This is a genomic window from Sphingobium chungangianum (assembly GCF_977014255.1).
The window spans coordinates 667,759-720,600 of sequence record NZ_CDRNIV010000006.1; the positions used below are offsets into that span (position 1 = coordinate 667,759).

General features: G+C 63.2%; 62 protein-coding genes and 1 pseudogene (1 of these 63 only partly in view). 40 read left to right on the forward strand and 23 right to left on the reverse strand.

What is annotated here, in order from left to right:
- Window positions 1-56: 56 nt before the first annotated feature.
- Complete coding sequence (locus ACWNC0_RS10285; protein ID WP_196225497.1) at window positions 57-236, forward strand: hypothetical protein; 180 nt, start codon at window positions 57-59, stop codon at window positions 234-236.
- 13 nt (window positions 237-249) lie between these two features.
- Here the strand turns inward: ACWNC0_RS10285 and ACWNC0_RS10290 are convergent, their stop codons facing one another.
- Window positions 250-648: a low affinity iron permease family protein gene (locus ACWNC0_RS10290; protein ID WP_449471410.1), complete on the reverse strand. Its 399-nt coding sequence runs from the start codon at window positions 646-648 to the stop codon at window positions 250-252.
- A gap of 60 nt (window positions 649-708) precedes the next feature.
- Here ACWNC0_RS10290 and ACWNC0_RS10295 point away from each other — a divergent pair, with 60 nt between their 5' ends.
- The 4 genes from ACWNC0_RS10295 (at window position 709) to ACWNC0_RS10310 (ending at window position 4,285) form a co-directional block, all read left to right on the forward strand.
- Window positions 709-1,041: a hypothetical protein gene (locus tag ACWNC0_RS10295; protein ID WP_449471412.1), complete on the forward strand. Its 333-nt coding sequence runs from the start codon at window positions 709-711 to the stop codon at window positions 1,039-1,041.
- Window positions 1,042-1,183: 142 nt separating this feature from the next.
- Complete coding sequence (gene sucC / locus ACWNC0_RS10300; RefSeq protein WP_449471414.1) at window positions 1,184-2,383, forward strand: ADP-forming succinate--CoA ligase subunit beta; 1,200 nt, start codon at window positions 1,184-1,186, stop codon at window positions 2,381-2,383.
- A 112-nt stretch (window positions 2,384-2,495) separates the two neighbouring features.
- Entirely contained in the window at window positions 2,496-3,245 is a 750-nt protein-coding gene (locus ACWNC0_RS10305) for an electron transfer flavoprotein subunit beta/FixA family protein (RefSeq protein ID WP_449471415.1), read from the forward strand.
- A 110-nt stretch (window positions 3,246-3,355) separates the two neighbouring features.
- A complete protein-coding gene (locus ACWNC0_RS10310) occupies window positions 3,356-4,285 on the forward strand; it encodes an electron transfer flavoprotein subunit alpha/FixB family protein (protein ID WP_449471417.1) in 930 nt (309 codons plus the stop codon).
- Between the two features lie 60 nt (window positions 4,286-4,345).
- Here ACWNC0_RS10310 and ACWNC0_RS10315 read toward each other — a convergent pair whose 3' ends face one another.
- The 5 genes from ACWNC0_RS10315 to ACWNC0_RS10335 all read right to left on the reverse strand — a co-directional run bounded on the left by ACWNC0_RS10315 (window position 4,346) and on the right by ACWNC0_RS10335 (window position 7,081).
- Entirely contained in the window at window positions 4,346-4,684 is a 339-nt protein-coding gene (locus tag ACWNC0_RS10315) for a glycine zipper 2TM domain-containing protein (protein ID WP_449471418.1), read from the reverse strand.
- A gap of 221 nt (window positions 4,685-4,905) precedes the next feature.
- Window positions 4,906-5,145, reverse strand: a complete 240-nt coding sequence (locus ACWNC0_RS10320; protein ID WP_449471419.1) for a hypothetical protein — start codon at window positions 5,143-5,145, stop codon at window positions 4,906-4,908.
- 259 nt (window positions 5,146-5,404) lie between these two features.
- Window positions 5,405-5,614, reverse strand: coding sequence for a hypothetical protein (locus ACWNC0_RS10325; protein WP_449471420.1), 210 nt, complete (start codon window positions 5,612-5,614; stop codon window positions 5,405-5,407).
- 64 nt (window positions 5,615-5,678) lie between these two features.
- Window positions 5,679-5,891: a cold-shock protein gene (locus ACWNC0_RS10330; protein WP_449471421.1), complete on the reverse strand. Its 213-nt coding sequence runs from the start codon at window positions 5,889-5,891 to the stop codon at window positions 5,679-5,681.
- A gap of 176 nt (window positions 5,892-6,067) precedes the next feature.
- On the reverse strand, window positions 6,068-7,081 hold the full coding sequence (locus ACWNC0_RS10335) for a hypothetical protein (RefSeq protein WP_449471422.1): 1,014 nt from the start codon (window positions 7,079-7,081) through the stop codon (window positions 6,068-6,070).
- A gap of 237 nt (window positions 7,082-7,318) precedes the next feature.
- Between ACWNC0_RS10335 and ACWNC0_RS10340 the strand changes: the two genes are divergently transcribed.
- Window positions 7,319-8,599 carry a hypothetical protein gene (locus ACWNC0_RS10340; protein WP_449471423.1) on the forward strand — a complete coding sequence of 427 codons (1,281 nt, stop codon included), beginning with the start codon at window positions 7,319-7,321 and terminating at the stop codon, window positions 8,597-8,599.
- Between the two features lie 166 nt (window positions 8,600-8,765).
- Here ACWNC0_RS10340 and ACWNC0_RS10345 read toward each other — a convergent pair whose 3' ends face one another.
- Window positions 8,766-9,185, reverse strand: coding sequence for an ATP-binding cassette domain-containing protein (locus ACWNC0_RS10345; RefSeq protein WP_449471424.1), 420 nt, complete (start codon window positions 9,183-9,185; stop codon window positions 8,766-8,768).
- Window positions 9,149-11,725: an excinuclease ABC subunit UvrA gene (gene uvrA / locus ACWNC0_RS10350; RefSeq protein WP_449471425.1), complete on the reverse strand. Its 2,577-nt coding sequence runs from the start codon at window positions 11,723-11,725 to the stop codon at window positions 9,149-9,151. The genes ACWNC0_RS10345 and uvrA overlap by 37 nt, the downstream gene beginning before the upstream one ends.
- Window positions 11,726-12,205: 480 nt before the next feature.
- Here uvrA and ACWNC0_RS10355 point away from each other — a divergent pair, with 480 nt between their 5' ends.
- The 6 genes from ACWNC0_RS10355 to ACWNC0_RS10380 all read left to right on the forward strand — a co-directional run bounded on the left by ACWNC0_RS10355 (window position 12,206) and on the right by ACWNC0_RS10380 (window position 15,520).
- Window positions 12,206-12,571: a UrcA family protein gene (locus ACWNC0_RS10355; protein WP_449471426.1), complete on the forward strand. Its 366-nt coding sequence runs from the start codon at window positions 12,206-12,208 to the stop codon at window positions 12,569-12,571.
- 210 nt (window positions 12,572-12,781) lie between these two features.
- Window positions 12,782-13,015: a hypothetical protein gene (locus tag ACWNC0_RS10360; RefSeq protein WP_449471427.1), complete on the forward strand. Its 234-nt coding sequence runs from the start codon at window positions 12,782-12,784 to the stop codon at window positions 13,013-13,015.
- 107 nt (window positions 13,016-13,122) lie between these two features.
- Window positions 13,123-13,371, forward strand: coding sequence for a hypothetical protein (locus tag ACWNC0_RS10365; protein WP_449471428.1), 249 nt, complete (start codon window positions 13,123-13,125; stop codon window positions 13,369-13,371).
- A gap of 43 nt (window positions 13,372-13,414) precedes the next feature.
- Entirely contained in the window at window positions 13,415-13,780 is a 366-nt protein-coding gene (locus tag ACWNC0_RS10370; RefSeq protein ID WP_449471429.1) for a winged helix-turn-helix domain-containing protein, read from the forward strand.
- A gap of 522 nt (window positions 13,781-14,302) precedes the next feature.
- The gene (locus ACWNC0_RS10375) at window positions 14,303-14,851 is read left to right on the forward strand and encodes a hypothetical protein (RefSeq protein WP_449471430.1); all 549 of its coding nucleotides are present in this window, start codon (window positions 14,303-14,305) and stop codon (window positions 14,849-14,851) included.
- Between the two features lie 159 nt (window positions 14,852-15,010).
- The gene (locus ACWNC0_RS10380) at window positions 15,011-15,520 is read left to right on the forward strand and encodes a DUF1993 family protein (RefSeq protein WP_449471431.1); all 510 of its coding nucleotides are present in this window, start codon (window positions 15,011-15,013) and stop codon (window positions 15,518-15,520) included.
- 52 nt (window positions 15,521-15,572) lie between these two features.
- Here ACWNC0_RS10380 and ACWNC0_RS10385 read toward each other — a convergent pair whose 3' ends face one another.
- Together ACWNC0_RS10385 and ACWNC0_RS10390 are read right to left on the reverse strand one after the other, a co-directional pair.
- Entirely contained in the window at window positions 15,573-16,439 is an 867-nt protein-coding gene (locus ACWNC0_RS10385; protein WP_449471432.1) for an SDR family oxidoreductase, read from the reverse strand.
- Window positions 16,440-16,510: 71 nt separating this feature from the next.
- Window positions 16,511-17,377 carry a hypothetical protein gene (locus ACWNC0_RS10390; RefSeq protein WP_449471433.1) on the reverse strand — a complete coding sequence of 289 codons (867 nt, stop codon included), beginning with the start codon at window positions 17,375-17,377 and terminating at the stop codon, window positions 16,511-16,513.
- 103 nt (window positions 17,378-17,480) lie between these two features.
- Between ACWNC0_RS10390 and ACWNC0_RS10395 the strand changes: the two genes are divergently transcribed.
- Window positions 17,481-18,791 carry an SLC13 family permease gene (locus ACWNC0_RS10395; protein ID WP_449471434.1) on the forward strand — a complete coding sequence of 437 codons (1,311 nt, stop codon included), beginning with the start codon at window positions 17,481-17,483 and terminating at the stop codon, window positions 18,789-18,791.
- Here the strand turns inward: ACWNC0_RS10395 and nhaA are convergent.
- From nhaA to ACWNC0_RS10430, 7 genes are all read right to left on the reverse strand, one after another.
- Window positions 18,769-19,965 (reverse strand): Na+/H+ antiporter NhaA, encoded by a 1,197-nt coding sequence (nhaA, locus tag ACWNC0_RS10400; protein WP_449471435.1) that lies wholly within the window; start codon window positions 19,963-19,965, stop codon window positions 18,769-18,771. The genes ACWNC0_RS10395 and nhaA overlap by 23 nt on opposite strands.
- 53 nt (window positions 19,966-20,018) lie before the next feature.
- Window positions 20,019-20,276, reverse strand: a complete 258-nt coding sequence (locus ACWNC0_RS10405) for a hypothetical protein (RefSeq protein WP_449471437.1) — start codon at window positions 20,274-20,276, stop codon at window positions 20,019-20,021.
- On the reverse strand, window positions 20,277-20,972 hold the full coding sequence (gene trmB / locus ACWNC0_RS10410; protein ID WP_449471438.1) for a tRNA (guanine(46)-N(7))-methyltransferase TrmB: 696 nt from the start codon (window positions 20,970-20,972) through the stop codon (window positions 20,277-20,279).
- 320 nt (window positions 20,973-21,292) lie between these two features.
- Window positions 21,293-21,472, reverse strand: coding sequence for a hypothetical protein (locus ACWNC0_RS10415; protein ID WP_449471440.1), 180 nt, complete (start codon window positions 21,470-21,472; stop codon window positions 21,293-21,295).
- Window positions 21,473-21,653: 181 nt separating this feature from the next.
- The gene (metK, locus tag ACWNC0_RS10420; RefSeq protein WP_449471441.1) at window positions 21,654-22,859 is read right to left on the reverse strand and encodes a methionine adenosyltransferase; all 1,206 of its coding nucleotides are present in this window, start codon (window positions 22,857-22,859) and stop codon (window positions 21,654-21,656) included.
- A gap of 60 nt (window positions 22,860-22,919) precedes the next feature.
- The gene (lnt, locus tag ACWNC0_RS10425) at window positions 22,920-24,551 is read right to left on the reverse strand and encodes an apolipoprotein N-acyltransferase (protein ID WP_449471443.1); all 1,632 of its coding nucleotides are present in this window, start codon (window positions 24,549-24,551) and stop codon (window positions 22,920-22,922) included.
- 9 nt (window positions 24,552-24,560) lie between these two features.
- The gene (locus tag ACWNC0_RS10430; RefSeq protein WP_449471444.1) at window positions 24,561-25,196 is read right to left on the reverse strand and encodes a YqaA family protein; all 636 of its coding nucleotides are present in this window, start codon (window positions 25,194-25,196) and stop codon (window positions 24,561-24,563) included.
- 143 nt (window positions 25,197-25,339) lie between these two features.
- Between ACWNC0_RS10430 and ACWNC0_RS10435 the strand changes: the two genes are divergently transcribed.
- From ACWNC0_RS10435 to ACWNC0_RS10445, 3 genes are all read left to right on the forward strand, one after another.
- Entirely contained in the window at window positions 25,340-26,131 is a 792-nt protein-coding gene (locus ACWNC0_RS10435) for a hypothetical protein (RefSeq protein ID WP_449471445.1), read from the forward strand.
- 64 nt (window positions 26,132-26,195) lie between these two features.
- Window positions 26,196-26,843 (forward strand): glutathione S-transferase family protein, encoded by a 648-nt coding sequence (locus ACWNC0_RS10440; RefSeq protein WP_449471446.1) that lies wholly within the window; start codon window positions 26,196-26,198, stop codon window positions 26,841-26,843.
- A 152-nt stretch (window positions 26,844-26,995) separates the two neighbouring features.
- On the forward strand, window positions 26,996-27,571 hold the full coding sequence (locus ACWNC0_RS10445; protein WP_449471447.1) for a hypothetical protein: 576 nt from the start codon (window positions 26,996-26,998) through the stop codon (window positions 27,569-27,571).
- 164 nt (window positions 27,572-27,735) lie between these two features.
- On the opposite strand, the gene ACWNC0_RS10450 is transcribed toward ACWNC0_RS10445, so the two are convergent.
- Window positions 27,736-28,185, reverse strand: a complete 450-nt coding sequence (locus ACWNC0_RS10450) for an acetyltransferase (protein WP_449471448.1) — start codon at window positions 28,183-28,185, stop codon at window positions 27,736-27,738.
- Between the two features lie 85 nt (window positions 28,186-28,270).
- On the opposite strand from ACWNC0_RS10450, the gene ACWNC0_RS10455 reads away from it, so the two are divergent.
- The 9 genes from ACWNC0_RS10455 (at window position 28,271) to ACWNC0_RS10495 (ending at window position 34,796) form a co-directional block, all read left to right on the forward strand.
- Complete coding sequence (locus ACWNC0_RS10455) at window positions 28,271-29,605, forward strand: DNA-packaging protein (protein WP_449471450.1); 1,335 nt, start codon at window positions 28,271-28,273, stop codon at window positions 29,603-29,605.
- Between the two features lie 61 nt (window positions 29,606-29,666).
- Complete coding sequence (locus ACWNC0_RS10460) at window positions 29,667-30,005, forward strand: hypothetical protein (RefSeq protein ID WP_449471452.1); 339 nt, start codon at window positions 29,667-29,669, stop codon at window positions 30,003-30,005.
- 147 nt (window positions 30,006-30,152) lie between these two features.
- Window positions 30,153-31,280, forward strand: coding sequence for a phage portal protein (locus tag ACWNC0_RS10465; protein WP_449471453.1), 1,128 nt, complete (start codon window positions 30,153-30,155; stop codon window positions 31,278-31,280).
- Between the two features lie 296 nt (window positions 31,281-31,576).
- Window positions 31,577-31,897, forward strand: a complete 321-nt coding sequence (locus ACWNC0_RS10470) for a DUF6127 family protein (RefSeq protein ID WP_449471454.1) — start codon at window positions 31,577-31,579, stop codon at window positions 31,895-31,897.
- Window positions 31,894-32,307 (forward strand): HK97 family phage prohead protease, encoded by a 414-nt coding sequence (locus tag ACWNC0_RS10475; protein ID WP_449471456.1) that lies wholly within the window; start codon window positions 31,894-31,896, stop codon window positions 32,305-32,307. Before ACWNC0_RS10470 ends, ACWNC0_RS10475 begins: the two co-directional genes overlap by 4 nt.
- Window positions 32,308-32,433: 126 nt before the next feature.
- The gene (locus tag ACWNC0_RS10480; RefSeq protein WP_449471457.1) at window positions 32,434-33,549 is read left to right on the forward strand and encodes a phage major capsid protein; all 1,116 of its coding nucleotides are present in this window, start codon (window positions 32,434-32,436) and stop codon (window positions 33,547-33,549) included.
- A 121-nt stretch (window positions 33,550-33,670) separates the two neighbouring features.
- Window positions 33,671-34,207: a head-tail connector protein gene (locus tag ACWNC0_RS10485; RefSeq protein ID WP_449474598.1), complete on the forward strand. Its 537-nt coding sequence runs from the start codon at window positions 33,671-33,673 to the stop codon at window positions 34,205-34,207.
- Window positions 34,204-34,401, forward strand: coding sequence for a hypothetical protein (locus ACWNC0_RS10490; protein ID WP_449471459.1), 198 nt, complete (start codon window positions 34,204-34,206; stop codon window positions 34,399-34,401). Before ACWNC0_RS10485 ends, ACWNC0_RS10490 begins: the two co-directional genes overlap by 4 nt.
- Entirely contained in the window at window positions 34,398-34,796 is a 399-nt protein-coding gene (locus ACWNC0_RS10495; protein ID WP_449471460.1) for a DUF3168 domain-containing protein, read from the forward strand. The genes ACWNC0_RS10490 and ACWNC0_RS10495 overlap by 4 nt, the downstream gene beginning before the upstream one ends.
- 112 nt (window positions 34,797-34,908) lie before the next feature.
- On the opposite strand, the gene ACWNC0_RS10500 is transcribed toward ACWNC0_RS10495, so the two are convergent.
- The gene (locus ACWNC0_RS10500; RefSeq protein ID WP_449471461.1) at window positions 34,909-35,238 is read right to left on the reverse strand and encodes a hypothetical protein; all 330 of its coding nucleotides are present in this window, start codon (window positions 35,236-35,238) and stop codon (window positions 34,909-34,911) included.
- Window positions 35,239-35,292: 54 nt separating this feature from the next.
- Between ACWNC0_RS10500 and ACWNC0_RS10505 the strand changes: the two genes are divergently transcribed.
- The 11 genes and pseudogenes from ACWNC0_RS10505 (at window position 35,293) to ACWNC0_RS10555 (ending at window position 45,183) form a co-directional block, all read left to right on the forward strand.
- Window positions 35,293-35,700, forward strand: coding sequence for a phage tail tube protein (locus ACWNC0_RS10505; RefSeq protein ID WP_196225666.1), 408 nt, complete (start codon window positions 35,293-35,295; stop codon window positions 35,698-35,700).
- Window positions 35,697-36,020: a gene transfer agent family protein gene (locus ACWNC0_RS10510; protein WP_449471463.1), complete on the forward strand. Its 324-nt coding sequence runs from the start codon at window positions 35,697-35,699 to the stop codon at window positions 36,018-36,020. Before ACWNC0_RS10505 ends, ACWNC0_RS10510 begins: the two co-directional genes overlap by 4 nt.
- Complete coding sequence (locus ACWNC0_RS10515) at window positions 36,017-36,211, forward strand: phage tail assembly chaperone (protein WP_449471464.1); 195 nt, start codon at window positions 36,017-36,019, stop codon at window positions 36,209-36,211. Before ACWNC0_RS10510 ends, ACWNC0_RS10515 begins: the two co-directional genes overlap by 4 nt.
- 107 nt (window positions 36,212-36,318) lie before the next feature.
- Window positions 36,319-36,870, forward strand: coding sequence for a tail tape measure protein (locus tag ACWNC0_RS10520; RefSeq protein WP_449471465.1), 552 nt, complete (start codon window positions 36,319-36,321; stop codon window positions 36,868-36,870).
- A complete protein-coding gene (locus ACWNC0_RS10525; RefSeq protein ID WP_449471466.1) occupies window positions 36,867-39,197 on the forward strand; it encodes a DUF2460 domain-containing protein in 2,331 nt (776 codons plus the stop codon). Before ACWNC0_RS10520 ends, ACWNC0_RS10525 begins: the two co-directional genes overlap by 4 nt.
- Window positions 39,194-40,009, forward strand: coding sequence for a DUF2163 domain-containing protein (locus ACWNC0_RS10530; RefSeq protein WP_449471467.1), 816 nt, complete (start codon window positions 39,194-39,196; stop codon window positions 40,007-40,009). The genes ACWNC0_RS10525 and ACWNC0_RS10530 overlap by 4 nt, the downstream gene beginning before the upstream one ends.
- Window positions 40,010-40,017: 8 nt before the next feature.
- A complete protein-coding gene (locus ACWNC0_RS10535) occupies window positions 40,018-40,407 on the forward strand; it encodes a peptidoglycan endopeptidase (protein ID WP_449471469.1) in 390 nt (129 codons plus the stop codon).
- Window positions 40,408-40,415: 8 nt separating this feature from the next.
- Window positions 40,416-42,611, forward strand: a complete 2,196-nt coding sequence (locus ACWNC0_RS10540; RefSeq protein WP_449471470.1) for a phage tail protein — start codon at window positions 40,416-40,418, stop codon at window positions 42,609-42,611.
- 31 nt (window positions 42,612-42,642) lie between these two features.
- A pseudogene (locus ACWNC0_RS10545) lies at window positions 42,643-43,145 on the forward strand (DUF2793 domain-containing protein).
- Window positions 43,146-43,323: 178 nt separating this feature from the next.
- Window positions 43,324-44,412 carry an OmpA family protein gene (locus tag ACWNC0_RS10550; protein WP_449471471.1) on the forward strand — a complete coding sequence of 363 codons (1,089 nt, stop codon included), beginning with the start codon at window positions 43,324-43,326 and terminating at the stop codon, window positions 44,410-44,412.
- A 222-nt stretch (window positions 44,413-44,634) separates the two neighbouring features.
- Window positions 44,635-45,183 carry a superoxide dismutase family protein gene (locus tag ACWNC0_RS10555; RefSeq protein WP_449471472.1) on the forward strand — a complete coding sequence of 183 codons (549 nt, stop codon included), beginning with the start codon at window positions 44,635-44,637 and terminating at the stop codon, window positions 45,181-45,183.
- 21 nt (window positions 45,184-45,204) lie between these two features.
- On the opposite strand, the gene thpR is transcribed toward ACWNC0_RS10555, so the two are convergent.
- Window positions 45,205-45,750: an RNA 2',3'-cyclic phosphodiesterase gene (thpR, locus tag ACWNC0_RS10560; RefSeq protein WP_449471474.1), complete on the reverse strand. Its 546-nt coding sequence runs from the start codon at window positions 45,748-45,750 to the stop codon at window positions 45,205-45,207.
- Window positions 45,751-45,942: 192 nt separating this feature from the next.
- On the opposite strand from thpR, the gene ACWNC0_RS10565 reads away from it, so the two are divergent.
- The gene (locus tag ACWNC0_RS10565) at window positions 45,943-46,677 is read left to right on the forward strand and encodes a Bax inhibitor-1/YccA family protein (protein WP_449471475.1); all 735 of its coding nucleotides are present in this window, start codon (window positions 45,943-45,945) and stop codon (window positions 46,675-46,677) included.
- A 63-nt stretch (window positions 46,678-46,740) separates the two neighbouring features.
- Here ACWNC0_RS10565 and ACWNC0_RS10570 read toward each other — a convergent pair whose 3' ends face one another.
- The 3 genes from ACWNC0_RS10570 to ACWNC0_RS10580 form a co-directional block, all read right to left on the reverse strand.
- Window positions 46,741-47,370 (reverse strand): glutathione S-transferase family protein, encoded by a 630-nt coding sequence (locus ACWNC0_RS10570; RefSeq protein WP_449471477.1) that lies wholly within the window; start codon window positions 47,368-47,370, stop codon window positions 46,741-46,743.
- 250 nt (window positions 47,371-47,620) lie between these two features.
- Complete coding sequence (gene clpA / locus ACWNC0_RS10575) at window positions 47,621-49,939, reverse strand: ATP-dependent Clp protease ATP-binding subunit ClpA (protein WP_449471478.1); 2,319 nt, start codon at window positions 49,937-49,939, stop codon at window positions 47,621-47,623.
- Between the two features lie 156 nt (window positions 49,940-50,095).
- A complete protein-coding gene (locus ACWNC0_RS10580; protein WP_449471479.1) occupies window positions 50,096-50,293 on the reverse strand; it encodes a DUF1192 domain-containing protein in 198 nt (65 codons plus the stop codon).
- Window positions 50,294-50,394: 101 nt separating this feature from the next.
- On the opposite strand from ACWNC0_RS10580, the gene ACWNC0_RS10585 reads away from it, so the two are divergent.
- From ACWNC0_RS10585 to ACWNC0_RS10595, 3 genes are all read left to right on the forward strand, one after another.
- Entirely contained in the window at window positions 50,395-51,399 is a 1,005-nt protein-coding gene (locus tag ACWNC0_RS10585) for an NAD(P)H-quinone oxidoreductase (protein ID WP_449471481.1), read from the forward strand.
- A 326-nt stretch (window positions 51,400-51,725) separates the two neighbouring features.
- Window positions 51,726-52,586 (forward strand): UDP-2,3-diacylglucosamine diphosphatase, encoded by an 861-nt coding sequence (locus ACWNC0_RS10590; protein ID WP_449471483.1) that lies wholly within the window; start codon window positions 51,726-51,728, stop codon window positions 52,584-52,586.
- Window positions 52,586-52,842 carry the 5' portion of a glycosyltransferase family 4 protein gene (locus tag ACWNC0_RS10595; RefSeq protein ID WP_449471484.1) on the forward strand. It continues 772 nt past the right edge of the window, so 257 of the gene's 1,029 nt are visible here — the first part of the coding sequence; the start codon lies at window positions 52,586-52,588; its stop codon lies beyond the right edge, outside the window. Before ACWNC0_RS10590 ends, ACWNC0_RS10595 begins: the two co-directional genes overlap by 1 nt.

The window sequence follows — 52,842 nt, forward strand, 5'->3', positions numbered from 1 at the left end:
TCTAAAGAGTCGCGGCACCCCAACCAGTCTCATCAGCGATAGGTAGGAGGGCGTGAATGACCGGAGAGATGGATGTCAATTACCTACTGCACAGGCAGCAGGTGTCGTTGATACGAGCGCAGATGAGCCATTCCAAAAAAGGGCGTGCTGCTTATGAGGGGTTGGCTCGTGGATATGGTGATCAGATCGATGCATATCGTGAGGAAAATGTGCGGTTAGTGAATTCCGCACATTGATGGTGGGCGTCCGTTACCGCCGCTGGATCAACCGCTCTATTGACCGGTGGTGACTTTCCTCGCTGTCATATTCCCTTTCCAGCATAGCTTTCAGACGTTCAAGATCGGTTTCGGTCAGATGTTCGATGCCGATGAATTCGTTTCGGGCATCGGTGACGGCGCGGATGAGTTCGTCAAGCTTTGCCTGGATCGCTGACCCGTCGCGATTCTGAGCGTTCTGGATCAGGAAGACCATGAGAAAGGTCACGATCGTCGTGCCCGTGTTGATGATGAGCTGCCAGGTGTCGGAATAATGGAAGATCGGCCCGGTCAATATCCAGCCGATGATCGTGGCCGACGCCAATATGAACGCCAGGGGCTGCCCCGACCAGCTGGCGACGCGATGCGCGAAGGCTCCGAAAATTTTGTCCATGTCTGTCCCCGTGGCGGCCCATTTACCCTGTGTTCAGGCTCTGATTGCCATGAAGCGCGCATGACGACCATATCCATTCGCGCCTTTGCGCTCGCTTTGCCTGCCGCTGCTTTGCTGCTGTCTTCCTGCGCGACGGTGTCGCCCGAATCGAAAGTACGGGCGGGGCTGATCGAGGCGGGGCTTTCGCCGCGGATGGCGGGATGCATGGCGGAGCGGATGGTGGATCGGCTAAGCTTGGTGCAGCTGCGGCGCCTCCAGTCGCTGGCGTCGCTCCGCAAGTCGCACATGGGGGAGATGACGGTGGATCGATTCCTCTACAAGGTGCGGGCGCTGGAGGATCCGGAGATATTCATGGTGACGAGCAAGGCGGCGATCGTCTGCGCTATTGAATGAAGGAAGTGGTGAATTGAACGCGATTCCGGGAAATGATTTTGCAATTTTGCAAAGTTGATTTGCGAAACGAGACTGGCGTCCCCCGCGTCCCTGTGCTTTAGCCCCGCCAACAGCTTTTCAGGCGAAAGGACGGGCAGGGCCCATGAACATTCACGAATATCAGGCGAAGGAACTGCTGGCGAAATATGGCGCGCCGATCGCCGCCGGTTACGCCGCTTTTTCCGTTGAAGAAGCCGTCGAAGCCGCCAAGAAGCTGCCCGGGCCGCTCTATGTCGTGAAGTCGCAGATCCACGCTGGTGGCCGTGGCAAGGGTAAGTTCAAGGAGCTGGCCCCCGAAGCGAAGGGTGGCGTCCGGTTGGCGTTCAACCTGGATGAGGTTAAGGCCCACGCCACCGACATGCTGGGCAACACGCTGGTCACCATCCAGACCGGCGAAGCGGGCAAGCAGGTCAACCGCCTTTACATCACCGACGGCGCCGACATCGCGAAGGAATTCTACCTCGCGCTGCTGGTCGATCGTGGCAGCAGCCGCATCGCGTTCGTTGTATCGACTGAAGGCGGCATGGACATTGAAGAGGTCGCCCATTCGACCCCCGAAAAGATCCACACCTTCACCGTCGATCCCGCCGCCGGTTTCCAGCCGCACCACGGCCGTTCCATCGCTGCCGCTCTGGGTCTGACCGGCGATCAGGCGAAGCAGGCCGCCAAGGTCGCCTCGTCGCTCTACGCCGCGTTCCTGGACACCGACGCCGAGCAGATCGAAGTCAATCCGCTGGCTCTGACCGAGCAGGGCAACCTGCTGGTGCTGGACGCCAAGGTCGGTTTCGACGGCAACGCCATGTTCCGTCACAAGGACATCGCCGAACTGCGCGACCTGACCGAGGAAGATCCGGCCGAAGTCGAAGCGAGCGAATATGACCTCGCCTACATCAAGCTGGACGGTAACATCGGCTGCATGGTGAATGGCGCGGGCCTGGCCATGGCGACCATGGACATCATCAAGCTGAACGGCGAATTCCCTGCCAACTTCCTGGACGTCGGTGGCGGCGCCAACAAGGAAAAGGTGACTGCGGCCTTTAAGATCATTCTGAAGGACCCGGCGGTGAAGGGCATTCTCGTCAACATCTTCGGTGGCATCATGAAGTGCGACATCATTGCCGAGGGCATCGTCGCCGCCGCCAAGGAAGTTGACCTGTCGGTTCCTCTGGTCGTTCGCCTGGAAGGCACGAACGTCCAGCAGGGCAAGGATATTCTGGCCTCGTCCGGCCTGGCCATCGTCCCTGCGGACGACCTGGGCGACGCGGCCAAGAAGATCGTGGCGGAAGTGAGGAAGGCAGCCTGAGGCACTTTCCAGCCATTTGAACAAACACCATGGGGCGCAGGCGGTCTTTTAGGGGCCGCCTGCGTCCTTGTCCGCATATGCGGGCTGTGGCGTGAAACGAAAGGATGTTGCGATGAAGATCCTTGTGCCCGTGAAGCGGGTCATTGACTATAATGTGAAGCCGCGCGTGAAGGCGGATGGGACGGGCGTTGATCTGGCGAACGTCAAGATGAGCATGAACCCGTTCGACGAGATCGCGGTTGAGGAAGCCATCCGCCTGAAGGAAAAGGGCGTGGCGACCGAGGTCGTCGCGGTGTCGATCGGCGTTGCGAAGGCGCAGGAAACGCTGCGCACGGCGCTGGCGATGGGCGCGGATCGCGCGATCCTGATCCAGACTGACGATGAAGTCGAACCGCTGGGCGTCGCCAAGCTGCTCGCCAAGGTGCAGGAAGAAGAAGGCGCTGGCCTGATCATCCTGGGCAAGCAGGCGATCGACGATGACAGCAACCAGACCGGCCAGATGCTCGCCGCGCTGCTGAACCTGCCGCAGGGCACCTTCGCGTCGAAGGTCGAGGTTGAGGGCGACAAGGTCAGCGTGACCCGCGAAGTCGATGGCGGCCTGGAGACGGTAAAGCTCAACGTCCCTGCGATCGTCACGACCGACCTGCGTCTTAATGAGCCGCGTTATGCTTCGCTGCCCAACATCATGAAGGCAAAGAGCAAGCCGCTCGCGACCAAGGCGCCTGCTGACTATGGCGTCGATATTTCGCCGCGTCTGGAAACGCTGAAGGTCACCGAGCCTGCCAAGCGTTCGGCTGGCGTCAAGGTGGCCGATGTCGATGAACTGGTCGCGAAGCTGAAAGCTTTGGGCGTCGCTGCCTGACCATCATTCCAAGCCCGTTCGGGCTGAGCCTGTCAAAGCCTGTTTCCTTCTTGAAGAGAAGAAAGGCCCTTCGACAAGCTCAGGGCGAACGGGGATAGAGGATCGAGATTATGAAGACTCTGGTATGGGTTGAACATGAGGGCGGCGCCGTCAAGGACGCGACCCTTTCCGCCGTCACCGCCGCTGCGAAGCTGGGTGAAGTGCATCTGCTGGTCGCTGGCGCTGGCGTCGCCGCAGTTGGTGAAGCTGCTGCGAAGATCGCGGGCGTGGGCAAGGTCCATGTCGCCGATGACGCGGCGTTCGGCCATGCGCTGGCAGAGAATGTCGCGCCGCTGGTCGTGGAACTGATGGGCAGCCATGACGCATTCATCGTGCCTGCCACCAGCAACGGCAAGAATATCGCGCCGCGCGTCGCGGCTCTGCTGGACGTGATGCAGATCAGCGACATCCTGTCGGTTGAGAGCGAGGATACGTTCACGCGTCCGATCTATGCGGGCAACGCGATCGCGACGGTCAAGTCGAAGGATGCGAAGAAGGTCATCACCGTTCGTGGTACCGCTTTTGAGAAGGCGGATCGTGAGGGCGGTTCCGGCGCGGTGGAAGCCGTTGCTTCGACCGGCGACAAGGGGCTGTCGAGCTTCGTTGGTGCTGAGATCGCCAAGCAGGAGCGTCCGGAACTGACGTCCGCCAAGATCATCGTGTCGGGTGGCCGTGCGCTGAAGGATGGCGAAACGTTTGAGCAGGTCATCTTCCCGCTGGCCGACAAGCTGGGCGCGGCGGTTGGCGCTTCGCGTGCGGCTGTCGATGCGGGCTATGTGCCGAACGACTATCAGGTTGGGCAGACCGGCAAGATCGTGGCGCCGGAAGTCTATATCGCTGTGGGTATCTCCGGGGCGATCCAGCATCTGGCGGGGATGAAGGACAGCAAGACCATCATCGCCATCAACAAGGACGAGGACGCGCCGATCTTCCAGGTCGCGGACATCGGCCTGGTGGGTGATTTGTTCAAGGTTGTGCCGGAGCTTACTGGCAAGCTGTAAGTAACTTCCTTATCCCGTAAGGGTAGTGAAGAGGGCGCGGCCGGGGGTCGCGCCCTTTTTTTATTCGCAGCGGACGCTGCTGCGGTCGATCGCGTTGCCCGCGATTGCGCCGCCGCCTGCGCCGAGGATGGTGCCGAGCGTTTTTGAGCCGCCGGGGGCGATGATATTGCCCAGGACGCCGCCCGCGATCGCGCCGACTATCGTGCCAGTGGTGCCGTCGTTGCGCTTGCAATAATAGCGGCCGTCATTGTCGCGGTAGATATAGTCGTCGTCGGTGATCACCCGGCCGGAATAGCTTCCTGCGGGGTGATTGTAGCCATAGCGGTCGCTGTAGCGATCCGTGGTGCAGGCCGCCAGCGGCAGGGCCAGCAAGGCGGCGGCGATTATCGGGGTGCGCATCAGTCACTCTCCTATCTTTCTTTGGCCCCCGGCTGCGTAACAACCCTTCAAATCCGGGTAAGTTGCGTGGGCGGAACGGCTTTATAGGGAGAGGGACAGGCGGACATTAGTCCACCCGCCACGGCGCCGCGAAAGGGGGGAAACGCGGGCCGGGCGGGCGGTGGCCAGCGGCCAGAGGGATAAGCCGCCGGAATGGGTATTTTTAAAGTGTCAGCCGCGAGTCAGCTGGCGAGGGTTGAACCCGGCGCTGTATGGCGCGGTTGGGTGGGCGTGATCGCCGGGGACATGCTGCTGCCGCCGAGGGTGCTGCTGGTAGAGCTGCCCGTGCGGTTCGAGATGTCGTCGCGGGCCTTGTTGTAGCGGGTGACGAGGTCTTCCTTGAACTCGGTCAGCTTGCCTTCGTCGTACAGTTTTTTGCCGACATAACCTGCGATGGCGCCGAAAATCAGAGTGCGGATCATTGCGTCTAGCTCCTTACCGGATGTTCCTGTCAGGGTCGCGGAGATAACCGGTCAGGCGGCGTCGGGTTCCGGACGCTTTGGAGTATTCGACAAGATGAGCGGCTGTGGCGATGTGCCGGAGGGGCGGGCCGTTGGCGCGGTGACGTCACAGGGGAGAGCCGCAGGAAGCGGCGCGCCTTTTCTCGGTGCGCATTTCCCGGCCTGGTCGATCGATCGCCTCGGCGGGGGGCATGACCGGGCATTCCCGGCCAGCAATGCTTCAGGCGTTGACGGCGCTGCTTTGTGCGAGCGCGGCGGCTGAGGCAGCTTCGCGGCGGGCGCGGTTGCGGTCGGCCAGGTCCTGGCGTTCGGCCATGGCGAGGAAGGTCGCTTCCGAACGGAGGCAGCGGTCGCGGACGTTGGTGAGGGTGGCGGCCTGGGCTTCGTTGCGAGCCTGGGCGGCGAGGGCGCGATAGTCGGGGTGCGTCATATGCGCTCCTTTGTCAGATAGTGCCCGGGCGCCATGGAAACGGCGCCCGGACGGTCAGCATGGCTTATTCAGCGTGCTGAAGATTTACGGCCGCCATCTTGCCGCGACGATCCTGTTCCAGATCATAGGTCACGCGGTCCTTTTCGCGCAGCGTGGCCAGGCCAGCGCGCTCGACAGCGGTGATGTGGACGAACGCGTCGGGGGTGCCGTCGTCAGGGGCGATGAAGCCATAGCCCTTGTCGGCGTTGAAGAATTTGACGGTTCCGGTGATGCTCATGGTAGTTCCTTCGTTCGTACGGTCTGTCCAGCGTGGACGGACCGGTCGCTAGAGGGGCAGGGAAAGAAGGAAGTTTGGTGCCGCAAAGCGCCGAAAGACCGTCGATTTGCGACTGTAGCCTGTCCTATATAGGGGACGGGGGCCGAAATAGCAAATCAGCGGCCCAAATGAGGCCGTCATTGGGCATTTTCGAGAGCCGCGAAGCCGAAAAATGCGTCCCGCGCCAATGCAGCGGCGGCTTCATAGGGGCGGCGCTGGGCTTCCTCCAGTGCGGCCAAGGCTTCGCTTTCCTGTGGGGTCAGGTCGCGCTCATAGGCGTCAATGTCATAGATTTCGCCGCTCTCTTCGCCGTTAAAGCCGGGCGGGGCGGGATAGTCAGTGCGCCAGGCTTCCCGCTCCTCATCCCACCATGCGCCGCGCAGGCGGGCGGCGGCTTCGTCGGGCGGAAGGGTGGCGCGATCGACGATCGGAGGGCGAAGTTCACAGTGTTCATTGAGGGGGTGGCCTTGCGCCTTTTTGCCCTCATGCAGCGCCATGCGCGCGGCGATGAAAAGCGCGGCGGAGGCTCCGGGAGAGAGGGCGGTGGCGGTGGCTTCGATGCTGGCGGGGAGGGTGGGGTCGGAGGGGTCTGCGGCGGGCAGGGCGGCTTCGTTGCTGTCCGGGGTGAGGGCGGGGTGGTTTTCCGCTGTTGGTGCTTGGGCGGGCGCGGCTTCCTCTGGCGCTTGTTCCTGCGGGCAGAGCATGTCGAGATAGGCGGCGAAATCCTGCGCAACGACGCGGGCGAGGGCGGCGTCGGAGCCCTCCGGCGGGTTGTCGGCCATGCGGTCGAGGCGGGAGAGCATCGACATGGCGAGGCGGTTGTCGTGGCGGTGGCGGGTGATTTCGCCTGCGTCGGCTTGCCTGCGGATCACTTCCTCATGACCGTTCAGCGCACGGGCGAGCAGATCGTCGGCGAGGCGCGCGCGGGCGATGAGGATGGCGGCGTCCCAGCCAAGGCGAAAGGCCGCGCCGTCGCGGCGGATGCGCAAGGCATAGGCGGCGCGGGGCGAGATGTGGACGGCGTCGCAGGCCGTGGTGATGACGCCGGTGGCGGCGAGGGTTTCAAGGAAGTGCCGCTGCCGCGCGGGGCTCCAGCCGTCGGCGCGGCTTTGCTGCGCGGGGGTGGGGAGAGCGGAGAAGTGGTAGGACATGGGCAAAGCTCCTTTTTATGGGAGGGTTTGCCGGGACGGTATAACAGGTTGGTGGTTGTAGGACAGAACAAAATGGGAACGGTGGTGGGTGTGCAGTTAATTATCGCTAAGGCTTCGCAGAGTTTTGTCTTTTGAGTCCTCGACAAGTTCCTCTGAGTACGTAGGCAGCTTCAATTTACTGTTCTAAAGCAAGGTTATATAGCACTTTTCGAGGCATAAAAGTTGGGGGACAAAGGGGTGAGTACTCGATCCATTTCTATAGATGCTGCCGAAAAAAAGGCGGCTGAATTATTAGGAAAGTTGCCGCATCTAAATGAACAGATGGAGATCAAGGTAGTAAAAGATCAAAATACCATCTTTCTGTCAAACCCATGGAATGACAAATCAGTCGCTTTCATAATTTACAAAGATGGAAAGTTGAACAGAGATATATTTTCGATATTAAAAAATATATATTTACCACCTGCTCTATCTGCTCTGTATCATAAAAATGAAAATAAACTTGAGGTTGTTTGGACCGCTTATAAACTTCCTTCATATTCTGATGAAATAATAGGAAGATACTTTGAATTTTGTTTCAAAGAAAATATATATAAATGTCATTTCTCAGAATCTTCTGATTCTTTGAAGAAGATCGCGTCCCACGCTGCCTATCTTCAAGTGTCCGAGACAGCATTTAGAAACCTGCAATCATTTTCTCAATATTCAAAAGCAGGAGGCAATGGCGCATCATCACGGTTTGGACTGCCGACCTCCTTTTACATAGAGAATCTGGAGGAGGATCAGGATGGCTGGGTGGACATCATTAAGCATGTAAATTTCTATCTACGGTATTTTGATAATAAATCCCCTCATATTGTTCTGCATGAGGCGCGTGGTGCTAAACTGCCTACTAAAGTGAGATATATAAATGGCGAATTTCCAAATAAAATTGTTTCTCGTGAGTTAAATGCCAACCTATTATCTCTTTGGTTAGCCGCATACGATCACGATATAACAACTAAATTTTTATTATATTATAGAATTCTGGAATACGTTAGCAGTCTATATCTTCAGAGTAAGCAGAGGCATGCGCTTTTAAAAATATTGCATTCGCCGTCTGCTCTCGCGTTGATCGATAAAACCTTGGACGATGTGGCTTCTATCGTGAGAGAGGATAACACTAGCGAAATCGATCGATATATAAAGATGTTCGAGGATCTTGTGAGTCCTGAGAAGATTTGGGCAGAAATAGAGTTCAACTCAGAAGCATTTACATCAGACGTGAAATTCGATGGAGGCCTTGAAATTAAACCGATTGTAGCGAATACTAAATCCATCGATTCGTTGGGTGCCAAGGGCATGCAATCGATTGCTCGGGCGCTTCGGCAAATTCGCCATGGGCTAGCTCATGGAGGGGAGGCTCAAGCGGGGAAAATTATTCTTCCTACACGAGAAAATTTTGAGCGGCTTATTCCATGGGTTCACCTAGCTATGGTGGCTGCGGGGGAGGTGGTCATATACGAGCACCTAGGATAAGGGTTGACATGTAGGATTTTAGCAACCAAATCCGCTTTAAAGAGTAAAGAGGTTTGGATTGAGATCCATTGAGGAGAGACCTCATGAACACTGGTGGTTAAATAGCGTCATAAGGTACAATAAAGGAGGGCTGTTTTCAGCCCTCCTTTTTTTGCCCGTTGGGCAATCACTCCGCCGCCACAGCCTCCATCCCCAACAACGGCGCAAGATAGCGCCCGGTGAAGCTCCGGGCGTTCTTCGCTACCTTTTCCGGCGTGCCTTCGGCGACGACTTCGCCGCCCTTGACGCCGCCCTCTGGTCCCATGTCGATGATCCAGTCGGCGGTCTTGATGACGTCGAGGTTATGCTCGATCACGACCACGCTGTTGCCCTGTTCGACCAGGGCGTGGAGGACTTCGAGGAGTTTGCGGACGTCTTCGAAGTGGAGGCCGGTGGTGGGCTCGTCCAATATGTAGAGGGTCTGGCCGGTGGCTCTGCGGGAGAGTTCCTTGGCGAGCTTGACGCGCTGGGCTTCGCCGCCGGAGAGGGTTGTGGCTTGCTGGCCGACCTTTATGTAGCCGAGGCCGACTTCGGCGAGCATGGCCATCTTGTCGCGGATGGGGGGACGGCCTTGAAGAATTCCACCGCGTCCTCGACGGTCATGTCGAGCACGTCGGCGATGCTGTGCCCCTTGAACTTCACCTCCAGCGTCTCGCGATTGTAGCGGGCGCCGTGGCAGACGTCGCAGGTGACATAGACGTCGGGGAGGAAGTGCATCTCGATCTTGAGCAGGCCGTCGCCGGTGCAGGCTTCGCAGCGGCCGCCCTTGACGTTGAAGCTGAAGCGGCCGGGCTTGTAGCCGCGCGCCTGTGCTTCGGGGAGCCCGGCGAACCAGTCGCGGATGTTGGTGAAGGCCCCGGTATAGGTGGCCGGGTTGGATCGGGGGGTGCGGCCGATGGGCGACTGGTCGATGTCGATCACCTTGTCGCAATGTTCAAGGCCGGTGACCTTGTCGTGGGGGCCAGCGACGATGCGCGCGCCGTTCAGGGTGCGGGCGGACGCGGCGTAGAGGGTGTCGATGGTGAAGCTGGACTTGCCCGATCCGGAGACGCCGGTGATGCAGGTGAAGGTGCCGAGCGGGATCGACGCGGTGACGTTTTGCAGATTGTTGGCGCGGGCGTTGTGGACGGTGAGCTTCTTGCCATTGCCCTTGCGGCGCTTTGTGGGGACTTCGATGCGGCGGGTGCCGTTGAGGTAATCCGCGGTCAGGCTGTCGCGGTGGGCTAGCAGTTCGTTGAGGGTGCCCTGCGCGACGATGGTGCCGCCGTGGACGCCCGCGCCCGGCCCCATGTCGACGATATAGTCGGCCATGCGGATCGCGTCCTCGTCATGCTCCACGACGATGACGGTGTTGCCGAGGTCGCGCAGGCGCTTCAAGGTGACGAGCAGGCGGTCATTGTCGCGCTGGTGCAGGCCGATGCTGGGTTCGTCGAGGACGTAGAGGACGCCTGAGAGGCCGCTGCCGATCTGGCTGGCGAGGCGGATGCGCTGGGACTCGCCGCCCGACAGGGTGCCGCTGGTGCGGTCGAGGTTCAGATAGTCGAGGCCGACATTGTTGAGGAAGCCGAGGCGCTCGACAATTTCCTTGAGGATGGCTTTGGCGATCTGGTTCTGCTGGTCGGTGAGGTGCGCGGGGAGGGTGGAGAAGAAGCCGAGCGCGTCCACCACCGAGCGGCGGGTGGACATGGAGATGTCCTCGCCCGCGATCTTGACGGCGCGCGCTTCGGGTTTGAGGCGGGCGCCGTGGCAGGTCTCGCACGGCATGGCGGTTTGGTATTTGCTCAGTTCCTCGCGCATCCAGGCGGAGTCGGTCTGGAGGAGGCGGCGGTTGAGGTTGCCGATGACGCCTTCGAAGGGTTTTTTGACCTCGTAAGATTTTTTGCCGTCTACGAACTTTAGCGTGACCGGCTTGCCTGCGGTGCCGTGGAGGATGATGATTTTGACCTCTGGGGGGAGGTCTTGCCACGGGGTTTCCAGGTTGAAGCCGAACTCCTTCGCGAGAGAGCCGAGGACTTGCATGTAATAGGGGCTGGGCGGGTTGGATTTGGCCCAGGGGACTATGGCGCCCTTTTTGAGGGTGAGATGTTCGTTGGGGACGACTAGTTCGGGGTCGAATTCCTGGCGTTCTCCGAGGCCGTCGCAGGCGGGGCAGGCGCCTTGCGGGGCGTTGAAGGAGAAGAGGCGGGGTTCGATCTCGGGGATGGTGAAGCCGCTGACGGGGCAGGCGAAATTTTCGCTGAAGACTATGCGGTTGTCGGGGATGCCGGCGTTTTTCATTTTTCCGGGGGTTGCTCCCCTCTCCCCGGCCTTGGTCAGAGGCACGTGACTCTGACCAACCCCTGAAGGGGAGAGGGAGTCTAGGGTGCCGTCCGCCAAATCCACATAGGCAAGGCCGTCGGCGAGTTTCAGGGCTTGTTCGAAGCTGTCGGCGAGGCGGGTGGACATGTCGGCGCCCACGGCGAGGCGGTCCACGACGACTTCGATGTCATGCTTGTATTTCTTGTCGAGGGCGGGGGCGTCTTCGATCAGGTACATTTCGCCGTCGATGCGGACGCGGGTGTAGCCTGCCTTCTGCCATTCCAGCAGTTCTTTCTTATACTCGCCCTTGCGGCCGCGGACGACGGGGGCGAGGAGGTAGAAGCGGGTGCCCTCCGGCAATTGCATCACGCGGTCGACCATCTGGCTGACGGTCTGGGCGCTGATCGGCTCGCCGGTCGCGGGGGAATAGGGGATGCCGACGCGCGCCCAGAGGAGGCGCATATAGTCGTAGATTTCGGTGACGGTCGCGACCGTGGAGCGGGGGTTGCGGCTGGTCGTCTTCTGTTCGATCGAGATGGCGGGAGAAAGGCCGTCAATATGTTCGACGTCCGGTTTCTGCATCATCTCAAGGAACTGGCGGGCGTAGGCGGAGAGGCTCTCCACATAGCGGCGCTGACCCTCAGCATAGATGGTGTCGAAGGCTAGGGAAGATTTGCCCGACCCCGACAGGCCGGTGATGACGATCAGGCTGTCGCGGGGTAGATCGACGTCCACGCCCTTGAGGTTGTGCTCACGCGCGCCGCGTACGGAAATTGTGGTCAGACTCATGGGGCGTGTTGTTCCAGATTTGTTCTTTGGGAGCAAGGCCGTTGCCGGGCTATGGGCGCGGATATGGGATAGCAGGCGGCGGCTCGCAAGCGGCCCATGCTTTCCAGCGCGAGCAGGCGGCGGGTCACCGAAAGGTAGAGCGATATTAACCGATCAGGTGTATAAGGGCCGCGACGGGAAAGCTGCGGCGGTGGCGTCTCGACTTCTGTAGATATGAGAGATCCCGGATAGCCCGACAGCATCCCGGATACGCCCCCGGCCGTCCCTTGCGCCGGGGGCGTTTTCTTGTTCGGCCATTTTCGACGAGTGGTGTTTTACGCTACGACAACAAGGCTTTTTGGGATCGACAGAGGCCGCTGGCCTGTTTAAATCTGCGCCCTGCCGGAAGGACTGACGGGTCCCAGCCTTCGCGGCTTTATCGCGGACCAGGTCGCCTGAAGAGCGACGAGTCCCAAGCAGTTCAATCGAAGGGGGACCATCATGACATTTTTTATCAATCGCACCGGCGGTGCCATGCTGGCGGCACTGTCTGCCACCGTGTTGATGAGTGCGGCGGCGCAGGCGAGCGTCATTCCGTTTGAATCCAACGGCCGTACGATCGATGTGCGCTATGACGATCTGGACCTGTCGAAGAAGTCGGGTCAGCAGGAATTGAATGCCCGTATCCGGCGCGCTGCGGTGAAGGTTTGCCCCGGCCGGACCATGCAGGATTTGCGGTCCTGTCAGATCGCGGCGGTGGATCATGTCCGTGAACCGGTCGCCATCGCGATCGCCAAGGCGCAGGGCAAGGATGCGAGCCGCTTTGCCGAGGTGGGCAAGGATAAGGTGCCTGGCGCGGGGAATTGAGGCTTTGCGTTTGAGGGGGAGGAGTGATCGGCTCTTCATCGCTGGCGTTGCGCTGGCCCACCCCCTAACCCTTCAAACGAGTCACGTGCCTCGTTTGAACGCTTGCGGGAGGGGGGACATTGAGCGCTGGAGGATGCTCTGGGAACCGGCCATCGGGACTGGCCGTTGATCCTGCGTGGCGCGCGACGTTCGTGCGCTGAGGAGAACAAGATGAGCGACAAGACCGATATTCGTCCCAACAGCCGTGAAGAAGCGCATGATGAGCGTCCCACGGATGCGCAGGACCATGCCGTCACCCCCGAGGAGCAGCTGGAGGAAGGGTTGATGGACAGTATGGATGCGTCCGATCCGCCGTCGGCCACCAAGCCGGGCGACCATGGCGACCCGGTTCCTTCGTCGGGATTCCACGAAGAAGAAGATGAGGATGAGAAGGCGGGGCGATAGACGGCGGCGATATTGGTGATATGATCCATGGGCGAGGCGAACCGGATCGGCGGTGGCCGGGCGGTTCGCCAAGCGCATGACGCTGCAAGGTGAGAGGAGCCTTATTGATGCCGACTTCCGCTACTCCCGCGATCGAACGCATTGCCCGGGTGCTGGCCGGACGCCAGCTGAGCCTGAATGGCGAGGGCGATGATCCCCATGCGGCGGGCGCGGTGGATGCGAGCTGGCAAAACTATCTGGATGATGCCTATGCGATCCTCCACACGCTGCGGGAGCCCGATGAGCAGATGGCGCAGGCGGGCGACGTTACTGTGTGGCGCAGCATGATTGGCGCGGTGTTGGAACGGCGAGCCTGACGCAGCGATTGGCGGGGCGGGCTGCCCATGCCATAATGGGCGGATGAGCGGCCCTGCACTGAAGATCAAGATACAGCTTTATTGTGGTGACGAGATCGCCATGGGGCCGGGCAAGGCCGACCTGCTGGATGCGATCGCCAGCGAGGGGTCGATTTCGGCGGCTGGGCGGAAGCTGAAGATGAGCTATCGGCGCTGCTGGATGCTGGTGGACGTGATGAACCGATGCTGGTCCGCGCCGCTGGTGGCGACGTCCAGCGAGGGCGCGGTGCTGACGGATTTGGGGCTTAGCGTGCTTGCCCAATATCGGGGGTTGCAGAAGGCGGCGGCGAGTGCGGCGGGGCGGTCGCATTGGCCCGACCTTGCACGCGAGTTGCGGGGCGAGCCGTTGCCGGTTCAGGCGGACGAGTGAGGAGGATGCGTCGGCACTTGGGCATTGCGTAGGATGCCGGGGGTGGCGTGGTTTCGCGGGTTCTCAACGGGATGTTGCTTAAGGTTTTGCGTTTTGGGGCGTGGCTGGTGGCCGCGCCCTATTTTGGTTCACGCGGAGGCGCGGAGGCGCGGAGGCGCGGAGGTCAGGCGTCAGCTTTGTCCTTGAGGCGAGGCTTGGGAGCTGGATAGAGGTTAAGTCTGGGGCGCTCGCTTCGCCTTCTGATTGTGCTTCCGTATCGCTGCCGTTGCGCGTGATATATTTTCGCGCGGAGAACGCAGAAGGCGCAGAGGGAGGGTTTGCGGCTTGCCGTTGCTTAAGGACCCGATGCTATTTGGTAAGGGGGCTTTGCTGCCTCCTTTTATCGCTTTCACAAAAATTACATGTTGCGACGCACAAGGAAAAGTGATTCCCTGTAGTTGTCGGCAGAACCGGCGCTTAAGCTTACAGTAACCATGTTGGGCGCATGTTCTGCTGATCGACTTGAAGTCGGAGGGCAAGAGCATGGGCACCAATGCAAGACCGGCTGACGGGGCAATCACCCTGGCTGAATTGCGCGAATTCGCCAGTTTCCCGTCTGCCACGCAGCGCTATATCCGCCGGTCGCTGGACATCGGCCTCCACCGCCGCGACGCCATGAAGCTATGGTCGCGCGACATGGTGGAGGAAGCGAGCATCCGCGCGCAGGCCCGCATCTACGGGCGGCTGGATGAGATCAAGGCGCGGGTGCCCGATGACAGCGGGCTGGACCAGATGGAGCCGTTCATGGCGCCGCTGGTGACGATTTCGGCTTTCGATTTGGGGCAGGACAGGCTGAGCAGCTTTTCGGCCTACCGGTTTTTGTATGAACGGCTGTTGGGGGCGGGGGCCAGGCCGTGGTTGCCGGGCGCGTTCTGCGCGGCGGCGAGCTTGCCGCATCTGCATCCTGAGAAGCGGCGGGCGCTGTTGCAGTCGATCAGCGAGGCGGCGGCGACGGCGGTGGGGTGGTCTAACCGGGAGCCGACCTTCTATCCGGAGTGGGTGGAGAAGGTGGATATGAGCAAGGCGAATTGAGCTTTTGCTGGCGTTCCTCCGGGGGAGGGGCGATATGATTGAAGCGAGGCGGTGGCGGCCGTGAGGATTGCCGCGCCTTCGAAATGTTATGCTTCGATCGCCGCTTGACCGCAGAGGCGAATGCCATAGCTTTGCACCGGCTTTTTTTGAGGGTCTGCGATGTCCTACGCTCTGTCCGCCCGGATGACCTTCGACAACATGCTCGGCAGCCTCGATCACCTTGTCGGGAAAGCTATCGATTCTGGGATGACGGATGATGTGCTCGCGGAGAGACTGACCGACGACATGTTTCCGCTGGAGATGCAGTTTCGCGTGGCTCTGAACCAAGTATTGCTGGCACTGAATCAAGTCGCCGGGCAGAGCGTCGCACTCGAAGTTGTATCGTATAAATCACTCGCGGAGGTTGCCGAACGCATTGCGGTGGTTCGATCGCTAAACGATCGAGCAGTCCCCGCTGGTTGGGCAGACGCCGACACAGTCGTCGATCTCACATTGCCCAATGGCATCCGCTTCCTTATGTCGTCGGAGGAGGATATTCGCGACTGGATCATGCCGAACTTCTACTTTCACGTAACAATGGCATATGCGTTGCTGCGCAACGCGGGATTGGACATCGGCAAGATGGATTTTCTGCCGCATATGGAGCGCCATAAAGCTTTGCCCGCGTAGCAGAAGCGGTTCCTCTGGCGGTTCAGCCGACTGTCGACGGTTTCTGGACCAGTTATCCATTCACGATCGTACCGCCGTTGGGGTGGAGGACCTGGCCGGACATGTAGCTGCCGTCCTCGCACGCCAGGAAGAGGAATGCGGGGGCTACTTCGTTGGGTTGGCCGGGGCGGCCCATGGGGACTGACTCGCCGAAATGTTCGAGCTTTTCCGGGCTCGCGCCGCCCGAGGGGTTGAGCGGGGTCCAGATCGGGCCGGGGGCTACGGCGTTGACGCGGATGCCGTCTTTTACGAGATTTTCCGACAGGCTACGGGTGAAGGCGGTGATGGCGCCTTTCGTGCTGGAATAGTCGAGCAGTTCCGACGAGCCCTGATACATGGTGACGCTGGTGCAGTTGACGATGGCGGCGCCTTTTTGGAGGTACGGGCGTGCTGCTTGCGTCAGGAAGAACATGCCGAAGATGTTGGTCTGGAAAGTGCGGCGCAGCTGTTCTTCGGTGATGTCGGTGATGTCCTGATCGGGATGTTGTTCGCCCGCGTTATTGACCAGGATGTCGAGGCGGCCGAAGCGGTCGATTACCTGTTTGACGGCGTCGTCGCAGAAGGATTTTTTGCCAATGTCCCCGGCGATGGTGAGGACCTGTTGGCCTTCGGCCTCGACGATCTGGGCAGTCTTCTTCGCGTCGTCATGTTCGCAGAGGTAGAGGATGGCGACGTCGGCGCCTTCGCGGGCGTAGAGGGCGGCGACGGCTCGGCCGATGCCGCTGTCCGCGCCGGTGATGAGAGCGACTTTTCCGGCGAGGCGGCCGGAGCCGGGATAGCGGGGTTCCCATTCGGGCTTGGGTTCCAGCTTGCTTTCGTGGCCGGGCAAGCCGTCTTCGTGGATCATCTCTTCATGATTGTCGGATTGGGTGTCGGACATGGCGCATCTCCTTTCCTCGGCCAACACTTGGGTTGGGGGATGGTTCATGCGCTTGCGGCAGGGCGGGTCGCCTAGCCGCCCGTGCTGCGATTTTCCCAGATGGCGATCGGGGCGTCCGCACCCGGTATTTCCATGCGGACTTCGCGCAGGGTGACAGCGAGGACGCATACGGGCCGCTGTTCGATCCCTAGCGGCTGGGCGCAGTGGACCGGGCCGTTTCCGGGCACCCGTTCAATGCGGCCGATAAGCCTGAGCCTCAGCCCGCGCGAGGGGGTGAAATCTTCAGGGGCGAGGCGCAGTACTTTTTCGAAGGGGCGGCCGTGGCGCCACAGGTCGTTGCCGTCATTCTGGCCGAATTGGGCGAGGGCCAGGCTTTGGTCGGGCGTGGGCGCGGTTCCGTCCGGTTCGGGCGCGGTGGCTTTTGCAGGGGCGGGGCATTCGTCGTTGGTGGACCAGGGGCGCAGCATCCAGAAGCCCTCGGCATCATGGCCGTCCCCTTGCGTGGGGAGTCCGAGATCGGCGGCTTTCCACGAAATCGGCCTGACATGGACGCGGAGCACGCCGGCCGCTTCATCATAGCGCCAGCGCATGGGGGCAGTGCTGTCCTTTTCCGCAGCGCCCGAGCAGCCGAAGGGGAGGGAGAGATCGAACCGCTGGCCCACGGCCCCGGCGATGTCGTCCGGCAGCGGCTTGCCCGATGACAGGGCGTCGGCGGCGCGGCGGGCGAGGTCGGCTATCTCCGCGCGGCCCCAGAGGCGCGGCAATTGCGGCTGTACCGGGATGGGCGGGGGGATGACGGTGACGGGGGCAGGCGCGGGCGGCGGAGCCTTGGGCGCTGTGCCGCGTCCAAGAAGGAAGCCGCCCGCCCCGACCGCGATAAAAGCTGCAAGCCCTGCGGCTATGGCGAGCCGACTGGTCCTGGCACTGGGTTCACGCATAAGCCATTGATAGCAAATCGAGCATCATCCTCCAGAAGATAATCATCTTTTTTCCGCCTTGCTGCGTTGACAGGGGCGGCAGCAGGCACGAGGCAGGGGGCGCATGACGATTGACCAAGTTCTGACGCTGCTGGTGCTGGCCGCCGTCGTCGCGGCGCTGATCTGGGACAAGGTGCGCGCCGATGTCGTTGCGCTGTCCGGGGCGGCGGTGCTGTTGATGACGGGCGTGGTGCGGCCGGTCGATGTGCAGGGCGCCTTTGCAAGTCCTGCGATCATCGCGCTCGCGTCGTTGTTCGTCATTGCCTATGCGCTGGAGCTGTCGGGGCTGCTCGACCGGGCGATTGCGATGGCGGTGGCGATGTGCAGGCGGATGGGCGCGACCGGCATGTGGCTGCTGCTGTCGATGATCGGCGCGGCGTCCTGCTTCCTCAATTCGACGCCGATCGTGGTGCTGGGCGCGCCGGTCGTTCGCGACGTTGCCAATACGTTGGGCCTTTCGCCCAAGCGGTTCCTGATGCCGTTGTCCTATATCACCATCCTGACCGGCTGCTGCACGTTGATCGGCACATCGACCAATCTGCTGGTGGACGACATGGCGAGCGTGGCGGGGCAGCCGCGCTTTGGCATTTTCGAGATTACGCCGGTGGGGTTGCCGATGGCGTTTGCGGGTGGGCTGTACCTTTTCCTGTTCAGCAAGAAGCTGCTGGGCGGCCGTCATGAGGCGGACGAGCGGGAGGGGGAAGCGCAGCCGATCGATACCATGCATGTGTACAGCGCGCAGGTGGGTGATCCGGCGGTGTTTGCCGAGCCCCGGCCGCTGAAGCCCGCGAAGGCGGCGATCGCGCTGGGTGTTTTTGCGGCGGCGGTGGGGCTGGCGGCGATCGATGTCGCGCCGATCGCGGCGAGCGCCTTTGCAGGGGCGGTGGTGCTGATCCTGTTGCGGGTGATCAGCGCGGATGAGGCCTATAGTGGGCTGCGGCCGCAGATATTGATTCTGATCGCGGGCATGGTGGTGATCGGCATCGCGATGGAGCAGAGCGGGCTGGCGGCGGACGCCTCGCGGATGCTGATCGGCAGCGTGCATGGGTTGAGCCCGCTGATCGCGCTGGTGGTGTTGTATCTGGTGACGATGGTGCTGACGGAGTTGCTGTCGAATGCGACGGTGGCGGTGCTGGTGACGCCGGTCGCGGTGGCGCTGGCGGATAGTCTGGCGGTCAGTCCCCGGCCGTTTCTGGTAGCGGTGATGATGGCGGCGAGCGCGGCCTTTGCGACGCCCTTTGGCTATCAGACCAATGTCATCGTCTATCAGATGGGCGGCTATCGCTACATGGATTTCGTGCGGGTGGGATTGCCTTTGAACCTGATCACCTGCGTGGTCGCGGTCGCGGCGATCAGTATGTTTTTTCCGTTCTGATCAGGCCGGGCGCGAGCCGCAGGACAAGGAAACCGGCGGTGGCGGAGGCGAGTGAGCCGAGCAGGATGCCGAGCTTTGCCGCATCGCCTGTATCCGGATGGGGGGCGAAGGCGAGGCCGCCGATGAAGAGGCTCATGGTGAAGCCGATGCCGCAAAGGAGGGCGACGCCATAGACCTGTGTCCATGTGGAGTGGGCCGGGCGGCTGGCCCAGCCGAGGCGGGACAGGAGCCAGACGGTGCCGAATATGCCTAGTTGCTTGCCTGCGAAAAGGCCGAGCGCGATGCCGAGCGGGACGGGCTGAGCGAGGTCGTCTGGTGCGACCCCGCTTAGGGACACTCCTGCATTGGCGAAACCGAACAGCGGGACGATGGCATAGGCTACCCAGGGGTGGAGGCCATGTTCGAGGCGGGACAGGGGCGAATGCTGGTCGTCGGGCGCGGCTGGGGTCTTTCGCAAGGGGATGGTCATCGCCACGGCGACCCCGGCCAGCGTGGCGTGGATGCCGGATTGCAGCACGCAGAACCAGACGAAGATGCCGATCAGTACATAGGGCCAGAGGCTGTTGACACCCGCGCGATTGCAGAGCGCGAGGCAGGCCAGACCTGCGACGGCCAGGGCGAGCGGCAGTAGGTTGAGCTGTCCACTATAGAAGAGGGCGATGATGAGAACGGCGATCAGATCGTCGATGATCGCCACGGCCGCGAGGAATATCTTGAGCGATCCCGGTACGCGCGGGCCGAGGAGGGCGAGCACGCCGAGGGCAAAGGCGATGTCGGTGGCGGCGGGGATCGCCCAGCCGCGAAGGCCGGTGGCGTCCCCCCGGTTGATGGCGACATAGATGAGGGCGGGCATGACCACGCCCGCCGCTGCTGCAAGGCCGGGCAGCAGGCGGTCGGGCCATCGGGCGAGTTGCCCGTCCAGCACCTCCCGCTTGATTTCGAGGCCCACGATCAGGAAGAACAGCGCCATGAGCCCGTCGTTGATCCAGTGGAGCAGGCTGAGCCCCGCCAGGTCGATGTGGAGCGTGTGGAAATAGTCGGCCGACAGGGCGGAGTTGGCGACGAGCATCCCCAGAGCCGCAGCCGCGATCAGGATGATGCCGCCTGCCGCTTCCGCCGCGAGGAAGGCGCGCATCATCGAGACGGGGCGGGTGATCAGGGGAGAAACGCTCATCCCGCTGTTCTAACGGCCAATTCGGCGCAGGGCCACTGCTTCCGGTCGGTGGATCAGTGCGTTTCCATGCGGAGCCGGTCGGCGAGTTGCTCGATTTCGAAGGGTTCGAGAATCCAGGTGCGGGTCTTGCGCCCCGCTCGGTGAATGGGTTGCGTCAGGAGGACGCGGGCCTGTTCGCGGGCGTGCGGCTTGAAGACCGCGAAATGTTGGGCGCAGTCACGGATCGTGCCGATGACCGGGGCGCGGCCTTCAAGGTCGATCAGGGTAGCGGGCTGATCCCAGGGGATTGCGGATGTCGGATGATCGTTCATTCACTTGCGCCTGTAACGGAAATACCAGACCTCATGGCCGAGGCGGCGGGCCTTTGCCTCATAGCGGGTTTCGGGCCAGCCGCCGGGGCGGGTGAGGAAGTCCTTGGGTTCGCTCGCCAGCCAGTCGAAGTCGGGGTGGCCGTTCATCACCATCATCGCCCAGCGGAGATAGACGGGGTGATCGGTGCCGAAGCGGAACTCGCCGCCGGGCTTCAGCTTGCGGGCGATCATTTCGACCGGGCCGGGGTTCATCATGCGGCGCTTGGCGTGGCGGGCCTTGGGCCAGGGGTCGGGATGGAGGAGGTAGACGAAGCTCAATGCGCCATCGGGGATGCGGGCGAGGACCTGGAGCGCGTCGCCCATATGGAGGCGGATGTTGCCGAGCGCCTGATCGCGGACATGGCCGAGCGCGGTGACGACGCCGTTCAGGAAAGGCTCGCAGCCGATGAAGCCATGGTCGGGCAGCAGATCGGCGCGATAGGCGAGATGTTCGCCGCCGCCAAAGCCGATTTCGAAATGCAGGGGGCGGTCGTAACCGAAGAGGTTGGCGGCGGTGATCTCCCCTTCTTCCGGGATGGAGAGAGCGGGGAGCAGCGTATCGACCAGCTCCTGCTGACCGGCGCGGAGCTTGTGGCCCGACTGACGGCCATAGAGGCGGTTGAGCGTGGTGGGGTCGCCGGATTTGTGCGCGGTCATGGGCGCGCGCTTAGCCGCGTGGCGCAGCGGGAGCAAGCGGGTAGCTGTTGTGCCTCCCGCACCCGCGTTGAGGAGCGGTACGGGGCGGGAGGCACAGTAGGGTGTGTGGGGGTTCAGCCCATGACGGGCTGCAAATGGCGACTTTCTGCGCTTCCGGTGCTCACGTACTGAAGTACGCTGCGCGCCAGTTCTCGAAATTCACCATTTTCGCCGCGTCCTGAACTGAATCCCCACACACCCTAGGCCACGGCCGGGTCCTGCGGCCGGGCTTTGGCTTGCCGGGAGAAAGAGAAGAAAAGACCGGAAGCCGGTCCTTCAGCTCAGTGGCATTTCATGAAGCGGCCCTTGGCGTCCTTGCACGGGCCTTTTTTGGCGACCGGCTTGGGCGGGCATTTGATGAATTTGCCTTTCGCGTCCTTGCAGGGGGCGGCGAGCGCGGGGGTGGCGCTGGCGCCCAGGAGCGCGAGGCAGGCAAGAGCGGAGGTCAAAAACCGGGTCATCGCCTGTTCTCCTTGGGAGGAGGGGTTGCCGGACCCGACAGGGGGCCAAGTCCGGCAAGGCATGTATGTGCCGGGATTGGGCGGAAACCTAGTGAACTTTTCGTCATGTTGCGCCCATGAAAAAGCGGCGCGCAAGGCCATTGCCCGCGCGCCGCTTTTCATCTGTGGCGGGGTAAAGCGCTTAGAGCGCGGCCTTCAGCTTTTCGACCAGATCGGTACGTTCCCACGGGAAGAAGTCGCCTTCCGCCTTGCGGCCGAAATGGCCGTAAGCAGCGGTCGGGCGATAGATGGGCTTGTTGAGGCCGAGATGGGTGCGGATGCCGCGCGGGGTGAGGCCGCCCAGTTCCTTGATCGACTTGATCGCTTCCTCGATCTTCGCATCATCGACGCTGCCGGTGCCGTGGGTGTCGACATAGAGCGACAGCGGCTCCGACACGCCGATGGCGTAGGCGAGCTGGATCGTGCAGCGGCGGGCGAGCCCGGCGGCGACGATGTTCTTGGCGAGATAGCGGGTGATGTAGGCGGCCGAACGGTCAACCTTGGTCGGGTCCTTGCCCGAGAAGGCGCCGCCGCCATGGGGCGATGCGCCGCCATAGGTGTCGACGATGATCTTGCGGCCGGTGAGGCCCGCGTCGCCGTCAGGGCCGCCGATTTCGAAGCTGCCGGTGGGGTTGATGTGATAGACGGTTTCGTCGGAGAGCAGATCGCCGGGCAGGACTTCGGCGATGACGCCCTTCACATATTCCTTCAGTTCCGCTTCGTTGGCGCCTTCGTCATAGCCCTTGGCATGCTGGGTCGAGACGACGATCGCGGTGGCGGCGGCGGGCTTGCCATTTTCGAAGCGCAGCGTGACCTGGCTCTTGGCATCTGGCTCAAGGAAGGGTGCGCGGCCGGAGTGGCGGTCGGCGGCCATCTTGGCGAGGATCTTGTGGCTGTAGTCCAGCGTGGCGGGCATGAGGTCGGGCGTTTCGTCGCAGGCGAAGCCGAACATGATGCCCTGGTCGCCAGCGCCTTCGTCCTTGTTACCGGCGGCGTCGACGCCCTGCGCGATGTGCGCGGATTGGGCGTGGAGGTTATTTTCGAAGCGGAAGCTTTCCCAGTGGAAGCCTTCCTGCTCATAGCCGATGCGCTTTACGGTTTCGCGGACGGCGCGTTCGATCTCTTCCTGTGCGCCGGGAGCCCACTGGTCATTTTCATAGACGCCCTTGCAGCGGATTTCGCCAGCCAGCACCACGAGCTGGGTCGTGGTGAGCGTTTCGCAGGCGATGCGGGCTTCGGGGTCCTTCGACAGGAACAGATCGACGATGGCGTCGGAAATCTGGTCCGCGACCTTGTCGGGATGGCCTTCGGACACGGATTCCGAGGTGAAGAGATAGTTGCTGCGCATGGGACTCCCGTAAGCCAAGCTGGCGTGAAAGCGACATAAAGAAAAGTTTATGTGCCCCTATTAGCCCTTCACCCTACGGATGGCAATGGCCAGTCCGGCCAGCAGAGCCATGAACAGGAGGGATGCCCAATTACCTAAATGGGCAAAGAGCGTGGGCGGCAGCGCGGGGGGCAGCGCGCCGTCGAGATAGCCGGCGCGGTGGAGGCCGAGGGCGCGCAGGACGTGGCCGCGCGCGTCGATCACCGCTGACACGCCGGTGGGGGTGGAGCGGATGATGGGTATGCCTTCCTCGATCGCGCGCAGGCGGGCCTGGGCGAGATGCTGGACTGGCCCCCAGTTGCCGAACCAGGCGTCGTTGGACGGGTTGAAGAGGAAAGCGGGGCGGTTCTTCGCGTCGATCACATGGCCGGAGAAGATGATTTCGTAGCAGATCTGGACGCCCATCTTGAGTTCGGGGCGACCGAGGGTGGCGGGGAGGGTGAGGCTTTGCGGGCCGGGGCCGGGCCAGAAGTCAGCGTCTCCGGGGACCAGGCGGGACAGGCCGATTGGCTGGAGGAGGGCGCGCATGGGGAGATATTCGCCATAGGGGACGAGATGCGCTTTGTCATAGCGGCCGAGTAGTTGCGCCTGAGGGGAGACGATGAAGAGGCTGTTGTTCGCTCCGGCGAGGGCGTCGGTGGTGACACCGTTTTCCTCGACCTGCTTGAAATAGACTTTGGTTGCGCCGGTCATCAGCAGGTCGCCGGGGCCGAGCAGCGCGGCGAGGCGCGCGCGCCATTGCGGCTCCATGTCGAGATAGGCGGGGATGGCGGCTTCGGGCCAGAAGATGAGGCGCGGGGCTGGGCGGGGCGTGCCGGAAAGGGTGGCTAGGGTGCGGAAGTGGGCTTCTTCCAGTGCTGGCGAGTATTTTTCGTCCTGGCCTATGTTGGGTTGGACTACGCGGATGCGGGGGGCGCCTGCGGGGGTTTGCGGGGCAGGTGTGAGGAGGCTCCAGAGGGCTAGGGCGGCGAGGGGTGCGGCGATGGCGGCGGCGGGGCGGAAGTGACGCTTGATCGCGAGGAGGATGGCTCCGGCGGCGAGGATGGTGAGGCCGCCTACGCCATAGGTGCCGATCACCGTTGCCGCGATAGTGATGCCGGTGGGGAGCAGGGTGACGCCGAGGGGGTTCCAGGCGAAGCCGGTGAAGGCGGTCGCGCGGAGATATTCGCTGGCTATCCAGCAGGCGGCGAAGATGAGGGTGAAGGGGGTGCTACCGCCCACCCCGCTGCGACTAGGCGGCAGAGCCGCCAAGTCTCGCTGCCCTTCAAACGAGTCACGTGCCTCGTTTGAACGCTTGCGGGAGGGGAGTTTGTTAGACAACCACCATGCGCTCAGCGTCGCAAGGCCGGGATAAACCGCTAGATAGAGCGAGAGTAGGACCACCGCGCCATAGCCGAACCAGTGGGGCATGGCGTCCTGGAAGGTGAAGGCGTGGGCGATCCAGTTGAGGCCGAGGGTGAAGTGGCCGAGGCCGAACAGCCAGCCGCGCGTGAAGGCGGCGCGGCGGGTGGGGGCGGTTTCGATGAGCCAGAGGAGCAGCGCGAAGCAGGCGAGGGTGACTGGCCAGAGCTTGAGCGGTTCAAATCCGGTGGCGGCGATGAAACCGGCGAGCAGGGCGGTGAGCTTTGGGAAGCGGGCGAGCAGTTGCATCATTGGGGCAGATCAGCGGATCGAGGCCATGGTGGCGTGGCTGCACTTGTCGTTCTTGTGCCCGCCGCCCGACAGCATCGATGCCGCGATGAAGCCGCCGACCACAAGGACCAAGAAGCCCGCAGAGAGGAGGCCCAGATATTTCTCGATGAACGCCTTTATCGGGCGGCCGAATTTCCAGAAGAGGAAGCCGACCAGCATGAACTGGAAGGCTCGCGACAGGATGCTGGCCCAGAGGAAGGTGAAGAGCGACAGGCCGATGAAGCCTGCCGTGATGGTGATGAGCTTGAAGGGGATGGGCGTTGCGCCCTTCACCAATATGATTTCCGCGCCATAGTCGCGCAGATAGCAGGCGGCGACGGGGAATTTGGCGGCAAGGCCGAGGGCGTGGAGGATTTGTTGTCCGACGGCCTCATAGAGGAAATGGCCGATCGCATAGCCGAGCATGCCGCCCAATACCGAGGCGATGGTGCAGATGAGGCCGAAGCGGATCGCCCGTTCCGGCCGGGCAAGGCACATGAGGCCAAGCAGCGGGTGCGGGGGGATGGGGAAGAAGCTGCTCTCCATGAAGGAGATGACGAAGAGCCAGCGTTCGGCATGGGCGTGGGCGGCTTTGGCCAGCGTCCATTGATAAAGCTTGGTGAGCATCGGAGGCGGGCCTAGCGGAGATTGCCGGGGACGGCCAGCGCTTTCATCCCATTACGGAGTTGCAACATCGTGAAGGCGTTGACGCGGTGAGAACGGCTCGGCATCACCCCTCTTCTCCGCATCAGCAGCCCGGCCGGTTTTTTGTGACGATTTCCAACCCATCATGGTCGAAAGTGCGCGAGCGTGGTGGGGGATTGATCTTTGCGCTGGGGCTGAACGCGCTGCTGGTGCTGGCCTTGCTGACATTGGCGCCGGGTCTTGATCCCCAGAAGGTTGATCCGCGCAATCCGGTGACGTTCGAAATGGCCGCTGCGCCTGAACCTCAAGCCGAGAAAAGCCCCGAGCGGGCCGAAAAGAAGGAAAAGGCGGCGGCGCCGGAGAAGAAGGAAAAGGAACCCGACAAGCCGCGCAAGCCGGTCGAGAAACCCGTCGTGACGCCGGTCGAAAAGCCGATCGTGACTTTGCCGCCGACCAAGCAGCCGTTCCTGCAACTGGACAGCGCGCAGATGGCGGTGGCGGACATCGGCAAGATGCCCAAGACGGATGACAGCCAGAGCGCGGGCACAGCCGGGCAAGGGAATAGCCGCATGGCGGCGGGGCCGGGCGAAGGGCCAGGCGGCGTCCAGCTGTTCGAGGCGGAATGGTATCGGCGGCCAACGCCTGCGGAACTGGGCGGCTATATGCCCGCCAATGCGCCCGCCGGTGGATGGGGGCTGGTGGCGTGCAAGACGGTGGAGAATTTCCGGGTCGAAAATTGTCAGGCGCTGGGGGAATCGCCGCAGGGGTCGGGCTTTGCGCGGGCCGTTCGGCTGGCGGCATGGCAGTTCCTGGTGCGCCCGCCGCGCGTCAATGGGAAGGCGATGGTCGGGAGCTGGGTGCGGATCAGGATCGACTATAGCCGCGCGCCTGCCAACAGCGGTGGGGCGGGCATGTGAATTTAGGTTGCATTTCGATACCTATATGAGATGAGGTGTCCCGTCGATTAGTAGGGAGACTCTCATGATCATCTATGGCGCGCGTCCATCGCCCTTCGTCCGTAAAGTTATCGTCTTTGCCGCCGAGAAGGGGCTGGCGGTGGAAGTGAAGCCCGGCGGCTTTGGCCAGGGCGGTGAGATTTTCGAGCGGGCGTCGCCTTTCGGAAAGATGCCCGCGTTTCAGGATGGTGATTTCCTGATCAGCGACAGCAGTGCGATCATAACCTATATGGATGCCGTCAAGCCCGATCCTGCGTTGATCCCGACAGAGCCGAAAGCGCGTGCGCGGACGATCTGGTATGAGGAGTTTGGCGATACCATCGTGCAATCCGCCGGGGCCGCGATCTTTTTCAATCGAATGGTTGCTCCGTTGCTGGGGATGCCGCAGGATTTAGTGGCGGCAGACCGGGCGGAGGCGGAGCAGCTTCCGAAGATTGGCGATTATATTGAGAAAATCCTTCCGGAAAGCGGCTTTCTGGTGGAGGATCGCTTTACCCTGGCCGATATTGCGGTTGCCTGTCCGCTGATCAATGTCGGCTATTGCAGTTCGAGCTTGAAAGGCGGGCGCTGGCCGCGGCTGGAGCAATGGTTGGAGAAAATCTGCGCGCGGCCGAGTTTTGCCGATGCGCTGGCGGCGGAAATGAAGGGCATTGAAGCCATGCGGGCATCCTGAACGAACCTATATGGAACATTATGCTTGACATCGTCACGCTGTTCTGGCAGTTATGTCGATATTGGGAATTGTGAGTCGCCGGGATGGTGACGCGGCAAGGGCTGGTCCGGAAGGACTGGCCCTTTTTCGTTGGGATAGTGGGGGGCGAGGGGATGGGGCAAGAGGACGGCGCGAAGGTGGTGCGGCGTTTTTCCGGCAAGGCCAGCGATGCGCCCGACAGGGAATTGATCGTGCAGCGGAGCCAGCGCGGCGCGGCCGGTAGCGGGGCGCAGATGCGTGCGGTGCGCCGGGACGGCTGGACTGTCGAGCGGCGCAAGGTCTTCATGGAGACGCTGGCGGCGACTTGCAACGTCAGCGAGGCGGCGCGGGTGGCGGGGAAGAACCTGTCGAGCGCCTATTATCAGAAGCGGCGCGATCCCGGCTTTGCGCGGGAATGGGCGCAGGCGCTGGGCGTCGGCTATGCCGAACTGGAGGCGCTGCTGCTGCGCCAGGCGCTGTTCGGTACGGAAGAGGAAGAGGTCGTGCTGGACGGCGAAGGGATAGTGAAGAGCCGGAAGGTGAAGCGCGGGCATCCCAATGCGGTAGGGGTGCGGCTGCTGGTGCAGCATCGGCGCGAGGCGGGGGAGAGGCTGGCGGCGGATGCGGTTGAGAGGCCGGACGGGGCGGATGCGGTCGAGCGGTTGCGGGAGGCGTTGGAGAGGGTGCGGGAGAGGCGTGGGGAGGGGTGATTTGGGGGGTGAGCAAAGCTTCTCCCTCTCTCCTTTAGGGGAGGGGAATTGTCGCTGACTCTTTCATTCCGTCATGCCAGCGGAGGCTGGCATCTCTGGCGATAGCGTTCGGTCTGGCCTCATGAGATCCCAGCTTTTGCTGGGATGACGTGGAGGTGGAAGGTTCACCGCACTGCTTCGGGCGCATGTCTCAGGTGGAGCAGGGGGTAGGGGCGGCCTTGGCCGTCCTTTTCCGAACGGCCGGTGCGGGCGAAGCCCATGCGTTCGTAGAAGGTGAGAGCACCTTCATTCTGTTCGTTGACGTCGGTGGTCATAGCCGGGTGGAGGGCGAGGCCGTGGCTTACGAGCGCGCGGCCGACGCCTTTGCCGTGCCAGGCGGGGTCGATGAAGAGGGCCTCCATATGCGTGCCTTCTATCAGCATGAAGCCGACCGCCCGGTCATCGGCGTCGGTCGCCAGCCATGCGGGGGCGTGGGGCAGGAAGCGGGACACTTCTTTATCGAGCGCTCGGCGATCGGCTGGATCGAGGAAATCATGGGTGGCGTCGATGGCGGAGCGCCAGATGTCGAGCAGGCGGGCGCCGTCGGCGGCGCGGGCGGGGCGGATCGATGTCATGGCCTCACATATAGAGATGAGGTGGCCCAGGCGAAGAGGCGCGGAGTTGGAAAGAGTTGAAGCGGGGCGAGGAGAGCGCGGGCCGATGGGTGGCATGTCGGATTTCGAGAGGTTGGCGGCCCTGCCCGATGCGGCGCGTGAGCGGGTGCTGGCTGGGCTGAATGGCGCAGCGGCGCAGGCGCTGGAACATGATTGGGAATGGCTCGCCCGGCCGGAACAGCTGGCGCCTGAGGGAGACTGGCGCATCTGGTTGATGATGGCGGGGCGCGGGTTCGGCAAGACGCGGGCCGGGGCGGAATGGGTGCGGCGGGTTGCGGAGAGCGATGGCGCGGCGCGGATCGCGCTGGTGGGCGCGACTTTGGGGGAGGCTCGCAGCGTGATGGTCGAGGGGCCTTCGGGCCTGCTGTCGATTGCGCCATGGTGGAACCGGCCGATCTTTTCTCCTGCGCTGCGGCGGTTGGTGTGGCCCAATGGGGCGATGGCGCTGATATTTGGGGCGGCTGACCCGGAATCGCTGCGTGGGCCGCAGTTCAGCCATGGATGGGCCGACGAGATTGCGAAATGGCCGCAGGCGCAAGCGGCCTGGGACAATATGATGATGGGGATGCGGCTGGGGCGCGCGCCTCAAGTGATGGCGACGACGACGCCGCGCCCGGTTGCGCTGGTGCGCGGGCTGGTGGCGCGGGATGGCGCTGATGTCGCGGTGACGCGGGGGCGGACGGCGGACAATGTAGTGAACCTGGCCGATGGCTTCGTGGCGGCGATGGAGCAGAGCTATGGCGCGACGCGGCTGGGGCGGCAGGAATTGGATGGCGAGCTGATCGAGGAGGTTGAGGGCGCGCTGTGGAACCGGGCGCTGCTGGAGCGGTGCCGGGTGGCGCATGTGCCGGGCGGTGATGGCGGCGGGGCGCTGCTGTCGCGCGTGGTGATCGGGGTCGATCCTCCGGCGTCGGCGCATGGCGATGCCTGCGGGATCGTGGTGGCGGGGATCGGTAGTGATGGCCGGGCCTATGTCATTGCCGATGCGAGTGTCGAGAAGGCTAGTCCGGAAAGCTGGGCGCGGGCGGTTGCTGACGCGGCGGCGGTGCATGGCGCGGATCGGGTGATCGCCGAGGCGAATAATGGCGGGGCGATGGTGGAAAGCGTGCTGCGCGCGGCGGAGGCGGCTCTGCCGGTGCGGCTGGTGCACGCGAGCCGGGGGAAGGCTGCGCGGGCCGAGCCTGTGGCGGCGCTGTATGAAGCGGGGCGGGTGCGGCATCGCGGGGCCTTTTGGGCGCTGGAGGATGAGATGTGCGGGCTGATCGCCGGGGGTGGTTATGTGGGGCCGGGGCGGTCGCCGGATCGGGCGGATGCGCTGGTCTGGGCTTTGACCGAGTTGATGCTGGGACGGCGGGGGGATGCGCGGGTGCGGGCGGTTTGAGGAACCGGCCGCCCAAGCGCGGCGTATTATCCTAAGTCAATTTTTAATGGGAGTGAGGCTGATGAAATTGGCCAGGATGATGATCGTAGCGGCTGGCGCGACTTTGGTTGCGACGCCGGTGATGGCGGCTTCGCTCAACGGCAAGGAGCGGGCTCGGGTGGCGCGGGCGGCTCCGCGTGATCGGGATGATGTGCGCTATTGCCTGTTGCAGGCGAAGAAGGGGCGCGATCGTGGGACTGTGATTGGCGCGGCTGGTGGTGCTGGCGTGGGTGCTTTGGCTGGCGGGAGCTTGGGTGAGTCCTTGCTGGCGGGCGCGGCTGGGGCTGTGGCTGGGCGTGTTATTGGGAAGAGTGAGGGGACTAACGCGGAATGCGATCGGGTTTTGCGGCGTAATCCTTGAGCTAGCGGGCGAGGGGGTTTCCCCTCTCCAGGTTACGGTAGGCGGGGGCGGTCCCCTCTCCAAGTTTCGCTAGGCGGCTGGCGCCGCCAAGCTTCACTGTCCTCTCCCCTGAAGGGGAGAGGATTTGTTTTTTTGCGGGGTTTTTCCATGAAATTCTTTGGGGCTAGGGCGGCGTGCGGGGGCGCGCGGCCGGTGTTGGCGCGTGCCTGGGGTTCGGGCGCGGTGGCTTTGGGGGAATGGCCGGCGTCCTATGAGGCGCAGGTGCGCAGCGGCGTGATTGGCAATCCGATTGCGCAGCGGGCTTTGCGGCTGGTGTCGGAAGGCGCGGGGGCGACGGCTTTGCTGGCGAATGGGGTTGAGGAGGAGGAGCGCGGGACGGTGCTTTCGCTGCTGACGCGCTGCTCTGCAGGGCAGGGGTTGGTGGAGACATTGGCGAGCCATCTGCTGCTGCATGGTAATGGCTATGTGCAGGTGATGATGGGCGCGGATGGCAAGCCGGTCGAGCTATATGCGCTGCGGCCGGAGCGGGTCAGCGTGGAGGCGGATGCGCGGGGGTGGCCTGCGGCTTATCTTTATCGCGTGGGTGACAGCGTGACGAGGCTGCTGCCTGAGGATGCGGCGGGGCGGGCGTCGATCCTGCATTTGAAGGCGCTGCATCCTTTGGACGATCATTATGGGCTGGGTTGTGTTGGGGCGGCTGCGGGGGCGGTGGCGATCCACAATGCGGCGACGGTTTGGAACAAGGCTCTGCTGGACAATGCGGCGCGGCCTTCGGGGGCTATGGTTTATGATCCGGGCGACGGGTCGGTGATGAGCCCGGAGCAGTTCGAGCGGGTAAAGCGGGAGATGGAGGTCGCTTTTTCGGGGGCGGCCAATGCTGGGCGACCGATGCTGCTGGAGGGCGGGCTGGATTGGAAGGCGATGAGCCTGACGCCTGCGGAGATGGACTTTGTGGGCCTGAAGGCTGCGGCGGCGCGGGAGATTGCGCTGGCTTTCGGGGTGCCGCCGATGCTGATGGGGCTGCCGGGGGATAATAGTTACGCCAATTATCGCGAGGCGAACAAGGCGTTGTGGCGGCAGACGATATTGCCTCTGGTGGCGAAGATTTGCGGCGGGCTGGCGCAAGGGTTGCAGGGGTGGTGGCCGGGTTTGTCGTTGGCGGCGGATCTGGATGCGGTGCCTGCCTTGTCGGACGAGCGGGCGGCTTTGTGGGAGCGGGTGGCTGCGGCGGATTTTCTGACGGCGGATGAGAAGAGGGTGATGTTGGGGGTTTGAGGTCGCGCAGAGGCGCAGAGGGCGCGGAGGATTTTGCAGGGCTGCCTTTGGGCGGCTTTTTTGTTGCTCTGCGGCCTTTGCGTGCTCTGCGCGATAATCGGGAGCGGGGGCTGATGAAGAGGGTTGGTTGGGATGTTGAGGAGAGGGCGGTTCCCCTCTCCCGCTGCGACTAGGCGGCATCGCCGCCAAGTCTCGCGCCAGTTCGGGTAAACAACACCCCATGTTGTTTAGGTCATGCCGGGGGCATGACCGACCCCGAACTCCCCTGAAGGGGAGAGGGGAAGGAGGGCATTTTCATGAAATATGATGGCGAGATGCTGGCGCGGCTGGTGGCGCAGGCCGACGCGGTGCCGGGGCAGATGGACATGGTGATGATCCGCGCGCTGATCGAGGAGGCGAGTGAGCTGGGCGCCGGGCGGGCGCTGGAGCGGCTCGGCTTGAGCGATCGGCGCGCGGAGGATGATGTGCGGGAGTTGCGTGAACTGCTGTCCGCCTGGCGCGATGCGAAGAAGGCGGCGCGCGGGGCGGTGGTCGGCTGGGCGGTGCGGATCGTGATGCCGTTGGTGCTGCTGGGCGTGGCGGTGAAGGCTGGGTTGATCGGTATGGTGCGGGGATGAGTGGCCCGAGCGGGGAGTGCGACGTGCGGTTCGCTGGATACGCGGCGGTGTTCGATCGGGTGGATCACGGCGACGACGTGGTGCGGCCGGGGGCCTTTGCGGGCGTGGCGGCGGGGGTGCCGCTGCTGTGGCAGCATCTGCCGGGCGAGGCGATCGGGACGGTCGAGCGGGTGGAGGAGGATGCGCGCGGGCTGCGGGTAATTGGGCGGGTGTCGGGTAGGACTTCTGCCGGGAGGGCGGCGGCGCGCGCTTTGAAGGAGCGCGCGGTGGATGGGTTGTCCTTTGGCTATCGGGTGCGGGAGGCGCGGGGGGCTGGGCCGCGTGAGCTGCTGGCGCTGGAGCTGGTGGAGGTGAGCGTGGTGACGCACCCGATGCAGCCTTTGGCGCGGGTGATTGCGGTGGAGGGGTAGCGCTTCTCCCCCCTCATCCAACTTCGCCTAAGCGGCTCTGCCGCTAAGGCTTCGTATCCTTCTCCCCCGGGGGAGAAGGTTTTGATGAGCGGTCCTTTGGGGCCGCTTTTTTTGTGGGAGTGGTTGATGACGGATCAGTTGGAAGCGAGCTTTGATGCGGTGGTGCAGGGTGAGCGTATCGAGGCGCTGGAGGGTGAGGTTGCGGCGCTTAAAGGCGCGCTGGTGCAGCAGCAGCGGCCTGCGCTGGATGGGGTGAAGGGTGGGACGTTCGATCCCAAGCGGGCGGCTTTTGTCGAGCGCTATGTGCGGCAGGGGCTTGAAGCGGGTGTGGAGCTGAAGAGCTTTTCCGGCGCGAGTGGTGCGGCGGGTGGCTATGCGGTGCCGCGTGAGATCGACCAGATTATCGATGCGACGTTGAAGAGCATCTCGCCCATTCGTTCGATTGCGAATGTGGTGCGTACCGGCAGCGCTGGCTATCGCAAGCTGGTGACGTCGGGCGGCATCGTGTCGGGCTGGGCGAGTGAGACGGGTGCTCGGGCGGAGACGGCGACGCCGAGCTTCAACGAGATCGTGCCGCCTTATGGCGAGCTTTATGCCAATCCGGCGGCGAGCCAGGCGATGCTGGACGATGCGCAGTTCGATGTCGAAGGATGGCTGGCGGGCGAGATTGCGCGCGAGTTTGCGGCGGCGGAGGGTGCGGCGTTCGTCAATGGCAATGGCACGAACAAGCCCAAGGGGTTCCTGACCTATACGACGACCAATGAGGCAGACAGCGTGCGTGCTTTTGGTTCGCTGCAATATGTGGCTTCCGGCGGCGCGGGTGCTTTTGCTGCGACCAACCCCGAGAACAAGCTGATCGATCTGGTGCAGAGCCTGCGGGCGCCTTATCGTCAGGGGGCGTGCTTCGTGATGAATTCGGCGACGCTGGCGGTGATCCGCAAGATGAAGACGAGTGATGGGGCGTTTATCTGGCAGCCTTCGCTGAGCGCTGGGCAGCCTGCGACGCTGCTGGGTTATCCGGTGGTGGAGGCCGAGGATATGCCGGATCTTGCTGCGGGTTCGCTGTCGATCGCCTTTGGTAATTTCCAGGCGGGCTATGTGATTTCGGAGCGTAGCGAGACGAGCATCCTGCGCGATCCGTTCAGCAACAAGCCGTTCGTGCATTTCTATGCGGTGAAGCGGATTGGCGGCGCGGTTTCCAATTCGGAGGCGATCAAGCTGATGAAGTTCGCGGCTTCTTAAACCCTCATCCAACTGCGCCTAGGCCCGTTCCGGGCCAAGGCTTCGTATCCTTCTCCCGCTTGCGGGAGAAGGTTTGGGGGCGTCCGTGCGGGGCGCCCTCTTTTTGTGGGAGGGGCGGTTGGTGTTGGTGCGGGAAGAGGCTGGGTTGGCGGGGGCGTCGCTGGCGGAATTGAAGGATTATCTGCGGATTAGCGGCAGTGGCGAGGATGGGTTGCTGGAGGGGCTGCTTAGAAGTGCGACGGCGTTGTGCGAGCAGTTTGTCGGGCAGTGGCTGATCATTGGTGAGGCGCGGGAGACGGTGCGGGCTGATGGGGGATGGCAGCGGCTGTCCGCTACACCGGTGGTGGCGATCCTGGGCGTCGATGCGGTGGGGCCTGACGGCGTGGGGCAAGCGTTGGCTGTCGATGCCTATTCGATTGATATCGATGCGGCGGGTGATGGTTGGGTGCGGGCGCGGCCTTTGGCTGGCCAGCGGGTGCTGGCGGTGCATTATCGGGCGGGGATGGCCGACGATGCGGATGGGCTGCCCGAGCCGATCCGGCAGGGGATCGTGCGGCTGGCAGCGGGGCATTTTTCCGCGCGTGGCGGTGAGGTGGCGACGCCGCCTGCGGTGGTGAGCGCGCTTTGGCGGCCTTGGCGGCGGATGCGGCTGGCATGAAGGTGGCGGCGCTGGCGCGGTTGGTCGAGGCGCGGGCGGCGCGGCGGCGTGGGCAAGTGGCTGAGGCGATGCTGGCGGCGGGGGTGGAGGATGCGCGGGTCGAGGGGGAGGCGGTGCTGTTGTCGGGGCGGGGATTGCTGCGGCGGTGGCTGGGCGACCTTGATTTGCGGGAGAGGGTGAGGGGTGGGGGATGAGTGCGGAAGTTACGGTGCGGGCGGCGGTGATCGCGGCTTTGGGCGGAGATGCGGCGTTGATGGGTGGGCTGAACGGCCTGTTCGACGGTCAGCCAGTGCGCGCGAGCGTGCCTTATGCGGTGGTTAGTGAGTGTATCGCGAGCGATTGGGGCGCGAAGGATGTGGATGGGCGCGAGCTACGGCTGACGATTGGGCTGCACGACGCGGGGGAGACGCCGGGGCGGCTGGCGGTGCTGCTGGAGCGCGTCGATGCGGTGATGCAGGTTTTGGAGGCTGCGGACGGGTGGCGGATCGTCGGGATGCGGTTGATCCGGTCGCGCGTCGTGAAGGGGCGCGAGAAGGACGCTTGGCAGGCGGTGGTGGATTATCGGGTGCGGGTGGTTCGGGCTGGGTAGGGCGAAGAAGAAGGGAAGCCCTTCGACAAGCTCAGGGCGAACGGTGTTTTTTGGGTGGTGTCAACTCACCCATATGCGTTCGGCATCATAGCGCTAGTCGTGGTGCCACGCTTCAACCGCCCGGTTTGGAATAATCCTCGAACTCGCCGGTGATCTTGTCGACATATTCGGCGATCTGGTCGTCGGCGTCGGCTTGGGCGTCCTTGTCGGACATGCCGGTGGATTTGTCGTCGGCGACGATGGCGGCGCGGAAGGCGGCTTCCTTGGCGCTGCATTTTGATTTCAGCGTGGACTGGAAGTCGCCGAGCGACAGCTTTTTGTCGAGCGCGGGGCTGACTTCTTTTGAGAGGCACTCGGAATAGGCCTTGCGGCCAGCGCCGACGGCATCGCCGTTTTGCGCCGAGGCGGCCAGCATCATCATGAGGGGAGCAGCGAACAGCATTCGAACCTCTCCAATCGCAATTCAGGCACGGTTTATCTTACAGGAGAATGCTCCATGGCAGTGGAAAAAGGAAGCGCGTTTCTATTGAAAGTGGGCGATGGCGGGTCGCCTGTCGCCTATGCGACGGTGGCCGGGATGCGGACTACGCAGCTGTCGGTGAACGGCGAGGGCGTCAACGTCACGTCCAAGGATTCCGGTGGGTGGCGCGAGCTGCTGTCGGGCGCGGGCGTGCGGTCGGTCAGCGTGTCGGCGGCGGGGATCTTTACCGGGTCTGCGGCCGAAGTGCGCATTCGCAATCATGCGCTGGCCGGGACGATCGAGCAGTTTGAGCTGAGTTTCGAAAGTGGCGAGCGGATGCGGGGGCGCTTTCTCGTCACGCGGCTCGACTATGCGGGCGATTATAATGGTGAGCGTAATTATGCGCTTAGCCTGGAAAGCTCCGGCCCGGTGGTGTCGGAATGAGCGCGGTGAATGAGGCGCCCAATAGCGCAAGGGGCGAGGCTGCGCTGGAAGTGGCTGGCGAGGCTTTGCGGTTGCGGCCGAGCTTTGCCGCATTGGTGGCGGCGGAGCAGGAGTTGGGACCGCTGTTTGAGCTGGTCGATCGGGCGGCTGCGGGCAAGCTGTCCTTGTCCGATATGGCGGGGCTGTTTTGGCATTGCCTTGCTGATGCGCCCGAGGGGCTGACGCGCGAGAGGCTGGGCGAGGCGATCGTCGAGGCGGGGCTGGCTAAGCTCTCGCCGGTGCTGAGTGGGATCATCAGGCAGATATTGGGGGGACGATGAGCTTCTTCAAAGCGGCGGCGCGGCTGGCTGGCGTTGCGGGATGGCTGCTGGGGTGGCGGCCGGATGAGTTTTGGCGCGCGACGCCGGTGGAGTTGGAGGCGGTGTTGCGGGCTGCGAGGGGTGAGGAGGAGCCGGTGGTTGGGGTGGATAAGGGGGAGTTGGAGCGGTTGCTGGGGGTGATGCCGGATTGAGGCAGTGATCTCCGGACAGAATTAGAGTGGTCGCGTGGGGGCCGCCCCCACCCCAACCCCTCCCCTGAAGGGGAGGGGCTTATTTTGGTGGCTCTTGGAGGCAGGGGATGGACGAGGAAATCGAGACGCTGGTGGTGCGGGTTCGGGCGGATACGCAGGGGCTTTCGCGCGATGTGGAAGCGATGCGGGGGGCGTTGGAAGGGCCGTTGGCTTCGGGCGCGGAGCGGGCGGGGCGGCGGATCGAGCAGGGGTTGTTGCGGGCGGTGCGCAGCGGGCGCTTTGGGTTTGAGGAGCTAAAGCAGGTTGCGCTGTCGGTGCTGGAGGAGATTGCGGCGGGGGCGGTGCGGTCTGGTGCCGGGAGTGTCGGCGGCGTGGGTGGTTCCTTGCTGACGTTGGCGGGGGCGGCGCTGGGCTTGCCGGGGCGGGCTACGGGCGGGCCGGTGTCGCCGGGGCGGGCCTATGTCGTTGGTGAGCGGGGGCCTGAGTTGTTCGTGCCGACGGCTAGCGGGCAGGTGATGGCGAATGGTGGCGCGGGTGCGCGAGACGTGCGCGTCAACATTGCCGTGCAGGGGCGTGGCGAAGGGTTCGACAATGCGCGGATGTTGGCGCGGAGCGCGCGGCAGGTCGCGCGGGCTGTCAGGGGGGCGCTGAACGGATGAGTGGGCTTAGCTATTGGTTGGCGGACGCGCGGCGGGGGCAGGAAGAGCGCTTCATGAAGCGTTTTGCGCCAACGCATTGGACGGTGAACTTTCCGCGGCCGATGATGGCGAGCGTCGTCACGACGGCGCCTGATGCTTTGCGGGTGGATGCGGTCTTTTATGGCTCGGGCGATCTGGCGGGGCTGATCTGGGAGGCGGAGGACAAATGGAGCCATCCGCTGCTGGCCTATGAGACGGCGCGGGATTTTCGGGATTGCGTGCTGCGGTTCCGCTGGCGGAGCGGCGGCCTCAAGCGGCTGGATGAGGTGCATGGGCCGACGCTGACGATCGAGGGGCGGGACGCGGGAGGCAGTCCGCGCTCCTGGTATGTGCGGTTGTGGAACTATGCGAGCGGATCGGCGGAAGATGCTGAGGTCGTTCTGAATTTTGCTGATCTGGATGGGGGCTTCCTGCTGCCGGGCGAGGCCGATCCGGTGTGGGCTGGGGATGTGGACCGGATGTTCATTTCGCTTGGCGCGCCCGATTATGATGCGGGGACCACGGCCTTTGCGACGGGGGCTGAGGGGTGGGCCGAATTGTCGGGCATGCGCTGCGATGGCGCGGGGTCGGTGCTGAGCGTTGGCGATGTGATGGTGCCGGAACATGGGTTGTCGATGGCGACCGGCTATGATGATTGTTTCAACCAGACGCCTGAGCGGATTGTCGAGGCGATCCATGCGCTGGGCTATCGCGGCGACATCAATCATTATGTGGGGATGAGCCATTATTTCCGGCTCGAACCGCTGGGTGGTGGCTTTTATGTGAGCCTGGCGGGAGGCGTGTTGAACGCGCCTTGTGCGGCTTGGCATGCGGACTTTGCGCGGCGGGCGAAGGCGTTGGGGCTGGGGGTGATCTGGTCGCTTTCCTACGAGTTGCTGGACGCGCATTGCTGGAATGATTGGAAGCAACGCGCGGAGAATGGTGATGCGGCGCTGACGGGTTGGTCGCCGCCCTCGACTTTGCTGTCGCCTGCGCATGATGGGGCGATGAGCTATTTGCGGCTCGTGGCTGGGGCCTTTGTTTCCATTGGGTTGAGTGCCGGTATTCCGATCAAGTTTCAGGTCGGTGAGCCATGGTGGTGGGTGATGCCCGCCGATGGGCGGATCTGCATTTATGACGCGGCGGCGCGGGCGGCCTTTGGTGGGAGCCCGGTTTCTATCAGCGATGTGCGGGGGACGTTGAGTGGGCCGCAAAAGGCTCTGCTGGATCAGGCGGGGGCGGTGCTGGCGGCGTCTACGGCGGCGCTGTGTGCCTGGGTTAAGGGGGTGGCGCCGGGGGCGGTGACGCATTTGCTCGCCTATCTGCCGACGGTGCTCGACCCGCTCGCGCCGGAGGCCAAGCGGGCGAACATGCCGGTGGGATGGGCATCGCCTGCCTTCGATGTGTTGCAGCTGGAGGATTATGACTGGGTGACGGAGGGGCGTCCTACGCGCACGTCTCGGGGGATCGAGGTGGCGACGGCTAGGCTCGGCTATCCGGTGGATGAGCAGCATTATTTTTCGGGCTTCGTGTTGCTTGGCGAACAGGCGGCGCAGTGGCGGCAGATAGCTGACGCGGCGGAGGCGGCGGTGCGGCGGGGGACGGCGGCGACATTCGTGTGGGCGCTGCCGCAGGTGGCGCGGGATGGCTTCACCTGCTTCAGACTTCAGGGGGATGATGAGATGCAAGCCTTTGACGATGTGGCGTTTCCGATCGCCATTGGGCGGGACGCGAGCCTGTCGCCTGCTTTTTCGACACAGGTGGTGGAGAGCCCGTCCGGGCATGAGCGGCGAAGCAGCGACTGGGCGGATGCGCGGCTATCCTTCGATGCGGGGCCGGGGTTGCGATCCGAGGCGGACATTGTCGAGCTGATCGCCTTTTTCAGGGCGCGGCGTGGGGCGGCGCGGGGGTTCCGTTTTACCGATCCTTATGATGATCGCAGCTGTGCGCCGGGGATGGCGCCGGGCGCGCTGGATCAGCGTCTGGGGACGGGGGACGGCGTGCGGACGGAGTTTCCGTTGCAGCGCTATTATGGCGACGGTGAGGAGGCGCAGGTGCGGCGGATCACCCGGCCGGTGGCGGGCAGCATTCGCGTGGCGGTGGATGGCGTCGAGCTGAGCAGCGGGTGGAGCCATGCGGGACTGGGCGTCGTCGCGTTTGACGAAGCTCCGGCGGCGGGCGCGTTGCTGACGGCGGGCTTTCGCTTTGATGTGCCGGTGCGCTTTGCCGAGGACAGGCTGGACGTCAACCGCGCGACCTTTGCGGCGGGGGAGGCACCTTCGGTGCCGCTGGTGGAGATACGGGAATGAGCGGGCTGGAGGCTTTGGAGAAGCCGCTGGCGACACTGGCCTTTTGCTGGCGGCTGGAGCGGCGGGATGGGGTGACGATTGGGCTGACGAGCCATGACCGTGATCTGGAGATCGGGCATGTGCGCTATCGCGCCGCGCCGGGGATGACGCCTTCGGCCGTTCGCAGCGGGATTAGTGTGGAGGCGGGGGATACCGACTTGCAGGGCGCGCTGATTGCGGATGCGATCAATGAGGCGGATTTGATGGCGGGTCGCTGGGACGGGGCTGCGCTGGAGTTGCGGCTGACGGAATGGGAAGCGCCGGGCGAGATGTGGCTGATGCTCGCGAAGGGTGAGATTGGGAGCGTGGCGCGAAAGGGCGGGGCTTTCACGGCGGAGCTGGTGGGCGCGATGGCAGCGCTGAAGGCTCCGGTCGCGCCCTCTACATCGCCCGATTGCCGGGCGCGGCTGGGGGACCGGCAGTGTCGTGTCGATCTGGCGGGGCGGCGTAAGGTCGTGGCGGTGTCGGCTGTCGATGATGTGGAGGTGAGTGCGGCAGGGTTGGCTGCGGGTGTCTATGCCTTTGGCACATTGCGGTGGCTGACGGGCGCCAATGCCGGAGCGGTGCAGGCTGTCGTGGATAATGGGGCTAGTGGGGTGACGCTGGCCGATCCGCCATGTTTTGCGGTGGCGGCAGGGACGCTGGCGCTGCTGACAGAAGGTTGTGACCGGCAGTTGGATACGTGCCGAACGCGCTTCGCCAATGTCGTGAACTTCAGGGGGGAGCCTTATTTGCCGGGGACGGACCTTCTGACGCGCTATCCGGGCGCGTGAGCGGCGCAATGGCGGACCGGATCGTGGCGGCGGCGCGCGATCTGGTGGGGGTGGCTTTCCGGCTGCAAGGGCGCAGCAGGACGAGCGGTATTGATTGCGTGGGGCTGGCGGCTTTGGCGCTGGCGGAGGCGGGGCATCGGGGTGCCGCGCCGCGGGGCTATGGGCTGCGGTCGGGTGATGCGGCTCTGGCGCGCGACTGGCTGGAGCAGGCGGGCTTGCGGGCGGTGGAGCAGGGGCAGGCAGGTGATCTGGCGCTGGTGCGGCCGGGGCCGTTGCAGTTGCATCTAATGATTTTGGTCCCCGGCGGGCATGTGCATGCCCATGCGGGACTGGGGCGCGTGGTCGAGACGCCGGGGCCTTCGCCCTGGCCCGTCATCGGCCATTGGCGGGCGATATAGGAGCAGACATGGCGACTTTAGTGCTGACGGCGCTGGGCACGGCGATCGGCGGGCCGTTGGGCGGTGCGATCGGCGGATTGATCGGCGGCAGCCTGGATCAGGCGGTGCTGTTCAAGCCCAAGGGGCGCGAGGGCAGGCGGCTGACCGAATTGCAGTTGCAGACGTCGAGCTATGGCGCGCAGATCCCGAAGCTGTTCGGCACGATGCGGGCTGCCGGATCGGTGATCTGGGCGACCGACCTTAAGGAAAAGCGCAACAAGAGTGGCGGTGGCAAGGGGCGGCCGAGCGTCACCAGCTACAGCTATTCCGCGAGTTTTGCGGTTGCGTTGTCGGCACGGCGGGTGCGAGCGATACGGCGCATATGGGCGGACGGCAATCTGCTGCGCGGCGTGGGCGGGGATTTCAAAGCGGGGCTGAGCGCGTTTCGCCTGCATTTGGGGGGCGAAGATCAGGCTGCCGATCCGCTCATCGCTTCGGCGGAGGGCGTTGATCGGACACCGGGGCATCGGGGCATTGCCTATGCGGTGTTCGAGGATCTTCAGCTTGCCGATTATGGCAACCGCATTCCGTCGCTGACCTTCGAAGTGGAGGCGGATGAGGGGGTGGTGACGATCGGGACGGTGGCCGTCGATCTGAGTGGTGGCGCGCTTGCTGCTGCCGCAGACGGGGCCGTCGATGGCTTTGCGGCGGGCGGAGCTGATGTGATCGATGCGATCGGCCCACTGGTGGAGGCATGGGATCTTGCCTTTGTTGCTGGTGAGGACGGACTGCGGCTGACCGGCACAGGGGGCGATGAGACGGGTGGTGAGATCGGCGCTGGCACTTTGTGCAAGCGTATCAATGGCCGTGCCATCGATGCCGTCGAACAGTCGGGGGAAAGCGCCGATGCGGTGCCGCTGGCCCTGTCGCTGCGCCATTATGATGCGGCGCGGGACTATCAGGCGGGGGTGCAGCGCGTCAGTCGGCCGGGGGCGGGGCGGGTCGAGCGCGGGATCGATCTGCCGGTCACCATGTCGGGCGATGCCGCGCGCCGTCTGGCGGCCCGTCATCTTGGCCATGACTGGACGGGCCGATCCGCCATGACGCTGCGTTGCGGGTGGGAAGCGCTGCGCCATGAGCCCGGTGACCTGGTGACGGTCGAGGCCATGCCGGGCCGCTGGCGGGTGGAGGAACGGGAGTGGGAAGCCATGGCGGTGCGGTTGGCGCTGCGGCGGGTGCCGGGGGCGGGAGGCGTCTTGCCTGCGGGAGCATCCTCCGGCGCGATCGTGCGGCAGGCGGATGCGCCGCATGGACCTACTATATTGATGCTGACCGACCTTCCGCCGCTGCGGGAGGCGGCGGCCACCGCGCCCTTGATCGCTGCGGCGGCCAGTGGCGGGGAGGGGTGGAGGAACGCGGCCCTCTTCGTGATGAGCGATACGGGAGAGGCCAATCCGGTCGGTCGCACTGCGCCGCGCGCGGTGATGGGGGAGGCCGATGAGGCGTTGGGGCCGGGGAGCAGCGCTCTGATCGATCTGGTCAACAGCCTGCATGTGACGTTGTTGGCGGCGGACATGGAGCTAGGCGATGCGGATGAGGCGGCATTGGCGCAGGGACGCAATCTTTGCATGGTTGGACGGGAGTTGCTCCAATTTTCCCGCGTGGTGCAGACGGGCGCGGCGAGCTTCCGGCTGGAAGGTTTGCGGCGGGGATTGTTCGGGACCGAATGGGCTATGGATGCGCATGTCGCTGGCGAGCCGTTTCTGCTGATCGAGGAGGAGCGGCTTGCCGAACCTTTTGCAGCCCTGGGCAATGGCGAGATCGGCAGCACGTTGCGGCTTTCGGCGGTGGGGATTGGCGATGCGGAGCCGGTGGAGGCAGAACTGACCGTCAGCGGGGAAGCGGTGACGCCGGTAGCGCCCGTTCACCTTCGCGCCGTTGCCGACGGGGCGGGCGGATGGAATCTGAGCTGGGTCCGGCGGAGCAGGAATGGCTGGCGCTGGATCAGTGGGGCGGATGTGCCGCTGGGCGAGGAAAGTGAGCGTTACGAACTGCGCGTGCTGGCGGACGGCACCTTGATGCGCCGGATCGAAACCACATCGCCGTCATGGGCATATGACGCGGACGCATTCGACGCGGACGGCGGCGGCGCATTGACGATCGAGGTGCGGCAGATCGGCTCGTTTGCGCTGGGACGGGCAGCGCGGATCGTCTTGCCGCTTTGATAACCGACAATTGGAAAAAGGAAGTTCGATCATGACGAGCGATGCGACGCCTCGCTGGGCATTGCCCCAGCTTTTCGCCGGGCAGGCGCAGAAGGAAGTCTTTCACAACGAGGCGTTGGCACGGATCGACATGCTGCTGCATGGCGCGGTGGAAAGCGCGGACGAGGATGTGCCGCCAACTTCGCCCGATGAGGGCCAGTGTTGGATCGTGGCGGAAGGCGCTTCAGGAAGCTGGTCGGGGCAGGATGGGTCGGTCGCCTGTTGGACTGGAGGCGGATGGCGGTTTGTCGCGCCGCGTGCGGGCTTGAGGCTGCGGGTCGTGGACCGGGGGCATTCGATGTATTTCGATGGCAGCGATTGGCAGGATGCAGCGGTGCGGGGCGACGGCTTCTATGTCGGCGGCGAGCGGGTTGCGGGCGCCCGGCAACCGGCCATAGCCAACCCCGTGGGGGAAGCTCCGTCGACAGTGAGGCGAGAAGTTCCCTGGTCGCGATTTTAAATGCGATGCGCAGTCACGGACTGATCGAACCATGACTTGAGGGGTGTCCATCTTTTACAATAGAGGCTCGCGGAAATGCTTGTGCTACCGGGCTTCTCGAGCCGTGTGATGTATTTGAGCAACAGTTTCACCAATTGTGGACTTGCCATGAAACTTTCTTGCCGATACATGGTTTCAGCAGTCCTTCGTGACACTTTTGAAAGGGGAATTCAAATGCGGAAGCTTGCCCTCGCGGCTGTGCTTGCCTCCTCCGCCTTGGCCACCCCGGCCCTGGCGCGTGATAACAGCTGGTATATCGGAATCGATTCCGGTGTTACCATTGTTGAAGATCAGGACATCACCTTCACGCCCGGTATCGATCCCACGACTGGTCTTGGCACTGCCAGCACCACGCTGGAAAATGTCGACTACCACAAGGGTTGGGACGGTGATGCGGTCATCGGTTACGACTTCGGCGGTTTCCGTCTTGAAGCCGAAGCTGGTTACAAGCGTGCCAAGGTTGACCTGGACAACAGCGGTTTCGGCGGTTCCGCGTCGGCCCTTTCGTTCATGCTGAACGGTCTGCTTGACTTTGGTTCGGACGACGGCCTGCAGGGCTTCGTCGGTGGTGGCGTTGGCGTTTCGCGCGCCAAGCTGGCCAATGACCTGGTCAACGACAGCGACACCGGCTTCGCCTGGCAGGCGATTGCGGGCGTTCGTTATCCGCTGACCAACAATGTTGACGTGTCGCTGAAGTATCGCTTCTTCAACCAGGACAACATTGATCTGGTTCCGGCCTACACCACTTCGGTGGGCGTTGCCGGTGGCGATGTCAGCACGAAGCTGCGCACGCACAGCCTTCTGCTGGGTCTGGCGTATAACTTCGGTGAGCCGGCTGCACCTCCGCCGCCTCCGCCGCCCCCGCCTCCGCCGCCCCCGCCGCCCCCGCCGCCGCCTCCGCCGGTCGCTGAGTGCAGCCCTGGGCCGTACATCGTATTCTTCGAATGGGACAAGTCGGACGTCACGCCTGATGCCGCGACCATTCTGGACAACGCGGTTTCGGCCTACAGCAACTGCGGCAGCGCCCAGGTCATGCTGGCAGGTTATGCGGACCGTTCGGGTTCGGCATCGTACAACGTCGGCCTGTCGCAGCGCCGTGCTGACGCGGTCAAGGCCTACATCTCGTCGAAGGGTATCCCTGACGGCGTGATCACGACCCAGGCGTTCGGTGAATCGAACCCCCGCGTCGAAACCGCCGACGGTGTTCGCGAACTGCAGAACCGTCGCGTGGAAATCACTTACGGTCCGGGTTCGGGTCAGTAAGCAAGATTTCCATCTTCGCGGATGGAACTAGGTTGAGGGGCTGGTCGAAAGACCGGCCCCTTTTCCTTTGCAGTGATCAGGCGCATCGACCAGCGAGCGGTTTCATTTCACCGTCTGGCCGTCAGCGTTGGGGGAGATCGCTTGGCATTCTGGACTATATGCGCAACAAATGGCGACTTGTTGCGTTCGCCAGCTATTGCTTCACCGGGAGTGCATTTGATCATGAAAAACGCCCTAATCGTCTTTGCGCCCCTCGCACTTTGCCTGACTGCCTGCGCGAGCGGGGATGGCGGGGCTTTGAATTCCGGGTCGGCCGGGATGCTAAATGCACGCGCTGTCTTGTTGGCTGCGGACGGGTCGGCTCGGGGCGAAGCCAAGGTGACGGAAGCGACGGACGGCCTGCATGTCGATGTGCGGGCAAGCGGGCTCACGCTTGGTGTTCATGCGGTCCATATCCATATGACCGGAACATGCACGCCGCCCGACTTCACCAGCGCGGGCGGCCATTGGAATCCAACCGCGCGCCAACATGGCCGGGATAACCCGGCGGGCATGCATATGGGAGACATGCCAAACCTGACCGCTGGACCGGATGGGACTGGGCGAATGGAGTTCGTGGTCCCCGGCGCGACCTTGCGCAGTGGGACCAATGCGGTCCTGGACGCAGATGGCGCCGCCATCGTGATCCATGCTCAGGCGGATGACAACAAGACCGATCCTGCGGGTAACGCAGGCGGGCGCATTGCCTGTGGTATATTGTCCGCCGGTTGAAGACGCCCGCGGGCACGTATTTTAGAGAGCGGACGGGTCGGCAGGATATACCGCCGCCATCTCATAATGCGCTCCATTCTGCGTGAGGTGGCTTTCGAAAAGGGCAAATTCGTCCACCAGGAATGGAGGACTGGAAAGTCCGGCGTGATAGGTTAGGAACCCGTTCGTGCTGCCCCCGTTACGGCCGAAGCGGGCGAGAGTGATGTGGGGCAGATAGGCGCGTTGCTCAGCCGGAAAGCCCGCCGCAACACAGGCGCGGTCGATCTTCCGATGAAGCTGGTCGAGCGCATCGCGAGGTTGAATGGCTGCCCACAAGGTGTCGGTACGCCCTTTGCGCTCGAACTGTCCGAGGCCGGACAAGGAGATCGCGAAAGGAGCGAAGCGCACGGCTGCCAGCGCCTCGGCCAGGTCGTTGGCCTGGTGCCGGTCGGCGTTTCCTACAAAACGTAAGGTCAGGTGCAGTTGATCCTCGCTCTGCCATCGCGCGCCAGCGATGCCGCTCATCAATGACAATAAGCGCGCCCGGATTGGCTCCGGCGGGCGAATGGCGACGAACAGGCGGTGCATGAGGCCATTATAGCGAGCCTGGGGAATTGTGTCAGCGGAAGCGGAGGAAGGGTGGAGTGGGCGCGCTGGAAGAGAAGCCAGGAAACCATCCTATGTCGTTAGAGGGTTCCGGTCGCTCTTCCCTTGAATTAGCGGCCAGATATCGCGATAATAGCAATATCGGCGAAGTGCGCCGGTGAAGGAGATTATCTCATGGCCAATTGGTCTGACCCCCGCTCGAACATTGCCGGTTTCGGCGGGACGACGGTTGCGCGCGGCGAGGCTTTCGACGCTGGCCTGCGCGGCTATATGCTGTCGGTTTACAATTATATGGCGAGCGGCGTGCTGCTGACGGGCGTCGTTGCCATGCTGTTTGCCTCGAGCGGGCTGGCTTATCAGATCCTGGCTGGCCCCGGCATTCTCAAATATGTCATCATGCTTGCGCCGCTGGCGTTCGTGATGATCATGAGCTTTGGCATGAACCGCCTGTCGACGGTTGCGATGCAGGCCATGTTCTGGGCCTATGCCGCGATGATGGGGCTGTCGCTTTCCTCGGTCCTGCTGGTTTATACCGGTACGTCGGTGGCGCAGACCTTCTTCGCGACGGCAGCGGCTTTCGCGGGCCTTAGCCTGTGGGGCTATACGACGAAGAAGGATCTTTCGGGCTTTGGCACCTTCCTGATCATGGGCGTGGTCGGCCTACTGGTCGCGTCGCTCATCAACCTGTTCCTGCGGTCGAGCGCGATGGACATGGTGGTCAGCTTTATCGGCGTGCTGCTGTTCGCGGGCCTGACCGCTTATGACACGCAGAAGATCAAGAGCATCTACGCCCACGTTGCTGGCACGGACATGATGGGCAAGTCGGTGGTGATGGGGGCGCTGAACCTCTATCTCGACTTCATCAACATGTTCCTGTTCCTGCTGCGCTTCATGGGTGATCGCCGCTGATCTTCCGGCGGCGGTGCCGAACATGAAAAAGGCCCGATGGCATGCGCCACCGGGCCTTTTTTCTTATGCCGGCTTCTGCATCTGCGCGATGAGGGCGCCGTCGAGTTCCTTCTGCCGCCTGTAGGCGGGGCGCTCACGGAGGCGGGCGGCGTAGGTTTCGAAGGCTGGGCGGCTGTCCATCGTGCCGAAGCTCAATCCCCAGTCGATCTGGGAGCCGACATAGACATCGGCCGCGGTGAACTGGTCGCCGCAGATCCATTGATCGCCCGACACGGCCTGTTCCAGCGTTGCGAGTGTCTGATCATAGTTGCCGTAACCCATGGAGCGTTCGCGGTCTTCAGGAACGGAGAGGCCCATCGCCTTGTTGGAAACGGCGGCCTCCACCGGGCCTGCCGCGAAGAACAGCCAGCGATAATAATCTGCCCGCTGCTCTGACGGAGGCGCGAGGGCTGCGGCGGGGAAAGCGTCGGCCAGATACGCGCAGATCGCGGCGGCTTCGGTCACGACCTTCCCCTGATGGACGATGGCGGGAACCTTGCCCATCGGATTGATGGCGAGATAATCGGCCGCCTTCATGGTGGTGCCATAGTCCAGGATGATCATGTCATAGGGCTGGCCAACTTCTTCCAGCATCCAGCGTGCGATCTGCCCGCGCGACATGGGGTTGGTGTAGAAGGTGATGTCTGTGGCCATGTGACTCTTCCCTCGTGAAGACGTGGTTGGAATTCGCGGGCGCCAGATTGGCAAATGCTGGTGGTGCCGACCAATGGAATTTTGATTGTGGGGTGGCCGTTTCAGATCGCCTTTGATGTTGCGCTTGCCGACCCCTAACCCCTCCCGCTTGCGGGAGGGGGGATGCGATCCTCCTAACGCTCGCAGGCTTTGCCCAAAAACAAAGGGCGGCCGTGGGAGCCGCCCTTTCATATCTCGTGCCTCGGCCTGCTTACTTGGCCGATTCCGCAGGCTTCGCCTTGCCACCCTTCTTGCCCTTTTTCGGAGCGGCCGGGGTGATTTCAAAGGCCAGCGCATCGTCCTTCAGCCGGACATGCACCTCGCCGCCATGGACGAGCTTTCCGAACAGCAGTTCCTCGGCCAGCGGCTGCTTGATCTTTTCCTGCATCAAGCGGCCCATCGGGCGGGCACCGTAGAGCTTGTCATAGCCCTTCTTGGTGAGCCAGCCCTTGGCATCGTCGTCCAGCGTGATGTGGACGTCGCGGTCGGCCAGTTGCAGTTCGAGCTGGAGCACGAACTTGTCGATGACCCGCGCCACGATCTCCGGCGGCAGATAGCCGAAGGGAACGATGGCATCGAGACGATTGCGGAATTCGGGGGTGAAGAGCTTCTTCACCGCATCCTCCTGCACATCGTCGCGCGTCAGTTCGCCAAAGCCGATGCTTTCCTTCGCCATGTCCGACGCACCGGCGTTGGTGGTCATGATGAGGATGGTGTTGCGGAAGTCCACCGTCTTGCCGTGGTGATCGGTCAGGCGGCCGTTATCCATCACCTGCAACAGGATGTTGAACAGGTCCGGATGCGCCTTCTCAATCTCGTCCAGCAGCAGCACGCTGTGCGGATTCTGATCGACCGCATCGGTCAACAGACCGCCCTGGTCATAGCCGACATAGCCCGGAGGCGCACCGATCAGGCGGCTGACCGAGTGCCGCTCCATATATTCCGACATGTCGAACCGCTGGAGCGGGATGCCGAGCAGGTTCGCCAACTGGCGCGCAACCTCCGTCTTGCCGACACCCGTGGGGCCGGAGAAGAGATAGCTGCCGATCGGCTTTTCCGGATCGCGCAGGCCCGCCCGCGACAGCTTGATCGCGGAGGACAATATCTCGATCGCCCGGTTCTGGCCGAAGACGACGCGCTTGAGATCGGTGTCGAGCGAACCCAGCACCGACTTGTCGTCGGCCGAGACGGTCTTGGGAGGAATGCGCGCCATGGTCGCGATGACCTGCTCGATCTCCTTGGGCGTGATCGTCTTCTTGCGCTTGCTGGGCACCACCAGCATCTGCATTGCGCCGACTTCGTCGATCACGTCGATTGCCTTGTCCGGCAGCTTGCGGTCGTTGATGTACCGCGCCGACAGCTCCACCGCCGCCTTGATCGCGTCCGGGGTGTATTTGACGTTGTGATGCTCCTCAAACGCGCTGCGCAGCCCAGCGAGAATCTTGATCGTGTCTTCGATCGTAGGTTCGTTGACGTCGATCTTCTGGAACCGGCGCAGCAGGGCGCGGTCCTTCTCGAAATGGTTGCGGAACTCCTTGTAGGTGGTGGAGCCGATGCAGCGGATCGTGCCGCCCGACAGAGCAGGCTTCAGCAGGTTGGACGCATCCATCGCGCCGCCGCTGGTCGCGCCAGCGCCTATGACGGTGTGGATTTCGTCAATGAAGAGAACCGCGTGCGGCATTTTCTCCAGCTCGGTGACGACCGCCTTCAAGCGCTCCTCGAAATCGCCGCGATAACGGGTGCCAGCCAGCAGCGCGCCCATGTCGAGCGAGTAGATCACCGCTTCCTTGAGCACGTCTGGAACATCGCCCTCGACGATCTTGCGCGCGAGGCCTTCCGCAATCGCGGTCTTGCCCACGCCCGGATCGCCCACATAGAGCGGGTTGTTCTTCGACCTGCGGCACAGGATCTGGATCGTCCGGTCGACTTCGGCGCTGCGGCCGATCAGCGGGTCAACCTTGCCCCGCATCGCCTTCTCATTGAGGTTGACCGTGAACTGCTCCAAGGCACTGTCCTTCTTGCCCTTGCTGTCCTGCGCCTTTTTTTCCTCTTCCGGAGCGCCCTTTGCGGCGCCTTGCTCCGGAACGGCAGTACCCTTGCCGACGCCGTGGCTGATGTAGCTTACGGCATCCAGTCGGCTCATATCCTGTTGTTGGAGGAAATAGACGGCGTAGCTCTCCCGCTCGGAAAAAAGCGCGACGAGCACATTGGCTCCCGTCACTTCATCCTTGCCGGAAGATTGCACGTGCAGGATGGCGCGTTGGACGACGCGCTGGAAGCCGCTGGTTGGCGAGGGGTCGCTGGACCCTTCCACCTTCAGGCTGTCGAGTTCACTGTCGAGATATTGGGTGACGGCGTCGCCCAGCTCGCCGAGTTCCACGCCGCACGCCTGCATCACCTTTGACGCATGTTCGTCATCGATCAGCGCGAGGAGCAGATGCTCCAGCGTCGCATATTCGTGGCGGCGCTCCGACGCATGGGTCAGTGCGTTGTGCAACGTGGTTTCAAGGGCGGGTGCGAAAGATGGCATTTCTATTCTACTCCTGGCCCCAAAGAGGGGCTGACTTGAACCATATGTCGGCATTGCTCGACGGCGGATCAAGGAGGGGTCCCTGATCGCCGGAATTGCCAGACTGCCCGTACCCGGTGAAGCCCATTTCAGGGCCGCAAGGGGCGGGGCGCGGGTTCATCGCTTGAATAACGCCTCAGCACTTGATTTGTGGTTAACGGCGCTTTCAATCTTTGATCTGGTTCGGGCGATTTCACCCTCCAGCGCGCTGATGCGCTCTTCCAGATCGGCAAGGGATAAGGGACCCAAATCCTGTCGAAGCAGTTGGGCCAGCGGATCATCAATCTTGCGAGGCAGATCGTCGTCCATGTCCATGAATGCCAATGTTGACCGCCGGGGCGCCTCTGTCAATAAGGCCCTTAAGCCGCTTGTGATTTTCAGCTGCGGTGCCAGATTATTGCGGGGGATTGGCCATCATGGGGTTTGAAGCGGCACTGCCTGATGAAATGATGGCGATTGCCATTCCATCGCCCGGCGGTCCCGAAGCTCTGGTGGCTGAGCGTCGTCCGGTTCCTGCCCCCGCAGCGGATGAAGTGTTGATCCGGGTCGCCGCCGCAGGCGTGAACCGGCCCGATGTGTTGCAGCGGCAGGGCAAATATCCGCCGCCCCCTGGAGCGTCCGACATTCCGGGTTTGGAGGTTTCCGGCACGATCGTTGCGGCCGGCGGCAGCGCGGAGCAGCTGATCGGGCAGCGCGTATGTGCCTTGCTCACCGGCGGCGGCTATGCCGAATATGCGGTTGCGCCAGCGGGGCAATGCCTTCCCGTGCCGGACAGCTATGACATTGTCGAGGCGGCGGCATTGCCCGAAACGCTCTTCACCGTCTGGACCAACCTGTTCGAGCGTGCCTATGTCGTTGGCGGTGACACGGTGCTGGTGCATGGCGGGACCAGCGGCATCGGCACGATGGCGATTTCACTCTGCCGCCTCTTTGATATCACCATCATCGTCACCTGCGGCAGCGATGCGAAATGCGAGCAGGCGAAGGCTTGGGGCGCTCATCATGCCATCAATTATCGCAGCCAGGATTATGTCGAAGAGGTGAAGCGCATTACCACTGGCCAAGGCGTGCAGGCGGTTCTGGATATGGTTGGCGGCGACTATGTGCCCCGAAACTTGCAGTGCCTTGCCGAAGATGGCCGCCATGTGTCGATCGCGGTGCTGGGCGGGGCGAAGGCGGAAATCTTCTTGCCCACGGTAATGACACGGCGGCTGACGCTGACAGGATCGACGCTGCGGCCCCGCTCCTCCGCTTTCAAGAGCCTGGTGGCTGACGAAATTATCCGTGAGGTCTGGAGCTTCGTTGAGGAAGGCAGGCTCCGTCCGGCGATGGACCAGCGCTTCCCCTTGGCTGCGGCTGCGCGGGCACATGCGCGCATGGATGCGGGGGAACATTTCGGGAAGATCGTTCTGACTGTCTGAGGGCCTGTTGGGTGGATTGCGGTCATAGCTAAATCCTCCCCATCGTGAGATGGGGAGGGGGACCGTTCGCGAAGCGAATGGTGGAGGGGAAATTTCGCAGGTCGTGCCATTTTCCCCTCCACCAGCCTGCGGCTGGTCCCCCTCCCCACGCTTCGCGCAGGGAGGATTTGGAATGTCCGCTAATGGCTATAATACAGTCGCTCACCCTCATCCCGCGATGCCTAAAACCCCGCAAACCGTAGCATTTCCGTCACATTCGCTGCGGGATTGTAACATTGCGCCGCTAAGGATTCGGTCCCGAGGACAATAGCTCCAGGGGTTGCATCATGAATGCCATCACACGCCTGCCTTTCCTGGCGGACATGAACGAAGGCGCTCAACATTTCGACACGCCGGAACAGGGCGGCAAGCGTCGCCGTTACCGCACGGTCTGGATTTCGGACATCCATCTCGGCACGCGCGGCTGCAATGCGAAGCTGCTGATCGACTTTCTCGACAGCGTCGACAGCGAGACCATGTATCTGGTCGGCGACATCATTGACGGCTGGCGGCTCAAAAGGCGCTTCTACTGGCCCGCCGCGCATAATGACGTGGTCTGGCGCATCATGAAGCGTGCCAAGCGCGGCACTCGCGTCGTCTATATCCCCGGCAATCATGATGAGATGTTCCGCCAGTTCACGGGCCTCAGCTTCGGTGGGGTCGAGATCAGGCGCAAGGCGATCCATGAGACTGCGGACGGCCGCAAGCTCCTTGTCCTGCACGGCGATGAGTTCGACACGATCATGCTGGCCCATCGCTGGCTCGCCTTTGTGGGGGACGCCGCTTACGGCTTGCTGATGCGGCTCAATGTCGTGGTGAACGCGGTGCGCCAGCGCATGGGTCTGCCCTATTGGTCGCTCAGCAAAATGGCCAAGCACAAGGTCAAGAACGCCGTCGAGTTCATCTCCCGATTTGAAGAAGTGGTTTCGCATGAGGCCGGATCACGCGGCGTCGATGGCGTGGTCTGCGGTCACATCCACAATGCCGAAATGCGTGAGATCGGCGGCATCCAATATTATAATGACGGTGACTGGGTGGAGGGATGCACCGCCCTGGTCGAACATTTCGACGGCCGTATGGAGGTACTGCACTGGGCCGATGAGGTTGCGGCACGCACCGTGGGCGATCAGGTGAGGATCGCCGCCTGATGCGCATCGTCATCGTGACCGACGCCTGGTCGCCTCAAGTGAATGGCGTCGTCCGAACGCTCCAGACCATCCAGGCGGAGCTGGAGGCGCGGGGGCACGCCGTCAAGGTCATCTCACCCGATCTCTACGGCTCCTTCCCCTGTCCGACCTATCCCGAAATCCGCCTGGCCTTCGTGCGATCGGGCGTGGTGGGCGACGCGATCGCGGCCTTTGAACCGGATGCCGTCCATCTCGCAACCGAAGGGCCGCTCTGCCT

Coding starts and splice junctions, on each gene's coding strand:
- ACWNC0_RS10285 (WP_196225497.1), top strand. CDS start 57: ATGACCGGAGAGATGGATGTCAATTACCTACTGCACAGGCAGCAGGTG.
- ACWNC0_RS10290 (WP_449471410.1), bottom strand. CDS start 648: ATGGACAAAATTTTCGGAGCCTTCGCGCATCGCGTCGCCAGCTGGTCG.
- ACWNC0_RS10295 (WP_449471412.1), top strand. CDS start 709: ATGACGACCATATCCATTCGCGCCTTTGCGCTCGCTTTGCCTGCCGCT.
- sucC (WP_449471414.1), top strand. CDS start 1,184: ATGAACATTCACGAATATCAGGCGAAGGAACTGCTGGCGAAATATGGC.
- ACWNC0_RS10305 (WP_449471415.1), top strand. CDS start 2,496: ATGAAGATCCTTGTGCCCGTGAAGCGGGTCATTGACTATAATGTGAAG.
- ACWNC0_RS10310 (WP_449471417.1), top strand. CDS start 3,356: ATGAAGACTCTGGTATGGGTTGAACATGAGGGCGGCGCCGTCAAGGAC.
- ACWNC0_RS10315 (WP_449471418.1), bottom strand. CDS start 4,684: ATGCGCACCCCGATAATCGCCGCCGCCTTGCTGGCCCTGCCGCTGGCG.
- ACWNC0_RS10320 (WP_449471419.1), bottom strand. CDS start 5,145: ATGATCCGCACTCTGATTTTCGGCGCCATCGCAGGTTATGTCGGCAAA.
- ACWNC0_RS10325 (WP_449471420.1), bottom strand. CDS start 5,614: ATGACGCACCCCGACTATCGCGCCCTCGCCGCCCAGGCTCGCAACGAA.
- ACWNC0_RS10330 (WP_449471421.1), bottom strand. CDS start 5,891: ATGAGCATCACCGGAACCGTCAAATTCTTCAACGCCGACAAGGGCTAT.
- ACWNC0_RS10335 (WP_449471422.1), bottom strand. CDS start 7,081: ATGTCCTACCACTTCTCCGCTCTCCCCACCCCCGCGCAGCAAAGCCGC.
- ACWNC0_RS10345 (WP_449471424.1), bottom strand. CDS start 9,185: ATGGCCATGCTCGCCGAAGTCGGCCTCGGCTACATAAAGGTCGGCCAG.
- uvrA (WP_449471425.1), bottom strand. CDS start 11,725: ATGAGTCTGACCACAATTTCCGTACGCGGCGCGCGTGAGCACAACCTC.
- ACWNC0_RS10355 (WP_449471426.1), top strand. CDS start 12,206: ATGACATTTTTTATCAATCGCACCGGCGGTGCCATGCTGGCGGCACTG.
- ACWNC0_RS10360 (WP_449471427.1), top strand. CDS start 12,782: ATGAGCGACAAGACCGATATTCGTCCCAACAGCCGTGAAGAAGCGCAT.
- ACWNC0_RS10365 (WP_449471428.1), top strand. CDS start 13,123: ATGCCGACTTCCGCTACTCCCGCGATCGAACGCATTGCCCGGGTGCTG.
- ACWNC0_RS10370 (WP_449471429.1), top strand. CDS start 13,415: ATGAGCGGCCCTGCACTGAAGATCAAGATACAGCTTTATTGTGGTGAC.
- ACWNC0_RS10375 (WP_449471430.1), top strand. CDS start 14,303: ATGGGCACCAATGCAAGACCGGCTGACGGGGCAATCACCCTGGCTGAA.
- ACWNC0_RS10380 (WP_449471431.1), top strand. CDS start 15,011: ATGTCCTACGCTCTGTCCGCCCGGATGACCTTCGACAACATGCTCGGC.
- ACWNC0_RS10385 (WP_449471432.1), bottom strand. CDS start 16,439: ATGTCCGACACCCAATCCGACAATCATGAAGAGATGATCCACGAAGAC.
- ACWNC0_RS10390 (WP_449471433.1), bottom strand. CDS start 17,377: ATGCGTGAACCCAGTGCCAGGACCAGTCGGCTCGCCATAGCCGCAGGG.
- ACWNC0_RS10395 (WP_449471434.1), top strand. CDS start 17,481: ATGACGATTGACCAAGTTCTGACGCTGCTGGTGCTGGCCGCCGTCGTC.
- nhaA (WP_449471435.1), bottom strand. CDS start 19,965: ATGAGCGTTTCTCCCCTGATCACCCGCCCCGTCTCGATGATGCGCGCC.
- ACWNC0_RS10405 (WP_449471437.1), bottom strand. CDS start 20,276: ATGAACGATCATCCGACATCCGCAATCCCCTGGGATCAGCCCGCTACC.
- trmB (WP_449471438.1), bottom strand. CDS start 20,972: ATGACCGCGCACAAATCCGGCGACCCCACCACGCTCAACCGCCTCTAT.
- ACWNC0_RS10415 (WP_449471440.1), bottom strand. CDS start 21,472: ATGACCCGGTTTTTGACCTCCGCTCTTGCCTGCCTCGCGCTCCTGGGC.
- metK (WP_449471441.1), bottom strand. CDS start 22,859: ATGCGCAGCAACTATCTCTTCACCTCGGAATCCGTGTCCGAAGGCCAT.
- lnt (WP_449471443.1), bottom strand. CDS start 24,551: ATGATGCAACTGCTCGCCCGCTTCCCAAAGCTCACCGCCCTGCTCGCC.
- ACWNC0_RS10430 (WP_449471444.1), bottom strand. CDS start 25,196: ATGCTCACCAAGCTTTATCAATGGACGCTGGCCAAAGCCGCCCACGCC.
- ACWNC0_RS10440 (WP_449471446.1), top strand. CDS start 26,196: ATGATCATCTATGGCGCGCGTCCATCGCCCTTCGTCCGTAAAGTTATC.
- ACWNC0_RS10445 (WP_449471447.1), top strand. CDS start 26,996: ATGGGGCAAGAGGACGGCGCGAAGGTGGTGCGGCGTTTTTCCGGCAAG.
- ACWNC0_RS10450 (WP_449471448.1), bottom strand. CDS start 28,185: ATGACATCGATCCGCCCCGCCCGCGCCGCCGACGGCGCCCGCCTGCTC.
- ACWNC0_RS10455 (WP_449471450.1), top strand. CDS start 28,271: ATGGGTGGCATGTCGGATTTCGAGAGGTTGGCGGCCCTGCCCGATGCG.
- ACWNC0_RS10460 (WP_449471452.1), top strand. CDS start 29,667: ATGAAATTGGCCAGGATGATGATCGTAGCGGCTGGCGCGACTTTGGTT.
- ACWNC0_RS10465 (WP_449471453.1), top strand. CDS start 30,153: ATGAAATTCTTTGGGGCTAGGGCGGCGTGCGGGGGCGCGCGGCCGGTG.
- ACWNC0_RS10470 (WP_449471454.1), top strand. CDS start 31,577: ATGAAATATGATGGCGAGATGCTGGCGCGGCTGGTGGCGCAGGCCGAC.
- ACWNC0_RS10475 (WP_449471456.1), top strand. CDS start 31,894: ATGAGTGGCCCGAGCGGGGAGTGCGACGTGCGGTTCGCTGGATACGCG.
- ACWNC0_RS10480 (WP_449471457.1), top strand. CDS start 32,434: ATGACGGATCAGTTGGAAGCGAGCTTTGATGCGGTGGTGCAGGGTGAG.
- ACWNC0_RS10490 (WP_449471459.1), top strand. CDS start 34,204: ATGAAGGTGGCGGCGCTGGCGCGGTTGGTCGAGGCGCGGGCGGCGCGG.
- ACWNC0_RS10495 (WP_449471460.1), top strand. CDS start 34,398: ATGAGTGCGGAAGTTACGGTGCGGGCGGCGGTGATCGCGGCTTTGGGC.
- ACWNC0_RS10500 (WP_449471461.1), bottom strand. CDS start 35,238: ATGCTGTTCGCTGCTCCCCTCATGATGATGCTGGCCGCCTCGGCGCAA.
- ACWNC0_RS10505 (WP_196225666.1), top strand. CDS start 35,293: ATGGCAGTGGAAAAAGGAAGCGCGTTTCTATTGAAAGTGGGCGATGGC.
- ACWNC0_RS10510 (WP_449471463.1), top strand. CDS start 35,697: ATGAGCGCGGTGAATGAGGCGCCCAATAGCGCAAGGGGCGAGGCTGCG.
- ACWNC0_RS10515 (WP_449471464.1), top strand. CDS start 36,017: ATGAGCTTCTTCAAAGCGGCGGCGCGGCTGGCTGGCGTTGCGGGATGG.
- ACWNC0_RS10520 (WP_449471465.1), top strand. CDS start 36,319: ATGGACGAGGAAATCGAGACGCTGGTGGTGCGGGTTCGGGCGGATACG.
- ACWNC0_RS10525 (WP_449471466.1), top strand. CDS start 36,867: ATGAGTGGGCTTAGCTATTGGTTGGCGGACGCGCGGCGGGGGCAGGAA.
- ACWNC0_RS10530 (WP_449471467.1), top strand. CDS start 39,194: ATGAGCGGGCTGGAGGCTTTGGAGAAGCCGCTGGCGACACTGGCCTTT.
- ACWNC0_RS10535 (WP_449471469.1), top strand. CDS start 40,018: ATGGCGGACCGGATCGTGGCGGCGGCGCGCGATCTGGTGGGGGTGGCT.
- ACWNC0_RS10540 (WP_449471470.1), top strand. CDS start 40,416: ATGGCGACTTTAGTGCTGACGGCGCTGGGCACGGCGATCGGCGGGCCG.
- ACWNC0_RS10550 (WP_449471471.1), top strand. CDS start 43,324: ATGCGGAAGCTTGCCCTCGCGGCTGTGCTTGCCTCCTCCGCCTTGGCC.
- ACWNC0_RS10555 (WP_449471472.1), top strand. CDS start 44,635: ATGAAAAACGCCCTAATCGTCTTTGCGCCCCTCGCACTTTGCCTGACT.
- thpR (WP_449471474.1), bottom strand. CDS start 45,750: ATGCACCGCCTGTTCGTCGCCATTCGCCCGCCGGAGCCAATCCGGGCG.
- ACWNC0_RS10565 (WP_449471475.1), top strand. CDS start 45,943: ATGGCCAATTGGTCTGACCCCCGCTCGAACATTGCCGGTTTCGGCGGG.
- ACWNC0_RS10570 (WP_449471477.1), bottom strand. CDS start 47,370: ATGGCCACAGACATCACCTTCTACACCAACCCCATGTCGCGCGGGCAG.
- clpA (WP_449471478.1), bottom strand. CDS start 49,939: ATGCCATCTTTCGCACCCGCCCTTGAAACCACGTTGCACAACGCACTG.
- ACWNC0_RS10580 (WP_449471479.1), bottom strand. CDS start 50,293: ATGGACATGGACGACGATCTGCCTCGCAAGATTGATGATCCGCTGGCC.
- ACWNC0_RS10585 (WP_449471481.1), top strand. CDS start 50,395: ATGGGGTTTGAAGCGGCACTGCCTGATGAAATGATGGCGATTGCCATT.
- ACWNC0_RS10590 (WP_449471483.1), top strand. CDS start 51,726: ATGAATGCCATCACACGCCTGCCTTTCCTGGCGGACATGAACGAAGGC.